This window comes from Bacillus sp. AK031, from assembly GCF_053903065.1.
In genome coordinates, this window is sequence record NZ_CP096424.1 from 2980172 (window position 1) to 3037842 (window position 57671).

A 57671-nucleotide genomic window follows, 5' to 3' on the forward strand; every position below is an offset into this window, starting at 1 on the left:
ATCCTGCCTTCATGCTCGGATTTAAACCCCAATCCCGTCTTTTCATCAATAGGCAGCCCGTCAATATCCGTTCGATACCCTATCGTTTTTTTCGGATTGGTTCCATTTATTCTAACAAACAACCCTGTCTTCCATTTTTTCACGGTAAGCCTTTCTTGCGGAAGACTGCTGATATAAGATAATATAAATTGCTGTGTTTTATACTCCTGAAATCCCAACTCCGGAATCTTGTGGAGTTCTCTTCTGATTTTTATTAAAGGATTAATGTCCGGCATGTTTTTCTCCTTTCTCCTTTCCTGGCAAGCAACATAGAATATATGAAAAGGACTGATGCCCGGAAGGCCTTCAGTCCTTTATGAATTTAATCCTGGTATTTGACCTGGATTATAACTGTCTCAGTTCTTGTTTAATTTCTGTTTTTGATTTTGTTTTTTCATCAATTTCTTTAATGACTTTAGCTGGTGTTCCTGCCACTACAGTATATGGAGGGACATCTTCCACAACAATCGCACCTGCAGCAACCACTGCACCTTTTCCTACAGTAACACCTTCCAGAACGACTGCATTCGCACCAACAACTACCTCATCCTCGATAACAACCGGCTTTGCTGAAGGCGGTTCAATTACACCTGCAAGGACAGCGCCAGCGCCGATATGACAATTCTTGCCCACCGTAGCACGGCCTCCAAGAACAACATTCATGTCGATCATTGTTCCTTCTCCGACTACAGAACCGATATTGATTGATGCACCCATCATGATAACTGCATTATCACCGATTTCCACTTGGTCACGAATAATTGCGCCAGGTTCAATGCGAGCTTTAACGCCTTTCATATCAAGCAGCGGGATGGCTGAATTGCGGCGGTCATTTTCCACTACGTAATCTTCAATATTATCTTTGTTGTTTTCAAGTGCTTGCGAGATTTCAGCCCACTCGCCAAAGACCACTCCGGAATCGCCATTAATAAAAGTTTTCACGTTTTCACCAAAACTGATGCCGGAAAGATTGCCTTTTACGTATACCTTCACCGGAGTAGATTTTGTGCTATTTTGAATAAATGAGATAATCTCATTTGCATCCATTTGCTTCATTCAGAGAACCCCCTAAAAAATATGTATATATTCAGAAATCTAGTATTCACTTTAACAAATTAAAGGACAAAAGACAAGAATTCACTATAAAATCGATGTATTATTTTCCTCTAAAAATTCTTCAACTATTTCAACGAAGGCTTGAACCTGTTTCAGCTGAAAAGCTGATTCATAGCCGAGCAGCCAGGTATTTCTGTGGATAGAACCCTTCTTTTCATCCATTAAAGGTATCTTATAAATGTCATCATCTGCGCCATTCAATGTAATAGCAGGAAGAATCGCATAACCTATCCCGTTAAACGTCATCTGTTTGCATGTTTCAATCTGGTCTACCACAATCGTCCTCCTGGGTACTGATTGAAATTGACGGTGCCACCAGTCCTGGATTTCCTGATAATAGTTTGAATCACTTTTAAATTGAATGAAAGGACGGTCTGTTTCCAACACCTGTTCCACATTTTGTATTTCCCTGTCAACCAGGTATAACCTATCTGTAAATAGGTGATATTTAGGACCTTTCCAATCAGCCGTTCCCCTAATAATCCCTATATGCACTTCATCTTCATACAATGCTTCCAGGATTTCGCTGCTCCATCCAGTAATCAGTGAAATCTTGGCGTGTGGATAGGTATCCACAAATTTTTTCAGTACCTGGGGGAGCCAATTTTGACCGACAATGGATGCGCAGGCAATTTTCAAGGTTCCATGCACTTGTGATTGAAGAGCTTGTATTTCCTCCTTAACTTTTTCCTCTTTTTGAAGCATTTCCTGTGACAGCTTTACTACAAGCTCGCCTGCCGGAGTAAGGGACAGGCCTTTTTGCGACCTGATAAAAAGTTTTGTTCCCCATTCCTTTTCTATGTTCTGAAGGCGCTGAGATAAAGCAGGCTGGGATACGAAGAGTCTCTCTGCTGCTTTCCTCATATTCATTTCCTGCGCAAGAACAGACATTAATTGATATTCAGAAAAAGCCATTATACCCCTCCATCTTGATAAGTTTTTATTATATTATATATTAACTATTATCTAATTTCATTATGACTCTTCCAAGAATAAACTAATAACTGTAGAGATTCTTCAGTTATCTAAGCTTTTAGGAAATGAGGTGAAAGCGATGTTCTTTATTCTTCTTATTACCGGCTTTTTCACTGCACTCGTCGGAACGATTGCCGGCAGCGGCGGTCTAATCGGGATGCCCGTAATGCTTCTCGCCGGACTGCCGATCCACTCAGCGATAGCGACAAGCAAATTTTCCAATACTCTCAGTTCCTTCTCCAGCTTTTACTATTTATTAAAAAGGAAAGAAGTACAGTTGAAAGAGTCGCTGTCCATTCTTCCTTTTGCCTTTGGAGGAGGGATTGCAGGAGGCCTGACTGCCGGCTTGATTTCGCAGGCCGTTATGGAATTCATAGCTGTTCTATTACTGATTGTTGCTTTCTTGATCAGTTTCGTAAAGAAACCAGAACCTTCAACCGATACACCGCCAAATCTTAAAAGCACCGGTCCTTACTTAACGGCCATCGGATTCTATGATGGAATATTCGGACCCGGCCAGGCTACCATTCTAATGCATCTCTTCCTCTATAAAGGCATTTCATATATTCGCTCGATTGCGTTTACAAGATTTCAAACATTTGTCTCTTGTTCTGCCGCTTTCCTGGCTTACCTCTTCAACGGGCATTTCATTTGGCAGGCTGGTCTTGCTTTTTGTATCGGCAGCATCCTTGGAGCACAAACAGCCGTAAGATTTGCAGATAAAGTCCAATTGAGAACAGCTAAGCTTATTCTTAACACTATGACCCTGCTGCTCATAATAAAACTGATCGTTTCCCTGCTTTATTGATTTAGGATAAGATATTCAAAAAATCCCCCCATTAAGGGAGGACCTCTGCTTTTCTATTAACTTTTACGCGGCAAAAATAAGATCAGCACAAGACTTCCCAGTGCAAAAAACAAAACTCCGGCATACACCCAATGCAGGGAAAAGGTTAACCCGGACTGTAACGTTTCCCTTAATGGTCCACTCAAACTGCTTCTTTTCTCTTCATCCAGCAGCATGTTCACCACATCAAGGTCAGCCTTGGTGTTTTCTTTATTCTCAAGGTATTGCTTTATGGAACTGTTGAGAATACCACCCAGCAAGGCAGCTCCCAGTGTACTCCCGAGATTGCGCATGAACATATTGGCTGCAGTTGCTATGCCCCTTTGTTTCCATTCGACAGTGCTTTGAATCGAAACGATAAAGGCTGTAGAAGTAAGTCCCATTCCGGCTCCTACGAAGAATGAACCTGTGGCTGCCCAAACCGGCCCAGATTCCGCACCCATGGTAACAAAAAATATACTTCCTGCAATAAGAGAGACTCCTCCTATCAGTGAAGTTTTATAATATCCGATTTTCAATAGCAGGCTTCCGGCAACCGTGGCAGCTATTGGCCAGCCTATAGACATTGTTGTCAAGGTAAACCCTGCTACAGTGGGACTTCTCTCCATAACCCCCTGCACAAAGGCTGGAAGAAAGCTGGATATGCCAATCAGCATGACACCTGTAGTCAAAGACACAATATTGGCAATGAAAATCGACCTTTCTTTCCATATCTCGAAAGGCATCATCGGCTCTGGAGCTCTTCTCTCCTGTAAAATGAAAAGCGTGAAGAAAACCAGTGCTGTGGCAATAAGGGAAATAGCCAATGGGGAATCCCATCGGATATGTACTCCGCCTTCTACAAGGATAAACATTAACGTTGAGATCGATATTGTCAGCAATGCTGCCCCAAGATAATCAATTTTATGCTTCTCTTTCTTAACGTCTTCATGGAGAAACAGCCAAAGAACTATTATCGATAACAATCCTAACGGAATGTTGATCCAAAATACATAATGCCAGCTGACATACTCAACTAGCAGGCCCCCAATTGCCGGGCCGCTGATTGCTGATATGCCCCATACAGAAGAAAGGTATCCCTGAATTTTAGCTCTTTCCTCTTTTGTGTAAATATCTCCAACAATGGTAGTGGCCATAGGCAGAACTGCTCCAGCGCCAAATCCTTGTATCAGCCTGAAGATGATCAGCTGTTCCATGGATTGAGAAAATCCGCAAAGGACTGACCCTGCCAAAAACAAAATAATACCCACAGTAATTATCGGTTTTCTTCCAAATAAGTCAGAGAGCTTTCCATAGATGAGAACCGTGACAGCGTTCATCAATAAATAAGCTGAAAAGACCCAGCTGTATAATGAAAAGCCTCCAAGATCACTCACAATGGCCGGCATGGCTGTAGAAACGATTGTTGCCTCAATCGCCCCCATAAACATGGCAAGCATAACGGCAGCCAGCACAAAGGGCCTTTTCGTCCTTTTGGGAGACTTTTGTTCCAGGCCCTCATCTGCATAATTCATATTCTTCCCCTCTTCCGGCTAGGTTCTATTTCTATCAACAAGAGCTCCCATTATGGGAGCTCAGGAAGTCATGCATTATTATGTAAATTGCGGTTAAGCTGTTTAAGGATAACTCTCCTGGTCATAATTCCTTCAAAGAAATCTTCTTCATTTACCACACATAAGAACGGGTGGTCAATCAGAAGCTGAAGAGCCTTTCTAAACTGTGTGTTCAATGAGATTGTCGGAAAGTCTGTGTCCATTACTTCCTCAACTTTCTTCTTATCTAACTTCTCAAATTCAATATGCTCAAGACCCAGGATTGAATCAGTGATCAGAGCAGAGCTGATTAATCCTTCCAGGCGAAATTGAGGGTCGAGCACAGGAATAGAAGAATATCCGCTTTTAGTCAATACCAGCAGTGCATGTTCAAGCGTATTTGCTTTCTGTACATGCGCAACCTTCTCTGACGGGATGATAAAGTCGGCAATGTTTGCTTCCAGGAAATGCTTGCTATGTAATGAAAACATTTTTAACCCCTCACTCTCGTAAATACAAGCCGATTTATATTGTATCATACTTTAATCGAGTTGTTGGGTTTGAAAGCAGTCATTCACCCTTTTTTTGTTGTTATATTCTTTTTGGTAAATCCACAGTCAGGACAAATATAAATGACATTTTGATTGGACTGTGCCGTCAGCACCTCTTCAATCGCCTTTTCATGTTTGCATGTCGGGCAGATAACGGAAGGAGTCATTTTTTATCACCTCCCCTCTATCTTAAGTATTTGGGAGGAATTCTATACAGATGTCTTTGTATTGAACCCGCTCCATGCGTGCGGCTCGAGATAGAAATAGTACAGTCCCTGAGGTTACCATTGTGCCTCGAGAAGGTGAGAATGATTGGAAAATAAAAACCCGGCTGAAATGGAATTTCGGCCGGGTTTTTATTACTGTTGTGAATTTTCTTTTTCTTCTTGAAGCAATTCAAATATTTCAATAGCGGTAATATCGATATCATCGAATGGAAACTTGTTGGCTTTTTTATCATCAGTGTAAACTTCTAATTCAAACGTATCAGTATTAGAAAAATACTTCACCTGACATAACTTCTTGCCATTCACTTCAAAAAATCTTTGTTGAGTTTCACCTGTATCTGTACCATCCTGCAATGTTTTCAAACGCTGAATGATTCCCAGAAGCTGAGACATATAGCGTCTCTCCTTTCATCACTTCATTCTCTTTTTATCTTTTGCATAATAACTTTTTCTATCCTGCCGGAAGATCATTAATCATCATCATTCCGAAAGGTGATTTCTCTCTTAAAAACACATTCAACTCTATCACACCTTTAAACATAACACCACCACTTTTCCTTCTCAAGCAAAAAACAGAATTTTTTGTTTTTTATTGATGATTGTCTATAATTAAAGATGATTTCTTATTAAACGGGAAAGGTCATCTTTGGTTTATTCAGCTGGATGACACCTTTTTGAAAAAGGAGCCTGAAAAATGATCATTAATAGTGAAGAGAGAATTTCTGTCATTGATTTATTTGATTTGAATGAACCATTCAGAACGGGTGCATACGTTATAAAAGAGGATGACATAACCATTATCGAAACCTCTGCCAGCCCCTCTGTCCCCCATTTATTAAAAGGGCTTAAGGAATTGAATATTCCCCTTGAAAAGATAAAAAATATTATCGTTACCCATGTACATCTTGACCATGCAGGCGGTACAGGAGTGTTTTTGGAAAAATGTCCAAACGCTTCAGTGATCGTCCATGAAAAAGGCGCAAGGCACCTTATCAATCCTGAAAGGCTCGAAGCAGGCGCCCGCCAGGTATATGGAGAAGAATTCGATCGGCTATTCCATCCAATTGTCCCCATACCTGCCGATAGGGTTATCATAAAAAAACACAATGAAAAGCTCAAATTGGGCGAAACATGTGAACTGACTTTCTATAATACACCAGGCCATTCCCGCCATCATTTCAGCATCTATGATGAAAAGTCAAAAGGAATCTTCACAGGGGATACGGCAGGTGTCAACTATGGCTATATTCTCGATGGTATCCATCTTTATTTACCATCCACTTCCCCAAACCAATTTAACCCTATGGAAATGCAACAGTCCCTTGATCTATACAGGCAGTTAGATTTGGAAAAAATTTACTTCGGTCATTTCGGTATTTCGGAAGAGCCGCAAAAGGTTTTGACAGAAGTGGAGAAATGGCTGAAAATATTTATTGAAAAGGCAAGGGAAATTCACCGAAATTACCATTCTTTAGAAAGCCGGCTGAAAGCCCTTACCCTTGCATTAAAAAAGGAAGTGCTGAATTCCGATCATCGCCTCAGTGATAACAAGGGATTCATACGGCTTCTCGATTTGGATATGAAAGTATCCGCAATGGGTCTAATTGACTACATCGAAAAAGACAGAGCACAAAAGGAAGTGTGAAAATGAATGATTATAAGATCACGGTCTATACTCAGCCCGACTGTCCTCCCTGTGTGTATGTGAAAGAATTGCTGACACATCATAATATCCCATTTATAGAAAAGGATATTATGAAAGATAACAAAGCCCGTCAGGAATTAGTTGAAAAATATCATGCCATGTCAACACCAGCCGTCCTAATAAATGGCAAGATCCATCTAAGTTCGGAGTTATCAAAGCTGCCAAACCTGCTTGGCTTAAACAGCATGTAACTCAGTTTTCTGGAAAAGGCAAAACAAAAAAAAAGACATGAGTGAGCCTCAGTCTGTAGCATGAAATCCTTAAGCTGTAAAAACTGCTTCTATATCAAGGAAAAAACCTTGGAAAATCAAAAGCTGCTTGTTCCAGTAATACAGTGACAGGGGAGCGGATGCTTCCTCCTCCCCCAACACTGTGTCAGGATGTGGGGCCATTTCTCGTTCAGCATCAAAACCAGATTCTTCCCGGTCACTGATGATGCCTTTGACCTCTTCCGGCAGTGAATAATAAATATCATCCACTTTGAGCACACCATCCTGTTTGACCAATTTCACTGCTTGGTATCCATCTTCAAAGTAAACTGGTCCATCGTCATATGTAAAGTACTCATATAAGTATATTGCCTCTCCCTTTTTAACAGTCTTGGTTTTTTCCCCATATTGAAAGTTCGGGATATAATAAGCTGCAAAGTCAGAACCAAATGTTTGGAATCCCTCATCAGTCTGAATCACATTTTCCAGGATGAACTTGTCTCTGAATTCAGATGTAAAATGAGTATCCATAACAGCTTCAACTTCTTCCATTGTCCGCGGCTTTTCACTCAGTGAAACCTGCTTTTCAAATGCCCTCTTCACTGTTTCTGTCAATGCCCCCTTGTCCAAAGCCGTTGCCTGATTAATAAAGGCCATACATAGGATTGCTGCAAGTAATACCGCTGATACTTTTCTCACCTTTGTCTTCATCTTCCTCACTTCTCCCCTTTGGATTTCTTTTCCATTGTAGCAATGGTCTCTTGTCGATAGTATGTAAATCGTTCGTATTTTACTAACAAAAGCAGACAGATTCATTTATATATTTCATTTATTCTGTTCCCTTATATATATATTTGTAAAACCACCTTATAACTAAAAGAATAAATTACCAAAAAGAGAGAAAAGTGGAATGCTTATATTCACTCTGTCAACAGATGGAATTCATATATCAAGTAATGGTGACCCTCCCTTCTTCTTCTCAAAGTCATTTTTCTGCATGAATGTTCTTTCAGGAAATCAACTAACAAATTCAAAAAGAAAAACCCCCGAACAAGTCTGGGGGTTTCAGCATTCATCAATTGAATTTTTTCTACATATAATCGATAGCCTTATAAATAATAAACAAGATAACAAGTACAGCCGCAATCAAATAGGTCAAAAAGATAGGATTTCGTGTATAAGGATGCTCCTGGACCTTTTCGGGCAAATCTGTATCCAGTTCATTCTTTAAGGCCTTCTGCTGCCGCGCAACTTTAATGGTATATATCAAAGACACAACCAGCAATCCAGCACTTATCAACATAAGCACCAACACAAAGCTGCTCATTACACCACCCCTTATAAAGCTTTACGGTTAAGTTGCCCCATACAGCATCTTCTATTCCATTTCTAGTATAAAATCCCGTCCTGTTCATAAAGAAATTCATAGGACAAGTCCATAAATAAATATTGATTTTCTCCTAATGGATATGAAAAAGTCCTGACCGTTTCACCCGTTTCGATGTCACTATAAGCGTCCGAAAGCAGCCCTGTATTCCTATTCTGCATCCTCATGATATTTTCGAGAAAATAAGGGCGCCAGCTCCAGTTTTTGCCTTTAAATTGAGGAAGGGACTTCCATTCCTGACTTGTCTTCAATAAGTTATTAGTTAGCTGAAAGCCATTTTCATCACAAATATAAAGTCTGAAGAATTTATCTTCCACATTTTTGGCAAGTTCCAAAAGGAGGGTGTCGATGTCCTTCCCGAGCTTTTTCAGTTCGGTTACCTGCTCACTTATCTCTCGCTGCAGAGTTTGAGATAAGCGGTAGACGGCTTTTAAATGACGTTTCTCATGTTCAATATACTGGCGGCATTTTGCCTTCAGCTTTTCTTTAAGCATATCGCCTCTTATGAACTCTTCCGCAGGGGTATGCAAGTAAAAGCCTTGATAATAACGGCCCCCGTTCTTCCATGCGAAATGGAGCTGATAGTCGAGTTCGATATTTTGAAACAGAAGTGAAGATCCAATCTTCCTGGCCAGCATCGAGAGGCTGTATAAAATATTATGAAATGCGGTATTGCCGACTTCTTTTCGTAAATGCTGCAGGTCAACCTTCAATATATCAGGACTCACCTTCGCCAGTCTTTCCCACTGGTCGCTGTCTCCCCCTATGTTATCAATCGCAATTTTAATCCCATAGGTCTTATAGTACTGAATGAGATGAAATAACTGTTCGAAATCCCCTTTGAATGTTTTTTCAGAGATTTCCAGAACAATCCTTTCCAGATTCAATCCTTTTGCTGAAAAACCTATCAGCAGCTCCAGCAGTGACTCGCCCTGGTCAATCATGAGCAGATTAGCATCTCTGTTCACAAAGAATTGTGTCGATATGCCCTCTTTCAACGATTTTTCGATTGCCTTGGCAAGGACATAGTTGTCTACCTCCAAGCGGTATTCTTCAGGAATGTCCTCATCTTGAAAAAATGATCCGAGGCTGATTATTCCATCTTCAGACTGATACCTTCCGAGGATCTCATATCCCATTACCAAATGCTCATCAGCACTGAACACAGGCTGAAAAAAAGGAACAGATCGATTAATATTTGATAATATTTCCAGTGGGTCCATTATCAACCACTTCCTATAAGATAAAATATTATTGAGTATATCATATCCTGTTAGGGCATGGGTTAAAATAAAGTTCTCATCAATTGATGATTTTCATTCCAAAAAGAAAATGCCGTCATAAAAGTAAAAGATCTTTATGACGGCATTATGAAGGTTATTTAAAAAGGAAAGCGATTAAGCCATTGTCCGCCGTCCATCGTGACACATTCGCCATTGATATAGGCAGCATCATCAGAAGCCAGGAAGTAGGCCAGACCGGCTATTTCTTCAGGAGTTCCCAGCCTCTTTAACGGCACACTGTCTATGGTCCGTTTGGCGGCTTCCTCTGACTCCCAAAGCTTTTCAGCTCCACCGGTTCTCTCAATTGGACCTGGGGCAATGGCATTGGTCCTGATTCCATACTTATGTCCCCATTCGACAGCCAGCGTTCTTGTTAAAGAGAGTACCCCTGCCTTAGCAGCTGCAGAATGGGCAACACCTGCTCCTGCATTCCAGGCATATGTAGCCACCATATTGATAATATTCCCTTTGGCCTTATTTTCTTTCCAATAATTTGCTGCTGCATGCGAACAATAAAATGTACCATTCAGCACAATATCGATTACAGATTTCCACCCATTTGGCGTTAATTTTTCTGCAGGGCAAATGAAGTTTCCTGCTGCATTATTGATCAGCGTATCAACACTTCCAAATTTCCCAGCTGTGAATTCAATCATCTTATCAGCATGTTCTGGTTCTCTCACGTCCATCTGAAACGATTCAAGAGTTCCTGATAATGAAGAGAACTCTTTCTTGACCTCATCCAATCTTTCACTGTTTCTGCCGGTAATCACTACATTATGTCCCTTTTCAAGAAAGTGCCTGGCCATGTATTTCCCCATACCATTGGATCCTCCGGTGACGATTACGGTACTCATCTTTTTTATTCCACCCTTCAAATGAATGAATAATCACTCATTTATCTTTATGTCAGAATTATATAACAATTAAACCGGAATGAAAACAGGAAAAGGAAAGATTTTCTTTTTTAGTTAGGCTCTTTTCGTAAACTTTGTTGCTATTTAATATGTTTCAAGAAATATAGCCATTTTTGTCAGGTAATAACTTAGTAAGCAAGAAAGAAAAGAGCTACTCTCCCTGTTCAGAGAGAAAAAACCTTGTACCTAGGGGAAAAATCCGGCCCTTGGGATTTTTCCGAAAGCAACAATCTATACGAAAACAGCCTTTAGTAAAGAACCCCTCTAATTACAAAAAACCGGTGCCCTGAGAGCACCGGTTTCCAGACTTATATTTAAGCGTATTCGACAGGATTTCTTACTCCTGGTTGTTGACAAGCACCTGATGGAGCTGGCTCAACGTTCGAATAATCGTCTTTTTGCGATTATATCCTTTAGAATTAACGGTTATATCATTCAATTGTACAACTACTTGTCCCCAAGATCCAAATGGCTTAAAACCGTAGACGAACACCTTGACTTCACCCTGCTCTGCAGGCAGGATAATCATTTCCATATGTTCCTGTTTCGTCATAAACATACTCCTTTACAGTTATACTCTGGGCAAGCAACGCTATGTACCATTACTCTAAAGTAAATTATAGTCTGCCAGTTTGTCAACTTATAGTTTTCCAAAAAACAAGGTGATTGATTGATTATATGATTGCTAACCACTACAGTATTTATATTATTTATGATGGTAAAGTGATACAAAAAGAAGAGGAAGAAATCTCAAGAAATTTCTTCCTCCGAATATAGAAGCAGCAAAAAATAATTGCAGTTTGTTAAAGATAAATGTCAGGTATTAAACTTAAATAACAACATCATAAATTAACTAACAAAGCCTTTGTTTAATATAGTCATTCCGTTTCAAGAATTAAATGTTTATAAGCTTCTCTTTTCAGTTCAAGCTGGCTGTTGATAGGAGGTTCGCCTTCCTTGCGTTTCACATAATGATAATTTCCTTCGCAATCCTGTTCTCTCGCCTTCATGTTATCTCTTAAAGTCAGGTCCAGGATGTCGAGAAGCCTTCTTTTTATACTCCCTTTGTATATCGGGAATAGAATTTCAACACGTTTGACCATGTTTCGCGTCATCATATCGGCTGAAGAAAGAAACATCTTCCTTTCTCCATTATGATGGAAGTAATAGATTCTGCTGTGCTCAAGAAACCTTCCTACTATACTGATAACCTTGATATTATCGCTAACACCTTTTATGCCGGGCCGCAAACAGCAAATCCCTCTGATGATCAAATCGATTTTCACCCCCGCAGAGGAGGCTTCATACATCTTGATGATCAATTCTTTATCGGTTAATGAATTCATTTTGGCAATGATTCTGCCGTTCCCATGTAATTTGTGTGACCGGATTTCCTGATCTATCAGATGAATGAATTCATCCCTGATATCGAACGGGGCCACCACCAAGTGATGAAACTCAGGTTTTTCAGTATATCCGCTTAAGTAATTAAAGAAATTCGTCGCATCTATCCCAAATTTCCTTTTTGATGTAATAATACCCATATCTGTGTACAATTTCGCAGTCTGGTCATTATAATTTCCTGTTCCCAGATGGACAAAACGGTCGATTCTTCCATGTGTCTTTCTGACGACGAGCGTGATTTTACTGTGGGTTTTCAGGTTGTTCATCCCATAAATCACGTGACACCCTGATTTTTCCAGCTCTTTCGCCCACTGGACATTGTTTTCTTCATCAAACCTTGCCTTCAATTCCACCAGTACCGTGACCTGCTTCCCATTTTCTGCAGCCCTCTTCAAAGCTTCAATTACTGGAGAATCACCACTTACCCGGTATAAGGTCTGTTTGATGGCAAGGACATTGGGGTCGACGGCAGCGATTGACACGAAATCAACAATCGGTTCAAACGACTCATACGGATGATGGAAAAACAAGTCCTCCTGAAAAGCCTTTTCGAACAAGTTTTCTTGAGAGTCCAAATCCTGTGGCTGTTGAGGGATAAAGGCTTTAAAAGTTAAATGGTCCCGCATTTTCTTCAGCTGGCCGATAAATCCGAATAGAAAGGTAAGGTCAAGAGGCCCTTTTACTTTATAGACATCGCTGCTATGTATTTCCAATTCACTCAGCAAATAATCCAGGACCCTCTCATTCATGGTACCTTCCTGTACTTCCAGCCGTACTGCTGCTCCCCATTTCCTTTTTTTCAGCTCTTTCTCAATTTCGAGCAGCAGATCCCTTGCCCCTTCTTCATGAATGGTCATATCCGCATTTCTTGTGATCCTGAAAGCACTCGCAGAACTTACGCTGTAACCATTGAATACTTTGTCAACAAAATGGATGATTACATTTTCTAAGAGAATATACTTTTCCTCACCACCCACAGAAGGTAGAGAAATAACCCTGTCCAGAACTGAAGGAACCTGGACCAAAGCCACTTTCTCCCTATTCTCCTCATCTTCAGCGTCAGGATTATCAAGAATGACCACCAAGTTCAAGCTTTTATTTAACAGCATGGGAAATGGCCGATAAGCGTCTACAGCCATGGGCGTTAATACTGGAAAGATCTGTTCCTCAAAAAAAATCTCCAGGAATGTCAGCTGCTCACTGTTTAAGTCGTTCACATTCAGCAGGTAGACATCTTCTTCATTTAGTTGAGGTACAATCAAATTCATAAATGTTTCATCCTGAAGATCGACCAATTCATGATTTTTAGAAGAGATGGCGCCCAATTGCTGGTTGGGTGTCAGGCCTGCTTTATTTTCAGGCTTATGATAATTCGCTTTCACCTGATCCTTCAGTCCTGCAACCCTTACCATAAAGAATTCATCAAGGTTCGAACTGAATATTGCAAGAAACTTCATTCTTTCCAGCAATGGATTTTGATGGTCCAGCGCTTCCTCAAGCACTCGCTCATTAAAAGCCAGCCAGCTCAATTCTCTATTATTATAGTATCGAGGTGAGTCATAAATCTCGGCATTCATTATATTCACTCCCGCTTTGTTGAGGTATCCTATCTATGCCATACCATCCTATCAAAAGAGAGATAGGGTCATGTTAAGGTTTAGTAAATAATATGTTAAGTCTTATCAACTCTATCAAAGTGAATCATTAAATCCGTTCGCAGAGCTTTCTCAAGGTGGCGTTTTTGTTTCTCAGCCTGATACTTCTCAGCAAGATAATCTCCACTACAAGAAACCGTGATGGACAAATGGTCATGCTCATCCGATACCTCAATGGATTTTACAATATTCCTTTTCGTTGCATTCAAGCTGTAAACCAACTTCAACAAGGAGCCCATCTCTCTCATTTTCTTTATTTCCTCTTTTGAATACCACGCATGAAAATTCTCAAGATATTGTTTAAAGGCAGTTTTGTTTTTAAAGGATGCAATACTTGCAAGCTTTATTCTTTCTTGATGGAAAAAGCCATTGATAGACCTGTTTGCCAATATATAAAATGTATGCTGGCTGCTTGATTCAGAATCGATATAGTCTCCGAGGTAATACAAATAAGCTCCGTATTCCAGCATTTGTAAATCACTTTCATCTAGAACCCAGTAGCCCAAATGAGACAATTGTTTCCAAACATTGTCGGCTATAAATACCATTTGCCTGGAATGGCTGCCATCAATATCAAATTCATGGCACAACTCCCTGAGGCTCAGGTCAATAACAGAATCCTTATTGATTGCCTCCTGCTTGCCCTGTTTGGCCATTTCAATAACAAGCCCTTCGCGCAACCCTTTGCGGCTGACCATAAAATAAGGAGAGTCCGTTAATTGAAACAGCTGGTGGAAAACTTCTGCAGCAGGCAGGATAACGTCTGCCCTGTCTTTCGAAAGCCCCTCTACCTTTTCTATTTCCTTATAAGAAAGAGGGAATAATTGATCTCGTATGGATGCCAATGTGTCACCTGAAAGAATGTATTGATGGACTCCTGCAACTTCGTAATTTCTCTGCTGCTGGTCCACCTGGGCAATATTCCTTGCACTTCCGCCTATACCCACAATTGGTACCTTCTTGTCTTTCAACCATGGCAGGGCTGAAAACTTTTCTAACAAGAAGCGGGTTAATTTTATTCTTTCTTCTTCAGTAATAGAATCTCCTTCGATAAACTGCTGTTTTAAGGAAACTACTCCAAAAGGGTAGCTATGAGACTCCTGCAGCTTTCTATTTTCAAAATAAGTTACCTCCGTACTTCCTCCCCCTATATCCACTGTGATGCCGGTTTCTACAGGTGTTGTTGAAACAACTGCTAGGTAGCCGTAATAAGCTTCTTGTTCTTCTGACAATATTTCTATATCCAAGCCTGTCTCTTCCTTAACTTTTAATAATACCGAATCTTTATTGACGGATTGCCTTATCGTTGCAGTCGCCACACACCGAACAGAAGAAATTCGGTGAAAGGCAAGAATTTCTTTCATGCCTTTCAATATTTGAAGCAGCTTTTCAATTCCAACTGCAGAAAGTTTTTGTTCTTCTGTCAAGCAGGTTCTTAATCTGGCCACCGCTTTTACATTTTCAATCTCTTTATAGCGGCCATCTTCAAAATGCTGATAGATGACCAGCCTGATTGTATTTGAACCAATATCTAAAATTGCACTTTTATCTGCCATATCGATCATCCTAGTTAATAATTTTTTGTTGCACTTTAATTAGGTTGCAATAATATAATGAACTCAAATTAATATGTATTCTTCTATTCATATGAAACATACGCTATTTACTGTATTATTTACCTATTTTGGGTATTCTTTAACCATTTAATGATTTCATATGTTAAGATAAAACTAAGTTTTTGGACATTTTTCCAGCTAATTCTCATGAATGTTATATTCGGAACTTTCCAATCAATAAAAAAAAAGGTATAATAATCTTAGAATATTCCCATGTAAAGGAAGGAGTCAACAATTTGAGTAAATCTCAAGGATCACCCCCTCAAACCACAATAATAACAAACCTCTCTCAAGCTGTTTTTACCGTCAATCGCCACGCTAAAACTGCTATTAATCCAAAGTATTTATATTCCCTTAAGAAACATGCACTTCAAAAAATGATTAAGGAAGGAAAAGCAACCAAAGTAGGTCTGCATTTTTCAAACAATCCTCGTTTCAGCCAGCAGCAATCAGATGTTTTAGTTGATTGTGGAAATTATACTTTTCATATACCGCCAGCCAAATCTGACTTTGAGCAACTCCCTCACCTTGGATCCCTGGATAAGTCAAAAAGAAATCCTAAATGCCGGATGAGCCTCAGTGAAGCCAAAGTAATATTGGAAAAATATACAGGCATGAAAGAAAAGAAAGAAACGGGACAGCAGCCATACGGCCGTAATTACCAAAAGCCTGTTTTCAAAAAACTCGGTGACAGTTTTTAATAGGCATTCATAAAAAAAGAAGCAGAACTTTTCAGCATAAGTAGTTCAGTTTCGGAGTGTAAAACTAGAAAAAGCAGTCCAAAACGGACTGCTTTTTTACTGTGAATTCATAATAAAATCCACATAATACATTTCATTAATGGAGTAAGTCACCAAAGGAAGGGGACTTATAATAAAGGAAAATTTTTCCGTTAAACTGCAGATTTGAACTGGGAAGAGGTAAATAAGGGAAGGATTTTCCGTTAAGTATGCTCAGTAACATAATTTTCATGTTTTTTAAGTAAATAGCGGAAAATTTTTCCCCTATTTGACCTATTTTTCCCGAGATTTCTTCCATAAGGGAAATTTCTTCCCTTATGGTATAAGTTCGTGGTACTGGTTCTTTATTGGTCCTCGCTTTTAAGGTGGAAGGGGCCATTCCCTTTGTTAGTGCAGTTTATCCTATCCAGAGACAACTAACAAAAAAGCCATTATTTCACGCCTTCTTCCTAAAGAATATACTTATCTATCTTCAGGACAAGTTCATTTATTTCTGGTTTACTAACTTGATCTTCCGCCCCCACTTTTTCCCCTTTATGTTTTAAATCCTCCGTTATTAATGAGGAGAAAATGACTACCGGAAGAACCTTAAGACCAGGATGCTCTTTAATCCTCCTTGTCAGGTGATGCCCATCCATTTGAGGCATTTCGATATCTGTAATGACGAGGTTGACAGCATCTTCAATATTTTCTCCGCCAGCTGCAAGTGATGCCAGATAATCATAGGCATCTTTTCCATTTTCGAAGAACTCAACTTCTTCATATCCTGCCTCTGATAAAGTATCACTCAACAGTTTTCTGAGCAATGGAGAATCTTCTGCGGCCACAATCTTCTTTTCTGAACGATTCCTTTTTCCTAATTTCTTCACTTGTTCAACCCGAATGCCGGAATCCGGGTTGATTTCAACCATGATACTTTCGAAGTCAAGAAGAAGAAGCATATCGTCACCTTTCTTTATGACCCCTATCACGTTGGAGCTGTTTCCTTGATATATATTTGACGGCTTTTCGATTTGATCCCATGAAATACGGTGAATCTGCGTGACATTGTCTACATGGAATACTACCCGCAGCTTATTGAATTCTGCCACTATGTATTTATCTTGGCTGCCTTTTGACTCATGGTTGGCCCCCAGGACTTTAATCATGTCAATGACAGGAAGTACCTCTCCCCTTAACTGGATGATCCCTTCCATATAAGGGTGAGCGTGAGGGATGGCCGTAACCGGTAATGGCTGGATGATTTCTTTAACTTTAATCACATTTATGCCATATTTATTGCCTCCTGCCTCAAACTCAACTATCTCCAATTCATTTGTGCCCGTTTCGAGCAGGATTCCTTTATCTTCTCTCATTTTTTCGCATCCTTTCCTGTCCTATTGCGGAAACCGAACCAGAATGCATCAATCTTGCTGGACGGCTGCTACTTATTTAGTCTAGTTATAAAAAAAATTTATAAGTTCACTCATTATATCGGCAGAAAAGAAACTTTCTGAAGGTAATCGATTTATTAAGTAGTAATTGGGTTCTGAGTACTGCTGCTCTGTATTAATACATCCTGGTGGGGTATAAATTGTCTAATGGTGCTTTCCGCTCCAATCTATAAATGAGAGCAGGAATTAGAGAAACAAAAACACAATCTTTTAGAAAGACAGGCTTTCTAGAAGATTGTGTTTTTTAAATCAATTTTCTCCAGCTTAAAGATTATTTGATTGGAGCGGAAATCACTTTTACCCCTGTTCAATATCCACAATATTCAAGAAAACAATATTTAGAAGAGAGCCTTCAAAAACAAACCTCAAAAAAGCATGAACGGTCTCTTTCCCGATTTATTTCAGACGGATCTTCCTGCGTTTCTTTCTTTTTTTCATTCCAAAATGAAGCCAGCCTATCTTCACAAAGAAAGCGAACATTCCAATTGCGATAACCGCCATGATTCCCAGCACTGAGAAGTACCCGTATCTCTCGTCCAACTCTGGCATATAGGCAAAATTCATCCCGTATAAACCGGCTATGAATGTCAGCGGCATGAAAATGGTGGTGATGACTGTAAGTGTCATCATAATATTATTCATCTTGTCTGAATTGATAGAAAGGTAATTGTCACGGATATCAGATGAAAACTCTCTATAGGACTCAAGCATTTCAACCAGCTTTAACAAATGGTCATACACATCATTATAATAAAGATGATGTTCTTTCAGAAAATGGAGCCTGCCCGAATTTAATATCCTGTACATAAGATCTCTCATGGGAACCAATGACCTTCTTAATTTGGACATATCATGCCTTATATCAAAAAGCCGCTCCATCATGGCCGAAGTACTCGTATTTTCGAGTACATCCTCTATCTGGTTCAGCCTGTCTTCAATTTTATAAACCAGCGGAAAAAAATCGTCTACCAGTCCATCTATGATTTCATGCATAACGTTATATGTAGTATATTTTCCACTCATTTCACTTGTCCTTTCCCATATTTTTTCGAGGATTTGAACAGGCTTTTTGTGGAAAGTAACAATGAATTGATCGCTGACAAACATATTCACTTCATGGAAATCCAGTGTTTTATGTTCAATTGTATGAAGCAGCAAAAAAAAGTAACCGTCATAAAAATCCAGTTTCGGCCTCTCGCTGAAATCTTCGACGCAGTCCTCTATTGCCAGAGGGTGAAAGTGAAAGATATCTTTCAGCATATCCATGTCAGTCTGATCGGGCTGCGAAAAATCCACCCAATACCATTTGACATCATCTCTTTTTATGTCTTCAATAGAGGCATTGTAGTTTACCTCTCCATTTACTTTTACAATAGTCGTCCTGATCATTTTTTAACTCCCTAACATCCAGTAATAACATGTATTAAAGATATTTACCCTTATTTTCCCCAGGCTAATCACTAAGTATCGTCTTTAATACATTATCATGGTAAAATATGAGACAAGCTTGAAAGAAGGTGTTATTCATGGAACATTTAATCAATAAACACGTGCAAAAAATTGAAATCTCAGGTATTAGAAGATTCTTTAATATGGTTGCCGATATTGAAGATATGGTATCTCTCACCCTTGGCCAGCCTGACTTCCCCACTCCGGGGCATGTCAAGGAAGCAGCTAAGGATGCCATAGATGAGGGATTTACTTCATACACACATAATGCAGGCTTCCTGCAATTAAGATCTGCCGCTTCCCAGTTCTATCACAAGAAGTACGGCGTTTCTTATGATCCTTCATCAGAGGTGATTATTACAAATGGAGCTTCACAAGGTATTGATTCCACTTTAAGGACCATCCTGAGTCCGGGAGATGAAGTCATTCTTCCCGGTCCGGTATATCCCGGCTATGAACCGATCATACATTTATGTGGAGCTGTCCCTGTTTATGCTGATACAGTAGATAACGGCTTTAAGCTCACTTCCCGCATCTTAAACAAATATATTACAAATAAAACCAAATGTATTATCATTCCTTACCCATCAAACCCGACAGGAGTGAGCCTTACATCCAATGAATTAGAAGATATAGCTGATCTTTTACGAGGTAAAGATATATTCATATTGGCAGATGAAATTTACAGTGAGTTGACTTATGACCGCAAACACACCTCCCTGGCGCAATATTTAAAAGAACAAACGATTGTTATTAACGGGCTTTCTAAGTCCCACTCCATGACAGGCTGGAGAATAGGAATGGTTTTCGCCCCTGAGAACATCGCAAAACATATTTTGAAAGTACACCAGTATAATGTTTCATGCGCATCGTCAATTTCACAGAAAGCAGCGTTTGAAGCGTTGACTTCAGGGATTAATGATGCTGATATTATGAGGGATAAATATAAAGTCAGAAGAGACTTCGTCTACTCAAAATTGAATGCGCTGGGATTTGATATTTCTCTGCCTGACGGGGCTTTTTACTTTTTTGTCAAGATTCCAGCCTTTTTCAATATGGATTCTTTTACATTCGCTTTAACCCTCGCACAAAATTACAAAGTCGGTGTAGTACCGGGCAACAGTTTTTCCTCTATGGGAGAAGGTTTCTTCAGGCTTTCTTATGCTTGTTCAATGGAAGAACTGGAAAAGGGCCTGGATCGAATCGCCAGCTTCGTTGAAAAAACTAAAACTAAAACAAAATAGATTATTGATAAAAAAAGCGCAAGTGCCACGTTAAGCAGCATACGGACTGAGTCTGCCCCGCTGTAAGTCGCTAAACGACCTCCTCGGCTTTATATAAAGCCGAGGAGGCTCACCGCCCGCCCCGCGGAGTCGCACACCTGAGTGGAAATCAGCAACACCTTCTAAGTAGGTTACTTAAAACAATATTACTCCTTAACAAACCCTATAAGAAAAAGGACCAGCCAAGGTCCTTTTTCTTATACGTTATTGTCCCTTATATTTACCATTATTCTTTGAAGCTTTTTCTTTTTTCGCTTTATCTTTATGGATTTTATTAGTTGCGGCACTGCCAAATTCATGTGCGAATTCTTGATTCAATACGGCCGAATCAAACCCCTTTTTATTCTTCTGGTCAGCATCATTCTTCTTCGTTCGCTTTGCCATCCTATTCACCCTTCCTGAAAAAAACATCTTTCGATCGTGTATACTCACACAATCGTATGTTTATTTTTTGAAGTAGTGATGAGGATTATTCTTTCCATAATTTAATTAATGCCTGTGTTCCTTCATTCTCTCCGCCTTTGGAGTGCAGCTCTTTATAAAGATCTATTGCCAGAGACAAACCTGGGAGGGAAAGGTCCATCCTCTCAGCTTCTTCAAGAGCGATTCCCATATCTTTAATAAAGTGCTTCACATAAAACCCAGGTTCATAATTGCCTTGAATCATTCTTGGCGCCAGGTTGGACAGGGACCAGCTTCCAGCAGCACCTCCAGAGATGGTCCTAAGGACGTCTTCCAGATCCAGGCCTGCCTTGCGGGCATACACCAGCGCTTCGCAAACCCCGATCATGTTAGTGGCGATTGCAATTTGGTTGGCCATTTTAGTATGCTGTCCTGATCCAGCTTCTCCATGGTACCGGATATTCTCCCCGAAGGTTTCCAGGAGAGGTTTTGCTTTGTCAAAAATAGCCCGTTCCCCTCCTGCCATAATCGATAATGTTCCATTTTTAGCTCCGGTATCCCCACCTGATACTGGTGCATCTAATGTATGTATCCCTTTTGATTTACCTGCCTCATATATCTTTTTTGCCAAGCTTGGCTTGGATGTAGTCATATCGACCACTACCAGCCCTTCTTTTCCATGCTCAAGAATACCATCTTTCCCGAAATAAATTTCTTCGACATCTTCCGGATAACCGACTATCGAGAATACAATATCTACTGAAGGCACCAGTTCAGCAGGAGTGGAGCACCACTTTGCCCCCAAGTCCATCAGCTCCTGCGCCTTTTCCTTTGTCCTCGTATATACATATAATTCTTTATGTTCTTTTATAAGGTGAAGGGCCATGCTCCTGCCCATTACCCCTGTTCCAATAAAACCAACTTTCATCATTTTCAGCCCCCATTAATTTTACAGCTATTATAAACGTTTTGCCCTGATAATAACAAAAAAAAGGACCTGCTAATGCAGGCCCAAAGGAAAAGGGGGTTGTAAAAAGAGAATCTCCAACTTTATGCTTAATAATATAATACCCAGAAATCTTAAGACTAAACAGTTTATACAAAAAAAGATTTACGAATTTTTCTCTTTAAAAAAGCGCTTACATCATTTATAATGGTTGAGGATAAGCCAAAAGAAAAACCAGGTGCTCTAACACCTGGTCAATAGGGGGAAATGAGAATGAAAAGGCTGGGTAAGTCTACCACTGATGTAGTACTTGTTTACCCTCATTTCACCATTTGAATCTTCTTTTTTATATTTTCACTGCTTTTTTGACAGCTTCCATCACACTGTCATTCGTATCATAAGCAAGTACTTCATTTGCCAGTGCTACCATATCTGATTTGTTCAGGTTCCTGATCTGCGAGCGTGCTTTCAGGATCGAAGTCGCGCTCATGGAGAATTCATCGAGACCCAGTCCTAACAAGATTGGAATTGCGATTTCATCACCGGCCATCTCGCCGCACATTCCGGCCCATTTGCCTTCTTTGTGGGCAGCATCAATGACCATTTTGACTAATCGAAGAATCGCTGGGTTATACGGCTGGTATAAATAAGATACACGCTCATTCATGCGGTCTGCAGCCATTGTATATTGAATAAGGTCATTTGTCCCGATTGAGAAGAAATCAACCTCTTTGGCAAACACATCTGCCATAACAGCTGTCGATGGAATTTCCACCATGATACCGACTTCAATTGAATCAGTGACTTTCTCCCCTGCTTCAACCAATTTTGATTTTTCGTCCTCTAAAATGGATTTAGCTTCCCTAAATTCATTAAGGTTGGAAATCATCGGGAACATGATTTTTAAGTTTCCATAACTGCTTGCTCTTAGCAAGGCTCTTAATTGTGTACGGAAGATGCTCTGCTCATCGAGACAAAGGCGAATCGCACGGTACCCCAAGAAAGGATTCATTTCTTTAGGAAGGTCCAGATACGGAAGTTCCTTGTCTCCCCCAATATCCAAAGTCCTTACCACTACAGGTTTGTCTCCCATTCCTTCAAGAACAGCCTTATATGCTTGGAATTGTTCCTCTTCACTAGGAAGTTCATTTCTTCCCATGTATAGAAACTCTGTACGATATAAGCCTACTCCTTCACCACCATTATTAATAACACCTTCTAAATCTTTGGGTGTTCCGATGTTTGCAGCAAGTTCCACGTGTGCGCCGTCAGCAGATTCTGTCTTCTCGCTGACAAGTTTCGCCCATTCGGCTTTCTGTTTCTCGTACTGTTCATGTTCCTTCTCATAATGCTCAACAACTTCTTGTGTTGGATTGATATGTACTTCACCATTCAACCCGTCAACAATAACAAGATCGCCGTTTTTGATTTCAGAAGTTACTTCTTTTGTACCGACAACAGCTGGAATTTCCATTGATCGTGCCATAATTGCTGAATGGGACGTTCTACCCCCAATATCGGTAGTAAATCCTTTAACGAACTCCCTGTTAAGCTGGGCAGTATCTGAAGGAGTTAAATCTTCTGCAATGATGATGACTTCTTCCGATATCATGCTTGGATTTGAAACCTGAACACCAAGAAGATGGGCAAGAACACGTTTCGTAACATCACGGATATCCGCTGCACGTTCTCTCATATATTCATTGTCCATGCTTTCAAACATGGAAACGAACATATCTGCCGTCTCTTTGAGGGCCGTTTCGGCATTCACGTTTTCATTTTTGATTTTATCTTCAATAGGTGCAATCAACTCAGGGTCACTGAGAACTAGTAAATGAGCATCAAAAATCGCCGCTTTATCAGCACCAAGGTCTTCGTTTGCTTTCTCTCTGATTGCTTCCAATTCAGATTTTGAAGTGGCAAGTGCTTCTCTAAAACGGTTTACTTCTGCCTCCGTATCTCCCACTTCCTTTCTTTCTACAGAAAGGTCAGGTTCAACAAGAAGATATGCTTTGGCGATGGCAATGCCATTCGAAGCTGCTATTCCTTTAAGCATGCTTGACATTACTCTGCAAGTCCTTCTTTTGTCAGTGTTTCTTCAAGGCTGTTCAATGCTTCTTCTTCATCGCTTCCTTCAGTAATGATTGTGATATCTGCACCTTTGCCTACACCTAGAGACATAACACCCATGATTGATTTAAGGTTTACTTTCTTTTCTTTGTACTGTAAGTGAACCTCTGAATCAAATTTGCTTGCTGTTTGAACAAGAAGTGTTGCCGGACGGGCGTGAATTCCTGTATCAGCTGTTACTGTAAATTGTTTTTGTGCCATAAATAATCTTCTCCTTAACATGTTTTATTTTTAGCATTTAAGATGCAGCAGATCCTTTTGCATCTTGGATAACCACCGTGATTAAACGGAATGATATAAGCCTTTTCAATTAAAAAGAATAGCATGCAAATTAAAGATTAACAATTGTAAAGCATGATATTTTTATTATTTTCATAAATTAGACATCTTATGACCAGTTTTAGGTATTTTTAGCCCCTGCTTCCAACCTGACTCCACCAAGCAGCCATTCCTTTAGATTTCCCTTGTAACGGTTAAATAAACCCTTAATCTAATTGGAAAATGAGATTAAAAAACCGCCCTTTTATTAAAGGTCGGTTAGGTATTTTGCTTTTTTTAGCACAGGGTTCAAAAAATTTTTGAATCTATGCTCGCATTGAATGCCATACTTATCACACACTTTGTTTATTGGCAATTATGGCATTGTAACTAACTTTTGCTTTAGCAATCGTTCCTTGCAATGCAGCCTCGTGAACATCTGTAATCCCGGCATAGATATTGACGAGGTCACAAATACATCTGGAAAGCATCTCTGAAGCTTGTTTTAAGTCCTTCTCCCTGTAATGGTTTTCATCCTTTAGAAGTTCTTCAATAATATCCAAGGCAATGCTTTTTACTTTTAATGCTTGCTCCACTTCAATATTCACATCGTCTGCCCCTTTCTAGTAATCTACTCTACTAAAATCATATGCCTCAATTAGAAGAATAGAACCGGCCGAAACGAAATGAACTGTCACATCTTCAGTCTGTTATCACTTGTAAAAAATGTTTTATACCCGAGCAGTATGAAAATGATGACCGTCAGTGAAACACTGCCTAAAATTCCGAGCAGTATCGCAATCTGATATTCTATAGCAAGAAGCGGGCTGACTCCAGAAAGGATCTGCCCTGTCATCATGCCCGGGAGGAATACAATGCCCATCCCCAGCATATTGTTGATCGTCGGCAGCACAGCAGAATCAAAGGCATTATCTACATATGGTTTAGCAGCAATGTTAGGTTCTGCACCAAGCATCAATGCCCCTTCAATTTTATCTCTTTGAGAGTGGAACCCCTGCAGAAGCGTCTTTACGCCAAGTGTGATTCCTGTCATTGAATTTCCAATGATCATCCCTGCAATCGGTATGAAATATCTTGGGTCATACCAAGGTGAAAAATGGATTACAATCAGATTGAAGTACAACAAGCTCAAAACACTTCCCGAAAGCATTGAAAATGAAATAATGGTCTTCAACTGCCGTGAAAGTTTTTCATTTACTTGTTTAAACACATTCCGAATTGCAAATGTCTCCATGCAGATAATGATGACAATCGTCAGCAATGGATGAGGGTTTTCAAATATAAATGTAAGTATATATCCTGCCAGAACCAATTGAATCGTCATCCTGAACGTTGCAAGGGCAATTTGCTTTTCCCTCGAAATATTCCTGAATTTAACAATCAGAAGCAAGATTAGCACAAATATATAGGCAGCAATAAGTCTGGCAAGGTCAATATCGATAATTCCATTATTCATAATTTCACCTGCTTTTGAGCTTAGGAGGTATTACGATCTTTTGATCTGCAAATTTATCCGCTACGGCTTCAGAATGGGTAACCATGACAATGGTACCTCTGTTTTCTTTAATAGCTTTGATATATCTCTCCATAATATCCATTTCCGTTTTTTTATCCAACGCTGATGTAGGTTCATCCAGCAGATAGACTTCTGGTTTCATGAGGTGGATTCTGGCTAGTGCAAGCCTCTGCTTTTCCCCGCCCGATAGATTTGCTGCTTCTTCTCCTAGAGTTTTTTCAAGGGAAACCATTTCAAGAACCTTCTTCAGAACTTCATGGGATGCAGCCTCTTTCTTGGAGAACTTCAGTCCAATCTGCAAGTTCTCTTCAATGCTTCCTTCAAAAATGACCGGTTGCTGAGGAAGCATCACTGCCTCCCTCCGAAGTTCAATGGAATCATATGTTTCAATAAGATGATCCTTGTAGTATATCTTTCCTGCTGTCGGCAGAAGCATGTTATTGAGGAACTTGAGGATTGTAGACTTTCCTGCACCACTCTCTCCTGTTATACAAGAGATTTCCCCTTGAGTAAATTGCATGCTAATGGATGTTAAAATATCATGGTAGGAGACATTCTCTAATCTGAACATCGTGTCACCTCTTTTGTATTGTTCACCGTTTTCAACAAAATGTATTCAATTGTAGGAAATACACCAAAAAAAGCCCCAGCGCCCCTGACGCCGGAGCTCAATCCAGCTCACCATTCCCACATTCTAAATTGAAGCTAATTTATTTTCTTACCCCACAAAGAGAATTATAGATCTTGAGAATTTTTTTGTGAGAGACTGCTTTTCATCTTTTCCTCCAAACACTCTACACTTTGAGTAAACCACTGCACTTTTTCAGGAGGAACTTCTTTATTTCCATATCGTACCTCTTCATATAATCGGTAAAACTCATTATCTTCCTTGAATCCCAATCGCAGGAACCATTCTTGAAGTGTCTCTCCTTTTATACGGCCCATGTCCTGTTTGGCAGCATGCTGCTCTAAAGAATAGATACTTTTCCTGATTTCACAGTTTGCCGTCGAGTATTCCTCGATATCCTTCTGCTTTTTCTTACCAGGCAAAACCGACTCCCGATAAGAGGAAAAACCTGCATATTTTTTCTCTTTTCCCTCTTCTTTCCATCCCTTTTCCTTATACCTTCTCCACATATATATAAGAATGATAAGGGCAAGAAGCCCGATAATTGCTTCATTCCACCAGGCAAAAGAAAGCTCTCCGCCATTTTCAAGCTGCTCCTGTGTCATTTCATAGATCGGCTCTTCATCGGATCTTCTAAGTATATCAATATCTTCTGGCATATTCCCCGGAAGCAGCCCCAAAAACCATTGGATGATCCTCCAGATTGGATCGATAAGAAAAGAAAGAATAAAGAAAAAGCCTTTAAATACAGAAGCAAGAACATTGCTGACCGTACTATTCAGCAATCCGAAAATTGCAGTAAGAGCTATAATTCCGCTAAAGAAAATCAAAGGCAGCTTGACCGAATCCGTCCTTGTCGACCGTTTGGAATGCTCAGCACTTTCAACAAGCCTTACAACAAAAGTGCCGCCTGCGTATACAAACATGCCTGCAATGAAAACCATTAAGATGATGCCTGATGGCTGCATATGATATATACCTTGATAGGCAAAGGACGAGATGCTGATCAACATGAATCCAAGGACAAACCCGCTGCTGATTTCAAACAGGATTTCTCTTTCCTCTTCTAAATGAGTTGAGACTCTCCAGTGTAGAAGGAAGAGGGCCGCTAACGAAAACCACCATGGAATCCCAAGAATGAACTGTCCGATCAGAAACAAGATTAAGCCTTCCCCCAAAAAAATCATATTGAAAAGACGGCTTGAATCAATCCCCATCCAGACAAGAGGAGCAGTCAGAAGGAATGATAAAGCTATGAATGGTAAACAAGCGGATAAGAAGAAGAGTTTGTCGAAAAAAAATGTGAGAATCGCCAATAGCATCAATGCTTCTGCAGCTAACTTTACTGTTACCCTGAAGATATAGGCATTCTTTCGCTTTAGGCGTATTTCTTGATTCGCTGCTTCCATTCCTGCAAAACTCCTTGTTCATTAATATTTTCTAATTGAAAAACGGCAACATCTCGTTGACTCATGATAGATACCAATTTCTCACTGTCATCATCCTGGCTGCCGATAGAAATCAGTACAGGTGGAACCAAATGATGCATTATTAAATATTGATACATCAAGCTGAACGGAAATGTCACATCATCAACCGAAAGGACAGATAACATTTCTAATGCTCTTTGCCTCTGTTTTTTCCCATTTCCGCTGGGAAGGTAATAAAATGGTGTTTTGTTCAATGAACGTACATTGACGGCCAAAGAAAAAGGGATATCATTTTTTGTAGCCATTTCAATGATGTATGCCGTTCTTTCAATAAGGTTTTCCAGTTCGCTTGTAATCGCGTAATGAGCGGATATATTCAGGGTGATCAACCAGTTTCTGCTTACAGCAGGGGAGTTCACTTTTGTCTGAAGTGATTGCATCCTTGCCGTGGCTTTCCAATTGATATTGGCAAAACTGTCTCCTGGTGAATAATCTCTTGTTCCGACCGGCTGGAAAGGATCACTGAATAGTGAATTGTTGACTGGGAAGGTCCCTTGCATCCTGGTATGGGCTGAGGAAAAACCCTCTACCGTCTTGCTCTTGGGAAAGACCAGGATATCAGACTTGATCGGTTTAAGGTACTCCATGGAGGTTCCACCGTTTCCAAATAAGTTGGGAATCTGGACATACAGCTTCTCTACCTTAGCTAAACCCCTTTTTTGTGCAGCTACGGGAAACTCCACTTCGATTACTTCATCTTTACTGATTGAAACAGGTATTTTCATTTCGATAATCCCGCCCGGAAATTCATCAAATTCTACTCCTTCGGGCAGTACCACGTCATTGAAACGGAGAATCAAAGCGCCATTCAAAATGGGCAATCCCTTATTTTCAAACTTGAAGGACCATACTCCGCAGTCTCCGCTATTAAATTTTTCCCTGTTTCTCTTATTATGAAGATGAAGGTGCAACCCTGCCTTTTTCATGTAGAGGTTCGCTCCTGCAAAGAGCAGGAAAGCAACAAGGAAGGCTAACAACATCATTGAGTTTTGTGTAAAAAATCCGATAAACGCCAGTATCAGGCTTAACAAGGTACAAGCAGAAATCAACTGGGAATCTGTCGTCTCTCTTTTCCAATCCACTCTTATGCCCTCGATTCTACTGGAACCAGCACTTCCTCGATCAGCTCTTCCATGACTCTTTCATTTGTTTTTGTCAAAGAGGCCTCGGGTGTTAAGGAAATCCTGTGGCTGAGGACGTAGGAAGCTACCTTCTTAATATCCTCAGGTGTAACATAATCCCTTTCATTTACATAGGCCATTCCCTGTGAGGCTCGCAATAGCGCAAGGCTGGCACGGGGACTGACTCCCAATTCGATGAGTTCATGATCTCGCGTTTTTCTCGCAATTTGCAGGATATAAGATTCTATATCTTCAGACACATGGATAGCCCTCACCTCTTTAACACACTCTTTAAGTGTGTCCGGGTTAATAACGGCTTTAATGTTTTCCAAGGGCTGTTTATCTCGAAAGCGCCTCAATAATTCCCTTTCACTATCAAATTCAGGATAAGAGATTGGGATTTTCATCAGGAACCGGTCAAGCTGTGCTGCAGGCAGCGGAAATGTACCTTGCTGGGATTCCACTGGGTTCTGGGTTGCCAACACGATAAATGGCTCATCAAGCTTAAGTGTCTTTCCTTCTATTGTTACCTGCTTCTCCTCCATAACTTCCAGCAAGCTGGACTGCGTCCGTGGAGTTGCACGATTGATTTCATCTGCAAGCAGAACATTGGTGACAACCGGGCCTGGTCTTAATTCAAACTCTTTTTCTTTTGGATTGAAATATTGAATCCCTGTTATATCGCTCGGCAATACATCAGGTGTAAACTGTATCCGGCAGAAACTTGCCTGGATACAACCCGCAAATGTTTTCGCGAGCATGGTTTTACCGGTTCCCGGCACACTTTCAAATAATATATGGCCGCCCTGAAGAAGGGCAATGCTTAATAATTCAACTTCATGGTCCATTCCGACCATCACTTTACTAATCTCTTTTTTTAGGTTTTTAACAAACACAATTGATTCCCCCTATTCTATTTATTTAGTATACCAAAAAAACAATCCCCCTATTTGTAATTTTCTAAATTCACCCTTTTTTATCCTTGACCTAATGCTCATCCAAAAGGAAGAGGACGAAATCAAAAACGATTTCGTCCCGAATTTACATAATATTTAGATTTTCACAGAACACTTTTCATATTGGTTTTCTATTATGAATAAAAAACCATTTGGGGTGAGTTCTATGTCTGTAAACATTATTCTTTGTCTTCTCTTCATTTTATCCGTCGGAGTTTTCAACATCTTCTTACTAAGGAAGCATTAGCGCTTTTGGCTAATGTTCATAGATCATTTTTCTGGTCATGCCGCCATCAATAACCAAATTCTCTCCATTGATGAAATTATTTTCCTCATGACATAAGAACACACAGGCCCTTGCTACATCTTCCGGCCTGCCAACCCGGTTGGAAGGGTGCTGAAAATGATCTTTTTTTCTAAGCTCATCATATTTCCCTGTTTCAATCCAGCCGGGGCTTATGCTGTTCACACGTATATTATATTCACTCAAGGTCATGGCCAATGAATGGGTTAAGGCCACAATTCCGCCTTTACTTGCTGCATAGGCCTCTGTATTCGGTTCTGACATGCCAGCTCTTGTGGATGCCAGGTTGATAATACAACCACCTTGCTCTTTCATTAGCAAGGCTGCTTCCTTGGAAAGGAAGAACATGCTGCTCAGATTGGTTGAGATGACTTCATTCCAGTCCTTCTCTTCCATTTCCCAGAAATTCTTGAATTTAGATATTCCTGCATTATTAACAAGAATGTCCACTTTTTTGCAGGAAGATTTTATTTCATCGAACAGCCTCTTGATTTGGCTGTATTGGCTGACATCACATTTTTTAAATATAACTGGCGGCCCCTTTTTCGACAATTCTTCACTTACCTTAATGCCTTCCTCATCTTTATCTACAAGAATCACTGTATAGCTTTGGCTGGAGAGTGCTTCAGCTATCGCTTTTCCAATGCCCTTGGCTCCTCCAGTCACTACTGCTACTTTTTCATTCATCGATATCCCTCCTTCAAAGCTACTTTTTCCAAAAGAGCAAACAAGCAAACCTTCAACCGCTAAATGGTGATTGGAGATGAAAAATATAAAAAAAGCCTGTCTTGGATAAGACAGACCTTAACTTCTGGGAGTATCCAGATACATATATACAACATCTCCACCCTGCTGGGCGATTCCGCGAAACTGTTTGAAATCACTTTGAGCGATCAAGAGTTTTCTGAATTGAAGAAAGTCAGATTTTTGCACTCTGTATTCGTCAATCCCTCTGCTGCGAAGTTCCTCCAAAATCGTTAATACTTCCTGATCTTCCATCTTACTGTCCCCTTTCAATGGATCCTATATACATATTAACAGCACTAATGAAAATAGTCTGCAATGATTTTCAGCCCAATTATTCAAAGACGGATAAACGAAATAGCAAGTACAATTATTTGATTGTAGCGAATGGCGTGCGGCCTCCTCCAGGAACATTATTTACGAATAAAGTGAAAAAATACAGATTATAAAACTAATATTCTAACAAATTCCTTTACCTTTTTGTTATTTTAAGGCAAACTGTAATTAATTGTTTCTGAAACTTTTGACAAAGGAGAGATTTTTTTTGAAAAAAGCAGAAGTAGGTAATTTAATAGAATTTAAAAATGGCTTGAAAGGGATTGTAGAAAAGGTGAATGAAAATTCTGTGATTGTTGATTTAACATTCATGGAAAATTACCGTGATCTTGAGTTGGAAGAAAAAACTGTTGTTAATCATAAAAATTATAAAATCATTGAAGCATAATACAACAAATGCCTGGCATTCCTATATGGAAGCACAGGCATTTTTCAATATTGTCTTCTAAGGCATCAGAAAACCCTATTCCTTCAGAGGTTAATAAAAGTTTGAGCAATCACTCGACCTGGAGTACAGGTGCAAACATTTGTGGAATGCAGGTTTCCATTTACTGAACCTGTTTTTTATTGTCTTCAAGCCAGTCATTCCTTCCCGATTAAGCACTTATACTTTTACTTTTTTCCTTTTGTCAAACCTTCACCTTCAAGCTCCTTGAATGACTCCACTTTTCCATGCGGGTGCTGGTCCTGCTTTCTTACGTTCCACTGTCTTTCTTTTTCATGTTTAGACTTTGTCATGGTTTTCACCCTCCTTTGCGTTCCCTCATTATTTTGGCTGTTTCCTCCAATTTCATGCAGAGCGAAACTTTTCTCTAAGATTCATTTTTCCCCCAAGGTTTCATCCACAGTAATATAATGAACAGCAAACTCAGGTAACCGAAAAGTGGGTATAAATAAGAAAGAAGCTTACTGTATTCAAAAAAGCTCATGAGGTAGATAATAATAAATATCATGATCGTAATAAAAATCCTTCTGCCATTCCAATAGTTGGCCATCTGCTTTTCCAATCCGAACACTCCACCGATGATGGAAGTGAAAATCTCTCCGAAAATAATAAAGATATAAATTCCATAAAGGCTGCCAGCCATACTTTTCATAACGATTGCCATCGGGATTTCATACAAGGTTACATTGGGGATCATCACCAAGGTGAAGTGGCTCGATATTAAAATGATAGTGAGTAATATACCGCCGAGAAACCCTCCATATTTCACAGTCTTAACATCTTTGATTTGTGCTGCCACCGGCACAAGCACAGCCTGCGCCATTGCGAGGTTAAATGCTGTGTATGTAAATGGGCTGACGACAGCTTTCCATCCGTCATCCGCATGTGGAATTCTGAGGATGGATTCGGCAAACTCAGGATGAAATAAATTTGACAACATGATTGAAATGTTAAAGATGATCATTGTCGGTACCACAAGCGTATTGACCGCAAACAACCCTTTCATCCCAACAATCATGACAATGAATCCAAGGAATATGGATAACAGGACACCTGCTTGCTTCGCCATTCCCAACTGCTCTTCGAAGACTGCTCCTGCCCCTGACAACATAACCGCTGTAACCCCAAGCAGCATGAGCATCATCAGGATATTCATGAATTTTGAAAACCACTTGCCAAAAAGGTATGCATTAAACTCCTCAAAGGATTTGGCCTTCAATTCATGTGCTTTCACCATTATCTTGGCTCCCAAAAAAATGAACAAATAGCCGCTGATCAAGATGCCGATTAACCCTATAAAGCCAAATCGTGTAAAAAACTCCACAATTTCTCTCCCTGTTGCAAACCCAGCTCCAATAATGGTACCTACATATACTGCGGCTAACTGAAACACACCGCTCCATCTTTTCAATCCCATCACCTCATTGCTTGCTCGATTCTGTTTATCACACTTTCTTAAAGGCATTAACGTTTATAATCATTCACTGTTTGCTCCCAGACTTAAGTTTGGGTTTATCACAAGCCGCTATTTAAACATATGTACAAGCATAGTAGTTCAGAAGTAAAAACGCCTGATTGTTATTGGGATTATTTCCCTTAAACAAAAAGGTTCCATCAAAACTGCTTAATAAAGAGGTTTACCTGTTGGATGTTGCATCACTTGTAGCAAATACAGGAATCAGAGGGCAATTTGAAGAAAGAATCAAATCTCTTATTGAGGAACTGCAGAACAGAAAGAATGTCTTACTGTTTATCGATGAGATCCATCTAATTGTTGGTGCAGGATCTGCAGAGGGCAGCATGGATGCGGGAAACATATTGAAACCTGCATTAGCAAGAGGAGAGCTTCAATTAATAGGGGCTACTACTCTGAAGGAATACAGACAGATTGAGAAGGATGCAGCACTTGAAAGACGAGTTCAGCCTATTCAAGTCAAAGAGCCTTCTACACAAGATGCTATTGCGATCTTAAAAGGCTTACAGAAGAAATATGAGGATTACCATGAAGTCAAATACAGTGAAGAAGCAATTATCGGATGTGTGACATTATCCAAAAGATATATCCAGGACCGTTTTCTCCCTGATAAAGCCATTGATCTTCTTGATGAAGCAGGCTCTCACGAAAACCTTCGCAATGGCCATAGAGACAAGGAGGAAGTGCGCAGCAGACTTTCACAAATTTCCTCTGAAAAAAACCTGGCACTTTCTGAAGAAAACTATGAACTGGCTGCAATATTAAGAGATGAAGAAATACAACTGGAAAAATCATTAGAAATTCAGGGTAAAACAGATTATCCTGTCGTAAGCGGAGAGTTAATCCAGGAATTGATAGAAAAGAAAACAGGAATTCCTGTTGGCAGCCTGCAGGAAGATGAGCAGCTAAAAATGAAGAACCTTCAATCCAATCTTAACAATAAAGTAATCGGACAAGAAGAAGCTGTTCGAACTGTCGCTAAAGCGATCAGAAGAAGCCGCGCAGGACTTAAAAAGGAACATCGTCCGATTGGATCCTTCCTGTTCATCGGTCCAACCGGCGTTGGAAAAACTGAGCTATCCAAAACCCTTGCCGAAGAATTGTTCGGAACATCCGATGCCATGATCCGGCTTGATATGAGTGAGTACATGGAAAAACACAGTGTATCTAAACTGATCGGCTCTCCTCCCGGGTATGTTGGCCACGACCTTGAAGGAAAGGATATTAAACTTAGTGTGACAGAAGAAGCAAAAGAGAAGCTGGTTGCTGATGGCTATCACCCTGACTTTGGGGCAAGGCCATTGCGCAGAATCATCCAGGAAAAACTTGAGGATTCAATTGCAGATTTCATACTGGATTATCCTGAAAAAAAAGAATTGTCAGCATTAATTGAAGATAATGAAATAGTTATTAAGTAAAGTGATAAGCCGCCCCTAAGATGGGACGGCTTTTTTTTATAGTTCCTTATTAAATATACCAGCCTTTTAAAAGTGGCACTAATGCACCTGTCTTTCTTATCACCAATCACATGCTATGCACTTACCTGAATCGGAAATCAAAGATGCCTCCATAATTATCAAAATCAATAAAAAAGAGCATCCGCTAAGCGAACACCCTCTTCAAACTTTTAGTAGGACAAATCTTTGATAGATAGTCCAACCTTCTTTAACAACTCTATAGCGTTTTCTTTTTCTTCATTGCTTAATACAGACATCAGCTTATGGATTTGCATTTCATGCTTTGGAAAAAGCTCTCCAATAAATTTTTTTCCCTCTTCTGTAATCTGAGCATAAGTTACCCGGCGGTCATTGGGGCAGGCAACACGCCTGATCAACCCCTTTTTTTCAAGCTTGTCCACAACATAGGTGATGCTTCCGCTTGCAAGCAGAATCTTGCCGCCTATCTGCTGAAGGGGCTGGTCCCCCTTATGGTAAAGCAGTTCAAGTACAGCAAATTCCGTCATGTTCAAACCATTATTCTGTATAGAGACTTGAACATCTTCATTGAGAGCCTTATATGCACGCGATAGTACAATAAACAGCTTCAATGATTGTTCTATATCTTTTCTGTCTTCCATATCTACCAATTCCTTTGAATATACTTTTGATTTATTTTATTAACTTCCAGTTATGATTTACAGCAGCTTTCACTGTCTTATGCTTCAGGAAGTAATTAGCGAGTAATTCAGTCATATCGATCTGGCTCGATTTCGTGATTGGACGGTCCTTGAACATTGGATACTCCCCGCCTCCGCCTGCCCTGTAATTGTTCATCACCACTTCATACTTGGCATCCATATCGACAGGCTCTCCTCGGTACTGCAGCTTCTCTATACGCTGACCGATGTCGTTTTTGATATTTATGGTGTATTCTATTCCTTCCCACATATCATAATTATAATGCTGCGGCTTAGGTTCTGAAAATGCTGGGTTGACTGTTATCACGCCATCCTCATTGATGTGAAAATAAGAGGCTGATCTCTCGAGTGCTTCTTTCATGTCTTTCCCGCTTATTTCTATAGCCGCCAAAGTATTAGGGTAAACGTAATTTGAAACGATATCTCTCATTGTCACCGTATTCGGAAGCCCTTTTGCTGAATTATTGAATAGAGCGGTGTTGGAGATAGTAACCCCGAGTGCATCCATTTGTACTCTATTGATGAATTCTACAAGCGGATGCTCTTCCATTCTTGCTTTGAAGGGATCAGTGATTGTCATGTCCCCTTCAATGAATCCGATTGGCTGGTCCAGCCAATCCTGGGTTTTCGTTTCATAATGATTGACCAGGTCTAAAATCTGCTCATCTTCTTCCTCATTCCCTACAGGTATAAGAACAGCTTGCTTGTCAACGATCTCCCATTTTCCATGCTGCCATTGGAGTTCAATATCTGCACGGCCTACATATTCTCCGTTAAAGCCAGGCTGGATGATCAAGACGCCATTAACAGTATCAGCTAACTGGCGGTGCTGATGACCGGTTAGCAGAATATCGATGCCTTCAATTTCATTACAGATTCTGTAACCCTGATTTTCACCAGTGTGAGGCTCCGTTTTTTCACCTGTGACCAGATCATTCTCAAAACCGCCATGATAGGAAACAATCAGAACGTCCGGCTGCTCAACTTCCTGGATATATTTAACCCATTTCCTTATTGACTCGAGACAATCATTGAATTTCAACCCTTTAATATGTTCAGGGTTTTCCCAGTTAGGAATATAGTGCGTAGTGGCCCCCAGAACTGCAGCTTTTGTCCCGTTAGCAAACTTTTTAATGATATATGGAGTTCCAAATTTAGGTTCTCCTGTTGATTGATCAAGTATATTGGCAGAAAGCCAGGGAAAATTCGACTGTGTGATAGCTCGCTGCAGCATCGGCATACCATAGTTAAACTCATGGTTGCCAATCACGGCAGCATCATACTTTAGATGATTGAGTACCTCAACCATGGGATTGGGCTGGTCTTCCATATATTTAACATAGTGGTAAGTCAAAGGGGTTCCCTGAATGATATCACCATTGTCTATAGTTATTACATTTTCTTTTTCACTTTGAATTTTCTTTATGATTGCTGCAGCCTTTGCAAATCCTACTGGCTGCAGTTCATTCGTACCGTAATTGATTGGAAAGATACTTCCATGGACATCACTGGTTTCTATTATCGTCATCTTAGTTTGTGGCATCATTAACCTCCAGCACTCTCTCGTAATTCTATTGTATCAAATTTCCTGGTTTATTGTACTATATTAATTCCCTTGTCGTTCAGGTATCATGAGGCTTTACTATTCTTCTTTCCACCGCATTATTAAAGACCCGCGAATAATAAAAGGCTGCCAAAGGTCCTAAAACCTTAAAGACAGCCTGTTGATGATAGGTATTATACAATTCTTTTTCTGATAGCAGAAGAGACAAAGTCAATTATTGTAACAACAATAATGATGACCAGAAGAATTAACCCCATTTGTTCCCAGTTTCTATTCATTTGCGCAAACTGGATAAGTGTCCCTATCCCACCTGCTCCGACGATACCAAGAATCGTTGATGCACGCACATCAATTTCAAAACGGTAAATGGCATAGGAAAGGAACTCTGGGATAATCTGCGGAATGATCCCATGGAACAAAATCTGGATCTTATTCGCCCCGCTCGCTTCCATCGCTTCTACAATTTTCAGATCAATAGACTCCAATACTTCTGAATAAAGCTTTCCAAGCATTCCAGTCGAGCCGATTGCAATAGCTAAAACACCGGCAAAAGGATTTGGACCTACTGCCACCACGAACAGGATGGCAAGAATCAAATCCGGGAACGCACGGACAGCACTCAGGATCCATTTACCGATGGTTGTAAGAACCTTGTTGTTCGTCATATTGGCAGCAGCAAGGAATCCTAGAGGAACAGCCAGAATTGCCGCCATTAGTGAGCCGGCAAAGGCAATATATAATGTTTCCACCATGGCAGTCCATACTTTGCCCATAGAAGCCCAGTCAGGATCAAAGAGTTTGGGTATTACCCGGTCAAAGTTATTGGCCATTCTTTCCAGTGCTCTTCCCCAATCGATATCGATCCCGGTGAAAGTCCAAATATATAAAAGGACTACAGCTAAAAAGATAGACCATTTCTTAAATATCTTAAACGGCGAACGTTTTTTCTTTGGAGGCAGAGTGAGCTGCATCAGACAATCGCCTCCCTTATCTTAGAGCTGATGTATTCGATAATGACCACCACAGCAAAGATAACGAGAATGATCAGCATCGCATTCGGATAGTTGTAGAATTTCAGCTGCTGGCTCAGCACAAGGCCAATACCGCCTGCCCCAACCAGTCCAAGTACTACAGATGCCCGGATGTTAATCTCAAATACATATAAAACGAAAGATGTGAATTGCGGAAGAACCTGAGGCACAAGTGCAAAGGAGATACTTTGCAAAGTGTTTCCTCCGGAAGCATGCATTGCCTCCATTGGATTCATATCAACTGATTCTACCGTTTCACTTATTAACTTCGCCAGGATTCCCAGCGAGAAAATGATGAGTGCAACAATCCCTGGAAAAATACCAATTCCGAACAAACCAACAAAAATAACAGCCAATACAAGGTCTGGAATCGTTCGAAGGATATTTAATATTGTACGGACAGTTGTATAAACAAATTTATTCGTTGTAACGTTTTGGGCAGCGAGCAAGCTAAGCGGAACACACAGAATGGCTGCGACAGTAGTTGCGACAATTGCCATCTGTATGGTTTCTGCCATGGGATCAATGATATGTTGAAACGCCGCAAAGTTGGGCGGAAAGAACTTTACAATCACTCTTCCCATATTCGGAATACCATCAATCAGGTCAGGCAGCGTTGCATTTGTCTTGATCGTACTCCAAATATAAAAACCGATAATAACAGCAAATATTGCCGTAAGGCGAGCTTTGGCCTTACCAGGAAGAAGGGATGGGGCAAATGTTCCTTTTGTCTGTTTTTTTGAAGAATCAGCCTTCACTCTTCTACACCTCCGCGCAAGTCGTCTTCGCGAATCGCACGTCCATAGATTTCCTCAAACGTCTTTTCGTTCACCTCAGAAACAGGGCCGTCAAACACCACTTCCCCGGCACGCATGCCGATAATGCGATCGGCATACTCCATTGCCATATCGATAAAATGCAGATTGACAATAGTTGTAATCTTATCTTCTTTGTTGATTTTCTTCAGGTAAGTCATTACTTGATGAGATGTAGGAGGATCCAGTGAAGCCACTGGTTCATCAGCAAGAATATATTTGGGTTTCTGTGTCAGCACCCGAGCGATACTCACCCTTTGCTGCTGTCCGCCGCTCAGCTCATCTGCACGGTTATACAGCTTTTCTTCTATATTGACACGCTTTAAGCTTTCATAAGCAAGCGCGAGGTCTTCTTTTTTAAATAAATTAAAAATTGACCGGAGAGTCCCTGTGTACCCTAATCTCCCTGCCATTACATTCTTCAGTACATTGGACCTCTTTACAAGATTGTAATTTTGAAAGATCATGCCCACTTTGGTTCTCAGTTTTCGTAAATCGCCTCCGCGATATTTCAAAATGTTTTGATCATCAACAAGCAGCTCACCCTTCGTCGGAGTAACGAGCCTGTTGATGCTGCGGATGAAGGTGGATTTCCCAGCTCCCGACAAGCCTACGATGACCACGAACTCGCCTTCATTAATTTTCACGTTTACATTCTTCAAGCCTTCCGTTCCATTAGGATACACTAAAGAAACATCTTTGAACTCTATCATGATGAAACCCCCTTCAAATCCTTAAAAATACACTCTTTTTCGTAAATATTCAACAAATTCAAAGTAGTGATTTCCGCTCCAGGCGTGCGACTCCGCGGGGCGTGCGGTGAGCCTCCTCAGCTTCGCCTGCGGGGTCTCACCTGTCACGCTAATCCCGCAGGAGGTCGCACGCCTTCCGCTCCAATCGACACTATATAAACTACAAAAGGAATAAAAAATACAAAAACTTTTAGAAAAACTAAATGACGGAGATCCCCAGCGTTACTACCTACCATGAAAAAAAGTATATTAGTCACCACATAGAAAAGACAGATATATGGAAATTATTATTTAGTAAGACCTAAATATACCTTTTACTATAAACCGCCAAAAAGTAAAAAATAATTGCGTAATATATGAGTTTCTGTGAGGAACCGGGTTTTCGAGACAAAAAAAAGGGGAAGCAACCTCCCCCTAGATTGCGATTCTATTAAATTAAAGCTTCAAATTAGAAAGAAATAGAATCTTTGAATTTAGCGTAAGTGTCTTTAACTACCTGGTACTCTTCATCACTTGCTTCGGTGATTTCATCCCAGTTGTATACTTCATTCATGATTTTGATCATTTCAGGATCTTCATTCAATGATAGAAACACTTCTTTAATTTGTTGTTGCATTTCATCATCCAGTTCCTTAGTTACTGAGATCGTGTCATTTGGAATTTCAGATGTATAGTCGATGACTTTCATTTTATCCATCATGTCCGGATACTCTTCAGTCAGAGTTGTACGCACATCATCAAATGTTGTAGCAACGTCTGCATCACCTTCATATACAGCAATGGCAGCAGTATCATGGCCACCGGCTGCAATTCCTTGAGAGAAAAATTCAGATTGTAGTGCATTTGCACTTTCGATGTCAAACTGGTCCATCAACTGTGCTGCCGGGAATAAGAATCCAGAAGTAGATGCTGCATCCGGATAAGCCCAGATCTTGCCTTCCAGATCTTCAAGGGATTCAATCCCTGAATCAGCTTTAACAAGGTATTGTGCTTTGTAAGTTCCACTGCCATGACGTACGGACTTAAGGATTACTTCAACGCCATATTGCTCATTAGCCAAAACATAACCGAAAGCAGGAATGAAACCAACTTGAACTTCATTAGACCCCATTGCTTCTATAAGTGCAGTATAATCAGTCATTACACGGCCTTCAACCTCAATGCCGAGTTCTTCACCAAGACGCTCTGCCAATGGCTCAACCGTATCAGCGATAGTTTCAGAATCTTGAGAAGGAACGAATCCCATAACGAGTTTATCAGGTGTTTCCTGTCCCGCATTACCGCCTTCACTGTTTCCTTCGTTTGAAGCGTTGTTAGTACCGCAAGCAACTAGTCCTACAGCCAACAAAAGTACAAGCATAAAACTGAAAAACTTTTTCATTCTCCTTTTCCTCCCTAGAAAACTATTAATATCTCAGTACAAATTTTATTATGACTTAATTATGACAATTTCGCCACACTCTTTTGATAATTTTTACAAAATCTTTATATTTGTTGTCGCTTTATGATGTATAAATGACTATTAATGTGTTCTAATACAGGAATTATGACTCAAAATAAATATTCTATTTACAATTAATTAACAATCTGCCATTTAACTGACGACGCCTGCACATCTCTATGTAAGATTCATTTTTGGAAATCTGTTGTCGGTTTACTATGAAATATCAACTATATTTAAGCAAACTGTCAAAAAAAGAAAGGATCCATTTAGCCAGGACCCTTTCTCTTGTTCATTAACCTATTCAGTTAGCCTAATGCTGCTCAGCACTCTTTATATAATTTAACTCCTGATATACATTGATCAGTTTGTCCAGTTCCTGGCTGCACTCGACCGTCCTTGGATCATTCAAACCAAATTCAGCACCGATTTTCAGCATTACTTTTTGTTTTTTTGCAATTCTATGAAGGATTAGTTTTTGGTAGATTTTATCTATTGGAAATATCATGGGGTTTCTCACCTTTCTGTCTCTGACACTTCTCTGATATATATATCAAACCTTATCTTTTAAAAAAGCAATTATATTTGAAGTATCGCAACATTCCCCAGAAATGTAAATAGAATCGCTAAAACAAGACAAAATCTCCCATAAAACCGCGTCTCTTAATCGGGATTTAGACGACATACGACAAAATCCTCAGCTTGCAGTGTGCACACCTGAGGATTTTGTCCTGTTATTCTATAGTTGCCCACATTTCACGTGGATTCATCTCGTAAATCCCTTTGTCACGGTACATATAATGATTAATGATGAACTCTCTCCTGATGGTTGCATAGTCTTCATGAAACTTCTTGATATATTCATTTATATCCTTCTCGTTGTACTTCACACCCGGTTTTAAGCCTTCCATTATATGTTCAAATACAAAGAGCTTCTTTTTGCGCTGGGCTGGTATCCCGATCAGTTTTCCGTCATTTGTGAAAAAATTATTCAATACTTTTTGTTTTTCTTTTTGACGTTTTTCCAATGATTCATCATCCTCCTTTCTGTCTTCAGACATATTCAACAGTACTTCCCCATGATGTGTAATGACTTTTTTATTCAGGTAGTAATACAAAGAGTTCTTTTCCCTTCTTGAATACACAAGGTTAATTTCTCTCAGCTTGGTAAGATGGTGGGATATAGTCGGAGCTGTCAGTCCCAGCTTTCCAGCTATCGCTAATCCATGAAGCGGGCCTTCTCTCAGCAGCATGATGATTTTCAAGCGGGTCGGATCCCCGATGGTTTTATAAAAAGAAACCAGCTTATCAAGTTGCAAGCAAAATCCCCTCTTTCACATAACATTTGATATTCATCTAATTAAATTATCATCTAATCAGTTTTGTTTGTCAATAAAAAAACGTCCCAACCATTTTCCTTGAGACGTTATTTCTATTATTAACTTTTACCCTTCTGCCTCTCGATCAGAAGCAGTTTTTCCTTCTTATCAATCTGCTTCCCGGCGTATCCTGTCAGTGATTTGTCCTTGCCTATCACCCGGTGGCAGGGCACAATAATTGGAAGCGCGTTAGCTTTATTTGCCTGCCCGATTGCTCTTACCGCTTTTGGGTTATTTATTTTTTCAGCTATATCCTTATAACTCCAAGTACTGCCGTAAGGAATCTCAAGCAAGCAATTCCATACCGCTTCTTGAAAAATGGTTCCTTCCATTTTTAGAGGAAGTTCAAAATCTTTCCTTGTTCCTGAAAAATACTCTTCCAGCTGGGAAGCTGCTTTAGAAAGAAGTTCATTCTCCGGAGCAGAAACTGGTTCCTCAACAAAGGCCACCCTTGTCAAACAACCTTCAGCTGCAGTCAGTCTTAAATTTCCGAGAGGACTGGATACCACCATACTTTCTTCCTTCATAGCCTCATCCTTTCTTACATGGCAGATCAATGTGAAATGTCGTACCTTTTCCCAATTCACTTTCTACTTCTACAGACCCTTCATGTTCTTCCAATATTTTAAAGGTTACCATCAAACCAAGTCCCGTTCCACGTTCCTTTGTGGTATAAAAAGGTTCTCCAAGCTTCTTGATCTTTTCCTTTGGTATGCCGATCCCTTCGTCACTGATGGATATCCGGACCTTCTCCGGGCCTTTTTCTTCAATATTTATAGAGATCTTGCCGCCTTTAGGCATGACTTCAATCGCGTTTTTTACTATGTTGATGAAAACCTGCTTCAATTGATTCGGTTCTGCAAAAATAGCAGGTATTCCTGTTGCATACTGCTCCTTGAACTGAACATTGTGCATGACAGCCTGTGCGTTCAGAAGCTCCAATGTATCTTTCATGATTTTGACCATATCGGTTTCTTGATATTGAACGGCCTGCGGTTTGGCAAGTATCAAGAATTCAGTGATAATCGAATCGATCCGCTGCAATTCCGACTTGATAACATGAAAGTACATTTCATGGTCTGTCCCCATACTGCTCTCCAACAACTGTATGAATCCTTTCAATGCAGTCATTGGATTTCTGATTTCATGGGCTATCCCCGCCGCCAGCTCGCCTACAACAGAAAGGGTGTCAGACTTCCTCAGCTGGTCTTGCAGTTCAACTTCCTCGGTAATATCCCGGATGACAGTCAGATTCAAATTGGAAAGCAGGTTATATTTAGAGGAGAGTTCAAGATGCTGAAGCCTCTCTTCATCGATCTTCTTCAATTTAATATAACTTGCCTGGCCCTCCTCTTTCAATTTCTGGTCATACTGCAAGTATTCATGATCTTCATTTTCTTTTATCAGGAAAACATCTTTTATATCACTGCCAATCAACATGTCTTTTTCAATTGACAATATTTCAAGTGCAACCGGGTTGGCATCGACCACCTGCCCGGAGTGATTGGTCAGTACCATGCCATCAAGGGTTCCTTCAAATATCTTCCTGAATCGCTCTTCACTCTCCCGCAATCTTTTCTCCATCTGATGGCGCTCGCTTACGTTCCGGAAAATTGTCATGTTATACCCATCTACAGAGTGAAGCTTTGATGTGAACTCCAGATGTTTCAACTGATTATTGGGCATAAGGAAGAGGATTTCATCCCGTACTTCCCCTTTCTCCCTCAGCTTAGAAGTAACGGATTCAAACTTTGACATTTCCAAAGGGTAAACGAAATCTTCTATTTTTTTGGTTAGAATCTCAGATAGTGAACACTCAAATATCTTAAGAGCAGATCTGTTGGCGCGGAGGACCCTTCCATCCTGGTCCCAAAGCACAATCGCATCAATGGCTTCTTCAAACAGATCTTTAAATAATTCTTCACTTCTTTTCAACTGTATCTCCATTTGTCTCTTTTCTGTGATGTCACGGAGGATCGCCATATGAAGTTCATGATTTACATAAGGAGTCGTGGTAAATTCCACCACTGATACCCCCTCAGAATGATTGATAGGAATCTCCCCTCTTGCCTGTCTGCCAGAATCAAGCAGCTCTTTTATTTTCATGACTTTATAATGAAAATTTTCAGGAATGAAGGAAATGACTTCTTTTGTAAGCACTTCTTTTTTTGTCAGGCTTACTTGTTTACAAAATGCCTGATTGACTTCTTTAATATTGCCTTCTTTATCAAATAGTAAAATGCCCTCAGCTGCCTGCTGGAAAATATTATTCAGCATATGAAGGTTCATGTGATCATTTCTCTGTTTCTCTCTCTCACTTGTAATATCTCTAAGGAAAAAGAATGCATATTCACTCATTTTCGGTTTGGTAATCTTCAAATCAATATGTTTGATTGTTCCGGAGGCTGCAGTCATCAGTGTCTCATCTTCTATTTCTCCACCGTCTTTAACTACACTTTCATATTGTGTAAGGATGGGAGAAGGCACCGCTTGGAAGTATTGGCAAAAAGGCTGTTGAATCAATGATGTCCGGTCTGTTTCTACTAAATCCAATGCAGGATTATTGGCCTCGATTATATTTAACGCCTCGTCAACAATAAGAATTGGATTGGGTGATGCTGCCAGAATATCTCTGAAGTTTATCAGATTTAAGGGACTTATTTCTCCTTCAGTTATGATTGTTTGTTTGTTCGTCATTATTCTTTTCCTCCTATACCTTCCTTCTGAGCCTCTTCAACTATCATTTTAACTTTCTTTTATTTCGGAATGGTTACAGATACATTTCTATTTATCATACCGATTATTTCTAGTTTAAGAATCCCTGGAATGGGTAACTTTAAGGTATATTTTTGGTACCTTGGTTAGTGAAGGGCCAGTCCCTCTAATACTTCAAAGTTGGTGAACATCATGCAGAAAAAAAGAGATTTTTATTTCGACAACGCCAAGGTAATTCTGATTTTCCTTGTCGTATTTGGACATTTTATTCGGTCATTCATTGAAAATGACCCTTATATTCTATCTATCTATAAAACTCTATATACCTTTCATATGCCTGCCTTCATTATTGTGTCAGGATACTTCGCCAAAGGGTTTCACAAGAAAGGATATATATCCAAACTATTTAAAAAGCTTATCCTGCCATACATGCTGTTTCAGATAATTTATTCAGTCTATTATTTTTTTCTTTATAAAAGCAGCACATTCAGACTCGATTTCTATGATCCTCATTGGTCATTGTGGTTTTTACCAAGTTTATTTTGCTGGAATGTCCTGTTGTACCTTTTTGTCAGCAGATGGAAACTGACTCAAAAGAGAGCATTATTCCTTGCTGCTTCTATTGGAATAGCCATTGGCTTCGCAGATTCTGTTTCCAATTATCTCAGCCTGTCAAGAACGTTCGTATTTTTTCCTCTGTTCCTGTTGGGATTTTATTTGAAACAAGACCATTTTTACAGGCTGAAGACGGCCAAAGCCAAAGCGGCAGCCGCTGTTATTCCTGCAGCCGTCTTTCTCTTCATGTTGGCCGTTCCCGAATTTTCCGACAAATGGCTGTTGGGATCTAAATCATATGAACAGCTTGGCGGCAAGGATATTCTTAGCCCATTTGCCAGAACAGCCGTTTATTTGTTAAATATATCAATGGCCTTCAGCTTTTTTGCCTTTGTACCAAAGCATAGGACATTTTTCACCAAATGGGGAGCCAACACGCTCTATGTCTATTTAATTCATGGCTTTGTCATTAAATTCTTCAGGGCAAGTTCCTTCCCTGACTTATTGCCGCCGATACAATCAATCATCCTGCTTGGATTCGCTTCATTAGTTTTGACTGTTATCTTATCAAGCAAGCCGCTTACGTCTTTCGCTCAGCCGTTGATCGAACTAAAAACAAGCAAACTTAGGAACATGTTCAACCAAATGAGGAGCAACAGAAAGAAATTGACTGAGCAGACGAAGTTTTAAACGGCAAACTTCAAACTGTCTTTCACCACACTCTTCACATTACACAAACCAAGACCGGCTTCTGCCGGTCTTTTGTTTTTATACATATTCTCACCCTAAGAGCCAAAATCCTTCATATAATTTGGAAATAGGACAAAATACTGAATAACATTGAGTTTAGAGCCCTGCTTGGTTACAATGTTAAAGTACTATCGGTCTGACTATCACATGCTTCTGCATGACCCGATAATCTTAACCGCCGTAAAGACACAGGCGATATATAAAGGAGTTTAGAAATGAAGAAAGCTGTATTAAGCACATTAAATGCCAAATATATACACACAAACCTTGCTATTAGAAACCTAAAGGCATTCTCAGACCCTGAGTTTAATGTTGAACTCTCCGAATATACGATCAAAGACCCACTTATGAACATCGTATCTGATTTATATACCAGAAATGCTGATGTAATTGGATTCAGTTGTTATATCTGGAATATTGAAGAGACCATTGCAGTTGTAAAAATGCTGAAAAAAATTTGTCCGGATACAATCATCATTTTCGGCGGCCCGGAAGTATCTTATGATGTGCCGTATTGGCTTGAGCGTTTGCCTGAGGTGGATTTCTTCGTTATTGGAGAAGGAGAGGAAACATTCAAGAGCCTCCTTGCTCAAATTGATGGAGATAAAAATTGGGAAGAAGTAAATGGAATCGGATATTTGAAAGATGGCAAGGTTAAAATCAATCCTCAGCGAAATAAATTGGATTTAAAAGAACTACCTTCACCTTTCAGGTTCGAAGAAGACTTGAAAGACCTGTCCAAGAGGGTAACATACATTGAAACGAGCCGCGGCTGCCCATTTAGATGCCAATTCTGTCTTTCCTCTATAGAAGTTGGGGTCCGCTATTTTGACAGGGAAAAGGTCAAAGAAGATATCAGGTTCCTCATGGAACATGGAGCAAAAACGATTAAATTTGTTGACAGAACCTTTAACATCAGCAGAAGCTATGCCATGGAAATGTTTCGCTTCCTCATTGATGAACATGTACCAGGGACTGTCTTTCAATTTGAAATTACAGCCGATATCATGAGGCCCGAAGTAATCGACTTCTTAAATAAGGAAGCACCTGCAGGGTTGTTCCGGTTTGAAATCGGCGTTCAATCGACAAATGATGAAACCAACGACCTCGTAATGAGAAAACAGAACTTTGATAAGCTGACAAGAACCGTCACAATGGTAAAGGACGGCCAGAAGATCGATCAGCACTTGGATTTAATAGCCGGCCTGCCTGAGGAGGACTACAATTCCTTCCGTAAAACGTTCAATGATGTATTTGCACTGAGACCTGAGGAATTACAATTGGGATTCCTTAAGATGCTGCGTGGAACAGGCCTAAGGATCAATGCTGATAAACACAACTATATTTACATGGATAATGCCCCATATGAAATCCTTGGCAATAACGTATTAAATTTTGATGATATTGTTAAAATTAAACAGGTTGAAGATGTACTTGAAAAGTACTGGAATGATCACCGGATGGATGAAACGATAGAATATCTGGTAACCCATGTATTTGATACACCATTCGATTTCTTCCAAGGCTTCGGATCCTACTGGGAAGAAAGAGGCTGGTCACGGATCGGCCATCAACTGGAAGACTTGTTCAAGCGGCTGCATGAATTTCTTAGAGCCAGCAAGATTAAATCCCTTCCAACAATAGAAGCGATCATGAAATATGATTACTTGAAGAATCAGCGCTATAAACCAAGAAAAGCATGGTGGCAGCCAGCACTTGATAAACGGGGACGATCTGAAATTTATCAGCTGACTATACAAAATCCGCAGATTTTTGGCGAAGACTTTATGAAGTTAGGATTAAATGAAAAAGATCTTCATAAACATACTTTACTTGAAGAACTTCCTGTCAATCCTAATACCCCAGCCGCGGATGCAGAACCATCCTATTTATTAGCTTATTACGATCCTGCATCAGGGGCAGCACAAATGTTCTTGGCTGATAAGTCAGCGTTCTTTCAATTACAAGACTAATAAAAATGTTAAGCCGCGAGTGGCTTAACATTTTTTCTTCTCATTTGTTTTTTTGTTTGCTTCAGGAATTTCGAAATGCTTTGCTGCATTAAAGTCACCAAACTCTATGCCAAATTCCTCCTGGAAGGACTCCTTCTTATTTTCATTTCGTTTATCTTTCATCATTCATTCTGCCTTCTCTGCCATGTTTGGAATTTCGGTTCTTTCCTTTGGCAGGATTCTCTTCTTGAGCAAACTCAGCACTGAAATCCTTTTGCTCTGCAAGGTTCCTTCGTGGAGTTTTATTGTTCTTTTCTGCCGCATCATATTCTGCTTTACGCTTCGCCATTGGCTGACACTCCTTTTTGTCTTTATGAAAGTAGTTTTTCCCTATGCTCCAATTTCATGCAAAGAGAGAAAAAAGAAGTTATTATCTTTTTCCTTCATGCCGCTCTATAGCAAAGCTGTATTTAATCTCCTCTCGGTCTAATTCTCTAATTGGCTGACTTACACTTCAGTGCGAAATATTTCCACTCATCATCTTTCAAGTTAGAGAGATGCTAGTAGTAGAAATACAATTAATTAACTATAGGAGGAATATACAATGGCAAGAAATTCAAACAAACTACTTGTTCCTGGCGTGGAACAATTCATGGATCAGGTTAAGTATGAAATTGCAGAGGAATTTGGAGTGGCACTTGGCTCTGATACTGTATCACGAGCAAATGGTTCCGTTGGCGGAGAGATTACAAAGCGTTTAGTAAAACAAGCGCAAACACAACTTAAAGGGAACCAATAAATAGAAAAAAGAAAGGCTTTGACGAGCCTTTCTTTTTAATCTTGTTTATTTTTATTTTGTTGGGATGACTTATTTTTGTTGTTTTCTTTTCCATGATGACCATCATTTTCACCATGATCATTTTTTTTCTTTTTATTTTCTCTTTCTTCTTTCTTATCTTTTTTTTCTTCTTTTTTCTTCTCTTTTTCTTCCTTCTTCTCTTCCTTTTTGTTTCTCAATTCATTCTGTTTGTCTTCTTTAGCATTTCCATGCCAATTTTCTTTGGTCTCTCCCTGATGTACGTCTTCTTTCTTAGGTGACGCATGAATTGCTTTTTCACTTGAATTGTTCTCTTTTTTGGAAGCAGATGGCTGTTCCTTGTCGTTTTCTGCAGATCCGGGATTTTCTTTTTGCTCAGCCGGCTTTGCAACAGACTGTGAAGCTTCATTTTCACCATTGGAAGTGTCTTCTTCGGAATCTTTTTTCTTCAGAAATTGGCCAGCTGTCATTCCCGCCTTATGAGCTTCTTCTCTAACAGTTTTATCAGAATCGATGAATGCTATTTTAGCTGTTCCATCCTTAATTTTTTCTTCTGTAAATTGTGCCAATTCTGTTTTTAAGGTACTCTTTTCACTGTTCGAGGCTTCTTCAGTAAAGACGGTTGTAACTGTTACGTTTTTCTGTTCATCCATATACCCATTTTCATCACAAAGCTCGATTATGTCTTCAGTTATCTCTACTAAAGAAAGTCCTTTCCAATCAGAGATACTACTTAAGATTTTCTCCGCCTCTTCATTAAATGGTTTAATTTCCAATACATCACTGTCTTTGCTGACACTGATTTCAAAGCTTGGATTGATATCGACAGAGACATAGGCATAGACTTCAGAACTATGTAAGCCAGGAAACAGAATAAAGAATAGCATTAACAGGGCTGCCGCTCCCGAAAGAACAGGCTTTACAATTATTTTTTTCTTTAGCTCCTGAAGAATAGACTTACTTTTTGTTTCAGTTTTTGGAAAAAAGGTCAGCTCTTCGCCGACTGCATATTCCATTGAAGGCTGTTTCTTCGCTTTGATAAACTCTCCATCCGGTGTCATCATAACGAGAGTGTCCGATTTAACCTCCATAACAATCCCTTTTTTCATTGTTTCATCCGCCCTTTTAGGTAATCCTTTAAATAATAAAAATCCCCCATAATAATGATCGATATGGCAATAATATATTTTCTGTTTCTCTCTATTGTCTTGCGGCTGAACCCAACTTGGTTTTCTAACTGTTTAATCGGGAGCCGTTTCTTTGCAACCATATAATCCAGCAATGCTGGTGTGGAAACAACCGTTTCCGCTATTGATATCGCATTTATCCTTGCATCTTCATGCTTCGGTGAGTTCTTGACAAGATCTTCGAAACTAAGGGAATATTCTTTGAGTTTCGCAGTGAAAGCAAGAATCTCTTCCCTTCTTTCAACAGTTTCTTTTTCACGGCCATACTCTTCCAGAGATAGTGTATCAGTTATTCGGTTTTGCGCTTCCCCATCTTCAGTATGAATGTTTGCCTCGACGCTGACATTTTGATGCCTTCCGTTGGCACGGATATAGTCAATCACTTTCCGTTTGATAATCACTTCAGCAAAACTTAAAAAGGAAGCTCCCCGGCTGCTGTCATACTTGTAGAAAGCGTCATGGAATGCTATAAGACCAATGCTGAATTCATCATCACTCTCATATATATATCTTTTACAAACCGAAGAAACCGCCTTTTTCACAAAAGGTTTATAATCCTCAAGCACTTTATTTACAATTTCCTGGTCTCCAGCTTGGATTTCTGCTGCCAATTCTTCCAATGTGTCTTTCTTTTTCTTCTTAGCTGCAAAGATTAATAATACATTCAGCATTAGTCTCACCTCACTCCGACCCTTATTATATCATGTATAAAGCAGTTCTGAAGGTAATTGAGTATGGAAAAGGCTGCCTCTTTTTCACGGTCTTCTGTGACGGAGACAGCCTTCTGGACTAATACCTTTTCAAATAAAAGATATTCACTGCTGATTAATCTTCCTTCTTACCATGACCTTTGTCATTGTTTTCTTTTTTGCCTTCTTTTTTATTTGCTTTATGTACTGCTTTCTGTTGTTTCTTTTCTGCTTTTTGCTCTGCTCTTGCTTGTTTGCGCTCAGCCTGTTCTTGTTTCTTTTCTGCTTTTTCTACCTTTTGTTCAGCTTTTCTATCAGCCTGCTCTTGTTTGCGTTCTGCTTTTTCTTGTTGTTTTTCAGCCTTTTTCACTGGAACTGCTGGGGCAGCTGCCGATTCTTCCGTTTCAACTTCTTCTGTTCCTTCAGCTGCCTCAGTTTCAATACCTTCTGTTTCGATAGCTTCTGCCTCAGTTACAACTTCAGTTTTTTCAGTGCTTTCCTCCGAAAGATCTGCATCTTCTTCTGTTTCATCTTTCATTTTTGCCATTTTCTTCGCTAGTTTCGCATAGCTCTTTTCAATGTTCTTCTGAAGAGCAGCTTTTGCTACTGGATTTTTCACCTTTTCCAGCGCAGCTTCCAATGCAATGATATTTTGTGCGATGATCTCTTCAATTTCATCAAGGGAATCTTCTGACTCTGTTTCTTCTTCAGTTGTTTCAGTTTCGTCAGTGGAGTCCTCCATTTTATCTTCTTCGATTACATCTTCGGATTGTTCTGATTCACTGTCTACTATCACTTCGTCTTGAGCGTCAGCTGGCTCCTCACCTTCTGAATCTTCTTGAGCATCTGATTCTTCCATTGCCTCAAGAGCTTTCTCAATTGTTTCGATTGCTTTATCTTCTTCGCCGGCTTCAAATAATGCCTGTGCTTCTGCTAAACGCTCTGCAGCAAATTCTGCTAAGAGTTTTGCTTCCTTTACATCATCAGCTGTAAACGCAAGCTTTACTTTCTCCAAGGCAAGCTTTGCAAAATAAAAGAAGTCTCCAGGAAGTAAAGAAGGAGATTCCTGAACATCTTCCAGGGAATCCATTTCATCCTCAGCAGAGTCCATTACAGCCTCGTCATTTACTATCACATTGGATTGTTCTTCATTTTCTGTTTGAAATTGTACTTTTTCTAATGCATCCGTATCATTCTCATTTGCGTGAGCTAATGTACCGGAAAGAGAAAAATTTCCTGCTACTAATACTGCTAATGATGTTCTTGCTAACTTTGATTGTTTTGACAAATAATTCACCTCATAAATTGTTTTCAAGCGATCGCCTCACTACATGGTTACGGATTTTAAAACTGGCTTGTGGGGGTATATAAGATTCTTTTTAGGGGTTTGGGGTAATTCCGGGAGATAATATAAAGTAATTCTATGCAACATTACAGTTAGAAACAGCATTGGTAAATGCTTTAGGAGGATTTTCCTGTTCATTATATTTTTTTCCTCTTTGTCATAAAAAAATAGTCAAATAAGGAATTATTATTACCCCAAATAAAAGAGACCTCTACCAGATTAATACAGGCAAAGGTCTTACTTTCTATTTCCGTGCATGGCCGTTACGAGGACTTTTCTAATGAGGAATCCTGCTCCAACCCCTGGCAGGACGCAGATCATCGGAAAAAATATCGGACCGATAAATATATCCTTGATGAACACCTTTGGCGCTAACATCAACCCTGTAGTGACAGTATAAGCCGTGCAGACAAAGGGGAGAAAAGAGTATTTATCTCTTTCTCCCTCAGCACTCTTAAACGCATCCCACATTGCAAACATATATAAGCATGGATAAAACATAAGCCATTGATAATCAATTACTTCAGCAGCGATTCTGGTTTCCCCGAGAAAACTTAAGCGGATTGCCTCGTTGAAGTTACTCTGGATATTGACAATGAATTCCAGAGTGACGAACAAAATACCTTTAATGTATGAGTTTATCAGCAGTTGTGGAAAACCTGGAAGGGCTATACTCCATAGGATGGCTTCGAGTTTATTTAATGTTTTGTTATGCATCCACCCTCATTCCATCTCCTCCAATTTGTCTCACTAATCATAGTGTGCTCAGAGATAGAACTCTTATTACTTTTATTTACAGTCAGGCTGTGATTTCCTCACCTCACGTTACATTTCGAATGCTCAGTGTACTTAATCGACTTTAATATGATATTGAGCTTTTTCATAATTTGATTGGTAAAATTTAACCATGTACTTCACAGTTTCCAAAAAGTCTGTGCAAGCAATATCCGTTGATTCCAGGTCGGCAAGGGTCTGCGTACAATCAAACTGACCATTCCAGGAAAAGTAGTCAAGTGCTTCCTTTTCCACCCCAAGATATTTTCTGATAGAAGCCAACCTGAGCGAAGAAGATGCAATTCTGAGAGGGATTTTCCCAACCGGCTTTTTTCTTTTCATTTCCCATAAAATCGAACGGTAGACATCTTTCACCTTATATGGTGTTGGATCGGTTAAGTGATACGTTTTTCCGATACCCATGGTGTGATGTCCTAAGTAACTAGATGCATTCGTTATATATTCAACAGGGACAATGTTGACATAGGAATCTCCATCCCCTATAGCCGGAATGATTGGTAAAAAAGAAAGTTTGTTGAACATATTCATGATAAAATAAGGTCCGTCAAACTTGGTTGTTTCTCCTGTGTCAGACTTTCCCTTAACAATTCCAGGCCTGAATATAGTAAGGGGCAGTTTATCTTTCAAGGATTCAACCAGGCATTCAGCCTCAAACTTTGTTTCTTCATAATAATTATGAAATTCGGCCGGCCTGATTAATTCTGTTTCTAACAAATCACCTTGTCTTCCCCCTGCAATGAAAGCAGTGCTGAAATAAACGTAACGCTTCAGATTGGACAGGCTGAGACAGAAGTCATTTATATTCTGGGTGCCTTTTACATTTACCTTGTAGGCCGCCTTGTAATCAACAGAAAGGTCATAGATTGCTGCTAAGTGCCAAACATAATCAATTTCGCTTACGAATTGGTGTTTTAGAGATTCTGGAAGTCCCAAACCTTCTTCAGTGATGTCTCCTGCGACCAGCTTTATTCTATTTGACCCTCCTCTTTTCTCTTCAATCTTTTTCACTTCAAGCATGGCTTTAGCTTTCATTGAAGGGAGATGTAAACAATAAAATATATCTTCCTTGTTAGCATCCAGGAGCTGTTTAATTAATTCTGCAGAAATGAAACCGGGAAAACCTGTGAAAAGGTATTTAGCCATAATTTATACTCCCTTTCTATTAAAAGAATATTCTTCATTACGAAAGAAAAAAACACCTCACGCATGAAAAACTGTATGTTTCAGGCATGAGGTGCGGTATCTTGTGTCTTTTATTTATTATGCTTTTAATAGTGATTTCCGCTCCAATCGAACACTTACAGTATGAATAGAGAGACTAAAAACCACAATCTTTTTAAAAAGAGACTTTCGTAAATATTGGTGCTTTTCAACAGGTTCAGAATAGTTATTTCCTTTTGGGGTATTCGATTCCAATCATCACTTAATATACTTCAGCAGGATTATGGACTAATAATCATTTAAAATAACAGAATTTAAAATACAATTTATTGATATGCTCTTCTTTTTCTTTTCATTCTTCGTGTTTTTTTATCAAATAAGCTATAAATGACTGGTATTACATAGAGAGTCAGAAGTGTGGAGCTCAGCAGCCCTCCGATAACCGTGATGCCCATTGGCTGATTGATTTCGGTACCTTGCCCGATGCCCAACGCGAGCGGCAGCAAGCCAAGGATCGTTGTCAAAGCCGTCATCAATATCGGGCGTGCACGGTCTTTAACTGCTTCTACTATCGCCTCATAGCTGTCGACCCCTCCAGATTTTTTCTGATTGATATAATCCACAATCACAATGGCGTTATTAACAACAATTCCCGCTAATACAATCACTCCGATAACAGCTGAAATACTTATCGGTGTCCTGGTTACTGTCAACGCCAATGCTACCCCTATTACCATAAGAGGCACGGTGAACATGATGACAAAGGGATATTTAAATGATTCAAACTGGGCAGCCATGACGATATAGACAAGAATGACAGCCAACCCGATGGCCAGGACCATATCGTCAATAGAATCTTCGAGTAATTCACGGTCTCCTGAAAAGATAACCTGTGTTTCTTCAGGGAGTTTTAATTCAGCAATCTCTTCATCCACGACTTTTGAAATATCTCCCAAATTTGTTTCTGATGAATATTTAAGAGTGAATTGAACCGAGCTTTGCTGGTCAATCCTCTGAATACTGACAGGGCCGTCTTCAATAGAGAATTCCACTACACGGTCCAAAGGAATAAATTCTCCTTGGGCATTTTGAATTTCCAGCTTCTTTAAACTGTCAAGATTTTCAGTTATTTCCCTGTCATACCTGACAAAGATTGTATACACTTCATCGCTTTCAGATACAATCTGGGCAGCAGGAACTCCCCTGGTTATGTCATTGACTGTCTGGGCAATTCCAGCAGGCATCAACCCTTCTTGAAGTGCTTCTTCTCGATCAACCTTTAACTGGACTTCCTGGATCATTTCCATCTGGTCTGTCTTTACATCAGTCACATTGTCAGCAGACTGCAGGCTTTCATTTATTTTCTCAACAGCTTGCTGCAATCTTTCTTTGTTTGTGTCCCTTACATTAAATGTGAGGGTTTGCGGGCTTTGTCCCGAGGTTGATTGCAAGTTAAACCCAATCGTGGCTGAATTGTTTTGTGACAATGCAGCTCTTTCAATTCGGGGTTTCAACTCATCAACGAGCTTAAAAACTGAGAGATCACGTTCTTCAAGTGGCTTGAGCTTCACATAGATCTCGGCAATATTGCGGTTCGCCTGCCCTCTGAATGACTGTTCCTGGTTCGTTCCTGTTAGAGATACAAATACATCAATACTGTCTTCTTTCTCCAATTCATCCTCAATTGCTTCGACAACACTATTGGTCTCTTCCAACGAAGAGCCGTTCTCTAATTTAATATTCATATTGAAGAAGCCTTCATCTGTCGGCGGCAAGAACTGAGTCCCCACTGTCGTTAGCCCGAAAGCACCTCCTGCAAGGAAAACAGTAGTAATCAGAAGCACAGCCCATCGGTGCTTCAAGGACCAGTGAATACTTCTTTCGAAGCTGTTCATTGATTTCGAGCGCCTTCTAATGGCTTCCTGGTTCTTCCCGGGAGTCTTGAGCATCCTGCTTGCAAGCATCGGTATCACGGTCAGGGCCACAACTAAAGAGGCAAATAAACTGAATGAAATGGTTAGAGCAAATTCTGTGAACAACTGGCCGATCAAACCTGAAATGAAGACAACCGGTAAAAACACAGCTACGGTTGTCAGGGTTGATGCAGTAATGGCTGTACCCACTTCTTTAGCACCATCTTTGGCAGCTTGTTTGGGATCTTTGCCCATCGACAGATGCCTGTATATATTTTCAATTACGACAATGGCATTATCGACAAGCATTCCTATCCCTAATGCCAGTGCCCCCAGTGTCATAATATTCAAGGCAAAGTCGGCAAAAAACATCAGTACAAATGTAACGATGACTGAATAAGGAATAGCAACGCCAATGATCAGCGGACTTTTGATATTCTTTAGGAATAAGAAAAGCACCAGCATTGCAAAAGCTCCCCCGATAATTAGGGAGTTGGCAATATTGCCAATGGCATCTTTTATATAATCACCCTGGTCAAACAGGATATCTGCTTCAATACTCTGATAGCGATCCTGCTCCATTAGATCATTTAACTTCTCCTGGAAGGCATTTGATACTTCAGTGGTGTTTGCATCTGATTCCTGCAAGACGCTTAGCAGTACAGCATTTTTTCTATCGGCTCTGGTAATTGTATTGCTTTCCTGTTCTGACTTTTCCACCTGGGCAACATCATCCAGGACAATGTTTTTCCCTGTCTGTGGGTTCTTCCCTATTACCAGGTCCGCAATTTCATCTGCATTTTGCAGCTGGCTGACTACCCTTGTAGTTAAAGTCTTTTCACCCGTCGTGATGGTGTCACCCGGCATCGTTATATTATTGGCCCTGATCGTATTGACGATATCACTTTGTGAAATCCTAAATTCCTTCAATTTTGCCTGATCCAGATCTATTGAGATCTCTTCCTGACTAACACCTGATACATTGACACTTGCTACACCCTCGGCTTTTGTCAATTCGAGTTCTAAATCTGCAGCAAGGTCCTGAAGGTTTTCGCCTTGATCAGTTTCTTTTAGAGAAACCTGGATGATCGGGAACTGAGCCGGATCGAATTTCAGGAAGCGGGGTTGGCCTGAATCTTCTGGCAGAGGCGCAGAATTAAGTCTCTGTAATACTTCATCCTGTATCTCATCAATCGTGGTAGTCCACGAGAACTCCAGCAGAATGAAATTAGACCCTTCGCGTGATGTGGATTGAATACTTTTGATTCCAGGCAATGTCGCCAACGTATCTTCCAGGGGCTTTGTCACTTTCTCCACGACTTCCGTAGGGCTTGCCCCTTCGTATGTAGTTACTACCACGCCGACCGGCGGGTTGATATCAGGTATTAGTTTAAGAGGGATCTTTGCTAACGAAACGCCCCCCAATAGTAGAATCAGAAACATGGTAACAATCGTAAAAACCGGTCGCTTTATTGAAAAATCGCTTATTTTCATGGACAATCCCCTTCCCTTGTAAAACGATGAGAACTTTAGT

Annotated in this window: 57 protein-coding genes and 2 pseudogenes (1 of these 59 cut by a window edge); 11 read left to right on the forward strand and 48 right to left on the reverse strand. The window is 40.0% G+C overall.

Going from position 1 to position 57671, the window contains the following annotated elements:
* The 3 genes from M1E09_RS15275 to M1E09_RS15285 form a co-directional block, all read right to left on the reverse strand.
* Positions 1-275 carry the start of an N-acetyldiaminopimelate deacetylase gene (locus tag M1E09_RS15275; protein ID WP_456271704.1) on the reverse strand. Its footprint begins 847 nt before the window's first position, so only the first 275 of its 1122 coding nucleotides appear in the window; it begins with the start codon at positions 273-275; its stop codon lies off the left edge, out of view.
* A 109-nt stretch (positions 276-384) separates the two neighbouring features.
* Complete coding sequence (dapD, locus tag M1E09_RS15280) at positions 385-1095, reverse strand: 2,3,4,5-tetrahydropyridine-2,6-dicarboxylate N-acetyltransferase (RefSeq protein ID WP_456271705.1); 711 nt, start codon at positions 1093-1095, stop codon at positions 385-387.
* Positions 1096-1179: 84 nt separating this feature from the next.
* Positions 1180-2070: a LysR family transcriptional regulator gene (locus M1E09_RS15285; RefSeq protein ID WP_456271706.1), complete on the reverse strand. Its 891-nt coding sequence runs from the start codon at positions 2068-2070 to the stop codon at positions 1180-1182.
* 139 nt (positions 2071-2209) lie between these two features.
* Here M1E09_RS15285 and M1E09_RS15290 point away from each other — a divergent pair, with 139 nt between their 5' ends.
* Positions 2210-2938: a sulfite exporter TauE/SafE family protein gene (locus M1E09_RS15290; RefSeq protein ID WP_456271707.1), complete on the forward strand. Its 729-nt coding sequence runs from the start codon at positions 2210-2212 to the stop codon at positions 2936-2938.
* Positions 2939-2994: 56 nt separating this feature from the next.
* Here M1E09_RS15290 and M1E09_RS15295 read toward each other — a convergent pair whose 3' ends face one another.
* The 4 genes from M1E09_RS15295 to M1E09_RS15310 all read right to left on the reverse strand — a co-directional run bounded on the left by M1E09_RS15295 (position 2995) and on the right by M1E09_RS15310 (position 5680).
* The gene (locus M1E09_RS15295; RefSeq protein WP_456271708.1) at positions 2995-4491 is read right to left on the reverse strand and encodes an MDR family MFS transporter; all 1497 of its coding nucleotides are present in this window, start codon (positions 4489-4491) and stop codon (positions 2995-2997) included.
* 68 nt (positions 4492-4559) lie between these two features.
* On the reverse strand, positions 4560-5000 hold the full coding sequence (gene cbpB / locus M1E09_RS15300; RefSeq protein WP_456271709.1) for a cyclic-di-AMP-binding protein CbpB: 441 nt from the start codon (positions 4998-5000) through the stop codon (positions 4560-4562).
* An 83-nt stretch (positions 5001-5083) separates the two neighbouring features.
* Positions 5084-5227, reverse strand: coding sequence for a hypothetical protein (locus M1E09_RS15305; protein ID WP_456271710.1), 144 nt, complete (start codon positions 5225-5227; stop codon positions 5084-5086).
* Positions 5228-5419: 192 nt separating this feature from the next.
* Entirely contained in the window at positions 5420-5680 is a 261-nt protein-coding gene (locus M1E09_RS15310; RefSeq protein WP_456271711.1) for a YkuJ family protein, read from the reverse strand.
* A 301-nt stretch (positions 5681-5981) separates the two neighbouring features.
* On the opposite strand from M1E09_RS15310, the gene M1E09_RS15315 reads away from it, so the two are divergent.
* Together M1E09_RS15315 and M1E09_RS15320 are read left to right on the forward strand one after the other, a co-directional pair.
* The gene (locus M1E09_RS15315; protein WP_456271712.1) at positions 5982-6932 is read left to right on the forward strand and encodes an MBL fold metallo-hydrolase; all 951 of its coding nucleotides are present in this window, start codon (positions 5982-5984) and stop codon (positions 6930-6932) included.
* A 2-nt stretch (positions 6933-6934) separates the two neighbouring features.
* Positions 6935-7183, forward strand: coding sequence for a glutaredoxin domain-containing protein (locus M1E09_RS15320; RefSeq protein ID WP_456271713.1), 249 nt, complete (start codon positions 6935-6937; stop codon positions 7181-7183).
* Positions 7184-7252: 69 nt separating this feature from the next.
* Here the strand turns inward: M1E09_RS15320 and M1E09_RS15325 are convergent, their stop codons facing one another.
* The 7 genes from M1E09_RS15325 to M1E09_RS15355 form a co-directional block, all read right to left on the reverse strand.
* Positions 7253-7912, reverse strand: coding sequence for a DUF3993 domain-containing protein (locus M1E09_RS15325; protein ID WP_456271714.1), 660 nt, complete (start codon positions 7910-7912; stop codon positions 7253-7255).
* 379 nt (positions 7913-8291) lie between these two features.
* Positions 8292-8528 (reverse strand): hypothetical protein, encoded by a 237-nt coding sequence (locus M1E09_RS15330; protein WP_456271715.1) that lies wholly within the window; start codon positions 8526-8528, stop codon positions 8292-8294.
* Positions 8529-8590: 62 nt separating this feature from the next.
* On the reverse strand, positions 8591-9811 hold the full coding sequence (locus tag M1E09_RS15335; RefSeq protein ID WP_456271716.1) for an EAL-associated domain-containing protein: 1221 nt from the start codon (positions 9809-9811) through the stop codon (positions 8591-8593).
* Positions 9812-9969: 158 nt separating this feature from the next.
* Positions 9970-10728: a 2,4-dienoyl-CoA reductase gene (gene fadH / locus M1E09_RS15340; protein ID WP_456271717.1), complete on the reverse strand. Its 759-nt coding sequence runs from the start codon at positions 10726-10728 to the stop codon at positions 9970-9972.
* Between the two features lie 397 nt (positions 10729-11125).
* Positions 11126-11341 carry a hypothetical protein gene (locus M1E09_RS15345; protein ID WP_456271718.1) on the reverse strand — a complete coding sequence of 72 codons (216 nt, stop codon included), beginning with the start codon at positions 11339-11341 and terminating at the stop codon, positions 11126-11128.
* A gap of 325 nt (positions 11342-11666) precedes the next feature.
* Positions 11667-13769 (reverse strand): RNA degradosome polyphosphate kinase, encoded by a 2103-nt coding sequence (locus M1E09_RS15350; RefSeq protein WP_456271719.1) that lies wholly within the window; start codon positions 13767-13769, stop codon positions 11667-11669.
* Between the two features lie 95 nt (positions 13770-13864).
* The gene (locus tag M1E09_RS15355; protein WP_456271720.1) at positions 13865-15403 is read right to left on the reverse strand and encodes a Ppx/GppA phosphatase family protein; all 1539 of its coding nucleotides are present in this window, start codon (positions 15401-15403) and stop codon (positions 13865-13867) included.
* 296 nt (positions 15404-15699) lie between these two features.
* Here M1E09_RS15355 and M1E09_RS15360 point away from each other — a divergent pair, with 296 nt between their 5' ends.
* The gene (locus tag M1E09_RS15360) at positions 15700-16164 is read left to right on the forward strand and encodes a YkyB family protein (protein WP_456271721.1); all 465 of its coding nucleotides are present in this window, start codon (positions 15700-15702) and stop codon (positions 16162-16164) included.
* A 488-nt stretch (positions 16165-16652) separates the two neighbouring features.
* Here M1E09_RS15360 and M1E09_RS15365 read toward each other — a convergent pair whose 3' ends face one another.
* Together M1E09_RS15365 and corA are read right to left on the reverse strand one after the other, a co-directional pair.
* Positions 16653-17558 (reverse strand): chemotaxis protein, encoded by a 906-nt coding sequence (locus M1E09_RS15365; RefSeq protein ID WP_456271722.1) that lies wholly within the window; start codon positions 17556-17558, stop codon positions 16653-16655.
* A gap of 474 nt (positions 17559-18032) precedes the next feature.
* Complete coding sequence (gene corA / locus M1E09_RS15370) at positions 18033-19025, reverse strand: magnesium/cobalt transporter CorA (RefSeq protein ID WP_456271723.1); 993 nt, start codon at positions 19023-19025, stop codon at positions 18033-18035.
* A 137-nt stretch (positions 19026-19162) separates the two neighbouring features.
* On the opposite strand from corA, the gene M1E09_RS15375 reads away from it, so the two are divergent.
* Positions 19163-20329 (forward strand): aminotransferase A, encoded by a 1167-nt coding sequence (locus tag M1E09_RS15375; RefSeq protein WP_456271724.1) that lies wholly within the window; start codon positions 19163-19165, stop codon positions 20327-20329.
* Between the two features lie 243 nt (positions 20330-20572).
* Here M1E09_RS15375 and M1E09_RS15380 read toward each other — a convergent pair whose 3' ends face one another.
* From M1E09_RS15380 to M1E09_RS15435, 12 genes are all read right to left on the reverse strand, one after another.
* A complete protein-coding gene (locus M1E09_RS15380; protein WP_456271725.1) occupies positions 20573-20752 on the reverse strand; it encodes a hypothetical protein in 180 nt (59 codons plus the stop codon).
* Positions 20753-20837: 85 nt separating this feature from the next.
* Positions 20838-21701, reverse strand: a complete 864-nt coding sequence (locus M1E09_RS15385; RefSeq protein ID WP_456271726.1) for an NAD(P)-dependent oxidoreductase — start codon at positions 21699-21701, stop codon at positions 20838-20840.
* A 361-nt stretch (positions 21702-22062) separates the two neighbouring features.
* On the reverse strand, positions 22063-23781 hold the full coding sequence (gene ptsP / locus M1E09_RS15390; protein WP_456271727.1) for a phosphoenolpyruvate--protein phosphotransferase: 1719 nt from the start codon (positions 23779-23781) through the stop codon (positions 22063-22065).
* Positions 23781-24047: a phosphocarrier protein HPr gene (locus tag M1E09_RS15395; RefSeq protein ID WP_456271728.1), complete on the reverse strand. Its 267-nt coding sequence runs from the start codon at positions 24045-24047 to the stop codon at positions 23781-23783. Before M1E09_RS15395 ends, ptsP begins: the two co-directional genes overlap by 1 nt.
* A 410-nt stretch (positions 24048-24457) precedes the next feature.
* Complete coding sequence (locus M1E09_RS15400) at positions 24458-24712, reverse strand: hypothetical protein (RefSeq protein ID WP_456271729.1); 255 nt, start codon at positions 24710-24712, stop codon at positions 24458-24460.
* An 86-nt stretch (positions 24713-24798) separates the two neighbouring features.
* On the reverse strand, positions 24799-25581 hold the full coding sequence (locus M1E09_RS15405) for an ABC transporter permease (RefSeq protein ID WP_456271730.1): 783 nt from the start codon (positions 25579-25581) through the stop codon (positions 24799-24801).
* Between the two features lie 4 nt (positions 25582-25585).
* The gene (locus tag M1E09_RS15410) at positions 25586-26212 is read right to left on the reverse strand and encodes an ABC transporter ATP-binding protein (protein WP_456271731.1); all 627 of its coding nucleotides are present in this window, start codon (positions 26210-26212) and stop codon (positions 25586-25588) included.
* Between the two features lie 164 nt (positions 26213-26376).
* A complete protein-coding gene (locus tag M1E09_RS15415) occupies positions 26377-27678 on the reverse strand; it encodes a hypothetical protein (protein ID WP_456271732.1) in 1302 nt (433 codons plus the stop codon).
* Positions 27648-28841, reverse strand: a complete 1194-nt coding sequence (locus M1E09_RS15420) for a DUF58 domain-containing protein (RefSeq protein ID WP_456271733.1) — start codon at positions 28839-28841, stop codon at positions 27648-27650. The genes M1E09_RS15415 and M1E09_RS15420 overlap by 31 nt, the downstream gene beginning before the upstream one ends.
* A gap of 2 nt (positions 28842-28843) precedes the next feature.
* Positions 28844-29737 (reverse strand): AAA family ATPase, encoded by an 894-nt coding sequence (locus M1E09_RS15425; RefSeq protein WP_456275010.1) that lies wholly within the window; start codon positions 29735-29737, stop codon positions 28844-28846.
* Positions 29738-30092: 355 nt separating this feature from the next.
* The gene (locus tag M1E09_RS15430; RefSeq protein ID WP_456271734.1) at positions 30093-30827 is read right to left on the reverse strand and encodes an SDR family NAD(P)-dependent oxidoreductase; all 735 of its coding nucleotides are present in this window, start codon (positions 30825-30827) and stop codon (positions 30093-30095) included.
* A gap of 117 nt (positions 30828-30944) precedes the next feature.
* Complete coding sequence (locus M1E09_RS15435; RefSeq protein ID WP_456271735.1) at positions 30945-31139, reverse strand: hypothetical protein; 195 nt, start codon at positions 31137-31139, stop codon at positions 30945-30947.
* A gap of 289 nt (positions 31140-31428) precedes the next feature.
* Here M1E09_RS15435 and M1E09_RS15440 point away from each other — a divergent pair, with 289 nt between their 5' ends.
* Positions 31429-31608 (forward strand): YkvS family protein, encoded by a 180-nt coding sequence (locus tag M1E09_RS15440; protein ID WP_456271736.1) that lies wholly within the window; start codon positions 31429-31431, stop codon positions 31606-31608.
* Positions 31609-31832: 224 nt separating this feature from the next.
* On the opposite strand, the gene M1E09_RS15445 is transcribed toward M1E09_RS15440, so the two are convergent.
* Together M1E09_RS15445 and M1E09_RS15450 are read right to left on the reverse strand one after the other, a co-directional pair.
* Positions 31833-31958: a DUF6254 family protein gene (locus M1E09_RS15445; protein ID WP_456271737.1), complete on the reverse strand. Its 126-nt coding sequence runs from the start codon at positions 31956-31958 to the stop codon at positions 31833-31835.
* 74 nt (positions 31959-32032) lie between these two features.
* On the reverse strand, positions 32033-33076 hold the full coding sequence (locus tag M1E09_RS15450) for a YkvI family membrane protein (RefSeq protein WP_456271738.1): 1044 nt from the start codon (positions 33074-33076) through the stop codon (positions 32033-32035).
* A 197-nt stretch (positions 33077-33273) separates the two neighbouring features.
* Between M1E09_RS15450 and M1E09_RS15455 the strand changes: the two are divergent.
* Positions 33274-34359 (forward strand): annotated as a pseudogene (locus M1E09_RS15455) (AAA family ATPase); the annotation flags it as partial.
* Between the two features lie 45 nt (positions 34360-34404).
* Positions 34405-34557: pseudogene (locus M1E09_RS15460) on the forward strand (hypothetical protein); the annotation flags it as partial.
* 209 nt (positions 34558-34766) lie between these two features.
* On the opposite strand, the gene M1E09_RS15465 reads toward M1E09_RS15460, so the two are convergent.
* The 10 genes from M1E09_RS15465 to M1E09_RS15510 all read right to left on the reverse strand — a co-directional run bounded on the left by M1E09_RS15465 (position 34767) and on the right by M1E09_RS15510 (position 44955).
* Entirely contained in the window at positions 34767-35216 is a 450-nt protein-coding gene (locus M1E09_RS15465; RefSeq protein WP_456271739.1) for a MarR family winged helix-turn-helix transcriptional regulator, read from the reverse strand.
* A gap of 31 nt (positions 35217-35247) precedes the next feature.
* Positions 35248-36822 carry a bifunctional metallophosphatase/5'-nucleotidase gene (locus M1E09_RS15470; protein WP_456271740.1) on the reverse strand — a complete coding sequence of 525 codons (1575 nt, stop codon included), beginning with the start codon at positions 36820-36822 and terminating at the stop codon, positions 35248-35250.
* Between the two features lie 191 nt (positions 36823-37013).
* The gene (gene phnE / locus M1E09_RS15475) at positions 37014-37811 is read right to left on the reverse strand and encodes a phosphonate ABC transporter, permease protein PhnE (RefSeq protein WP_456271741.1); all 798 of its coding nucleotides are present in this window, start codon (positions 37809-37811) and stop codon (positions 37014-37016) included.
* Positions 37811-38629, reverse strand: a complete 819-nt coding sequence (gene phnE, locus M1E09_RS15480) for a phosphonate ABC transporter, permease protein PhnE (protein ID WP_456271742.1) — start codon at positions 38627-38629, stop codon at positions 37811-37813. The genes phnE (M1E09_RS15475) and phnE (M1E09_RS15480) overlap by 1 nt, the downstream gene beginning before the upstream one ends.
* Complete coding sequence (phnC, locus tag M1E09_RS15485; protein WP_456271743.1) at positions 38626-39399, reverse strand: phosphonate ABC transporter ATP-binding protein; 774 nt, start codon at positions 39397-39399, stop codon at positions 38626-38628. The genes phnE (M1E09_RS15480) and phnC overlap by 4 nt, the downstream gene beginning before the upstream one ends.
* A gap of 487 nt (positions 39400-39886) precedes the next feature.
* Positions 39887-40819 (reverse strand): phosphate/phosphite/phosphonate ABC transporter substrate-binding protein, encoded by a 933-nt coding sequence (locus tag M1E09_RS15490; RefSeq protein WP_456271744.1) that lies wholly within the window; start codon positions 40817-40819, stop codon positions 39887-39889.
* Positions 40820-41192: 373 nt separating this feature from the next.
* Positions 41193-41387 (reverse strand): Spo0E family sporulation regulatory protein-aspartic acid phosphatase, encoded by a 195-nt coding sequence (locus M1E09_RS15495; RefSeq protein WP_456271745.1) that lies wholly within the window; start codon positions 41385-41387, stop codon positions 41193-41195.
* A 226-nt stretch (positions 41388-41613) separates the two neighbouring features.
* Positions 41614-42198: a DUF2087 domain-containing protein gene (locus M1E09_RS15500; RefSeq protein ID WP_456271746.1), complete on the reverse strand. Its 585-nt coding sequence runs from the start codon at positions 42196-42198 to the stop codon at positions 41614-41616.
* A 119-nt stretch (positions 42199-42317) separates the two neighbouring features.
* A complete protein-coding gene (locus M1E09_RS15505; RefSeq protein WP_456271747.1) occupies positions 42318-42785 on the reverse strand; it encodes a methylated-DNA--[protein]-cysteine S-methyltransferase in 468 nt (155 codons plus the stop codon).
* 4 nt (positions 42786-42789) lie between these two features.
* Positions 42790-44955, reverse strand: a complete 2166-nt coding sequence (locus tag M1E09_RS15510) for a PAS domain S-box protein (protein ID WP_456271748.1) — start codon at positions 44953-44955, stop codon at positions 42790-42792.
* Between the two features lie 210 nt (positions 44956-45165).
* Here M1E09_RS15510 and M1E09_RS15515 point away from each other — a divergent pair, with 210 nt between their 5' ends.
* Positions 45166-46218: an acyltransferase family protein gene (locus M1E09_RS15515; protein WP_456271749.1), complete on the forward strand. Its 1053-nt coding sequence runs from the start codon at positions 45166-45168 to the stop codon at positions 46216-46218.
* 275 nt (positions 46219-46493) lie between these two features.
* A complete protein-coding gene (locus M1E09_RS15520) occupies positions 46494-48251 on the forward strand; it encodes a B12-binding domain-containing radical SAM protein (protein WP_456271750.1) in 1758 nt (585 codons plus the stop codon).
* Between the two features lie 24 nt (positions 48252-48275).
* Here the strand turns inward: M1E09_RS15520 and M1E09_RS15525 are convergent, their stop codons facing one another.
* Positions 48276-48416, reverse strand: a complete 141-nt coding sequence (locus M1E09_RS15525; protein ID WP_456271751.1) for a hypothetical protein — start codon at positions 48414-48416, stop codon at positions 48276-48278.
* Complete coding sequence (locus M1E09_RS15530) at positions 48403-48579, reverse strand: hypothetical protein (protein ID WP_456271752.1); 177 nt, start codon at positions 48577-48579, stop codon at positions 48403-48405. The genes M1E09_RS15525 and M1E09_RS15530 overlap by 14 nt, the downstream gene beginning before the upstream one ends.
* A 255-nt stretch (positions 48580-48834) precedes the next feature.
* On the opposite strand from M1E09_RS15530, the gene M1E09_RS15535 reads away from it, so the two are divergent.
* Positions 48835-49029, forward strand: coding sequence for a small, acid-soluble spore protein, alpha/beta type (locus M1E09_RS15535; RefSeq protein ID WP_456271753.1), 195 nt, complete (start codon positions 48835-48837; stop codon positions 49027-49029).
* A 35-nt stretch (positions 49030-49064) separates the two neighbouring features.
* Here the strand turns inward: M1E09_RS15535 and M1E09_RS15540 are convergent, their stop codons facing one another.
* From M1E09_RS15540 to M1E09_RS15565, 6 genes are all read right to left on the reverse strand, one after another.
* Positions 49065-50156 carry an anti-sigma factor domain-containing protein gene (locus M1E09_RS15540; RefSeq protein ID WP_456271754.1) on the reverse strand — a complete coding sequence of 364 codons (1092 nt, stop codon included), beginning with the start codon at positions 50154-50156 and terminating at the stop codon, positions 49065-49067.
* Positions 50153-50905, reverse strand: a complete 753-nt coding sequence (sigI, locus tag M1E09_RS15545; protein ID WP_456271755.1) for an RNA polymerase sigma-I factor — start codon at positions 50903-50905, stop codon at positions 50153-50155. Before sigI ends, M1E09_RS15540 begins: the two co-directional genes overlap by 4 nt.
* A gap of 154 nt (positions 50906-51059) precedes the next feature.
* Positions 51060-52211, reverse strand: coding sequence for a DUF5667 domain-containing protein (locus M1E09_RS15550; protein ID WP_456271756.1), 1152 nt, complete (start codon positions 52209-52211; stop codon positions 51060-51062).
* Between the two features lie 294 nt (positions 52212-52505).
* The gene (locus M1E09_RS15555) at positions 52506-52985 is read right to left on the reverse strand and encodes a hypothetical protein (RefSeq protein WP_456271757.1); all 480 of its coding nucleotides are present in this window, start codon (positions 52983-52985) and stop codon (positions 52506-52508) included.
* A 132-nt stretch (positions 52986-53117) separates the two neighbouring features.
* Positions 53118-54206, reverse strand: a complete 1089-nt coding sequence (locus M1E09_RS15560) for an SDR family oxidoreductase (RefSeq protein WP_456271758.1) — start codon at positions 54204-54206, stop codon at positions 53118-53120.
* A gap of 344 nt (positions 54207-54550) precedes the next feature.
* Entirely contained in the window at positions 54551-57631 is a 3081-nt protein-coding gene (locus tag M1E09_RS15565; protein WP_456271759.1) for an efflux RND transporter permease subunit, read from the reverse strand.
* Positions 57632-57671 lie beyond the last annotated feature (40 nt).

Excerpts from the sequence above, each read along its gene's own strand:
- phnC (WP_456271743.1), bottom strand. The coding sequence starts at position 39,399 with ATGATAGAGTTCAAAGATGTTTCTTTAGTGTATCCTAATGGAACGGAA.
- M1E09_RS15295 (WP_456271708.1), bottom strand. The coding sequence starts at position 4,491 with ATGAATTATGCAGATGAGGGCCTGGAACAAAAGTCTCCCAAAAGGACG.
- M1E09_RS15520 (WP_456271750.1), top strand. The coding sequence starts at position 46,494 with ATGAAGAAAGCTGTATTAAGCACATTAAATGCCAAATATATACACACA.
- M1E09_RS15395 (WP_456271728.1), bottom strand. The coding sequence starts at position 24,047 with ATGGCACAAAAACAATTTACAGTAACAGCTGATACAGGAATTCACGCC.
- M1E09_RS15345 (WP_456271718.1), bottom strand. The coding sequence starts at position 11,341 with ATGACGAAACAGGAACATATGGAAATGATTATCCTGCCTGCAGAGCAG.
- M1E09_RS15425 (WP_456275010.1), bottom strand. The coding sequence starts at position 29,737 with ATGGTCGGAATGGACCATGAAGTTGAATTATTAAGCATTGCCCTTCTT.
- M1E09_RS15350 (WP_456271719.1), bottom strand. The coding sequence starts at position 13,769 with ATGAATGCCGAGATTTATGACTCACCTCGATACTATAATAATAGAGAA.
- cbpB (WP_456271709.1), bottom strand. The coding sequence starts at position 5,000 with ATGTTTTCATTACATAGCAAGCATTTCCTGGAAGCAAACATTGCCGAC.
- M1E09_RS15330 (WP_456271715.1), bottom strand. The coding sequence starts at position 8,528 with ATGAGCAGCTTTGTGTTGGTGCTTATGTTGATAAGTGCTGGATTGCTG.
- M1E09_RS15540 (WP_456271754.1), bottom strand. The coding sequence starts at position 50,156 with ATGAAAAAAGGGATTGTTATGGAGGTTAAATCGGACACTCTCGTTATG.
- M1E09_RS15490 (WP_456271744.1), bottom strand. The coding sequence starts at position 40,819 with ATGAAAAAGTTTTTCAGTTTTATGCTTGTACTTTTGTTGGCTGTAGGA.
- M1E09_RS15445 (WP_456271737.1), bottom strand. The coding sequence starts at position 31,958 with ATGACAAAGTCTAAACATGAAAAAGAAAGACAGTGGAACGTAAGAAAG.
- M1E09_RS15415 (WP_456271732.1), bottom strand. The coding sequence starts at position 27,678 with ATGGAAGCAGCGAATCAAGAAATACGCCTAAAGCGAAAGAATGCCTAT.
- M1E09_RS15525 (WP_456271751.1), bottom strand. The coding sequence starts at position 48,416 with ATGATGAAAGATAAACGAAATGAAAATAAGAAGGAGTCCTTCCAGGAG.
- M1E09_RS15565 (WP_456271759.1), bottom strand. The coding sequence starts at position 57,631 with ATGAAAATAAGCGATTTTTCAATAAAGCGACCGGTTTTTACGATTGTT.
- M1E09_RS15290 (WP_456271707.1), top strand. The coding sequence starts at position 2,210 with ATGTTCTTTATTCTTCTTATTACCGGCTTTTTCACTGCACTCGTCGGA.
- M1E09_RS15495 (WP_456271745.1), bottom strand. The coding sequence starts at position 41,387 with ATGATATTTCCAATAGATAAAATCTACCAAAAACTAATCCTTCATAGA.
- M1E09_RS15510 (WP_456271748.1), bottom strand. The coding sequence starts at position 44,955 with ATGACGAACAAACAAACAATCATAACTGAAGGAGAAATAAGTCCCTTA.
- M1E09_RS15410 (WP_456271731.1), bottom strand. The coding sequence starts at position 26,212 with ATGTTCAGATTAGAGAATGTCTCCTACCATGATATTTTAACATCCATT.
- M1E09_RS15530 (WP_456271752.1), bottom strand. The coding sequence starts at position 48,579 with ATGGCGAAGCGTAAAGCAGAATATGATGCGGCAGAAAAGAACAATAAA.
- M1E09_RS15305 (WP_456271710.1), bottom strand. The coding sequence starts at position 5,227 with ATGACTCCTTCCGTTATCTGCCCGACATGCAAACATGAAAAGGCGATT.
- M1E09_RS15385 (WP_456271726.1), bottom strand. The coding sequence starts at position 21,701 with ATGATGAAAGTTGGTTTTATTGGAACAGGGGTAATGGGCAGGAGCATG.
- M1E09_RS15315 (WP_456271712.1), top strand. The coding sequence starts at position 5,982 with ATGATCATTAATAGTGAAGAGAGAATTTCTGTCATTGATTTATTTGAT.
- M1E09_RS15335 (WP_456271716.1), bottom strand. The coding sequence starts at position 9,811 with ATGGACCCACTGGAAATATTATCAAATATTAATCGATCTGTTCCTTTT.
- M1E09_RS15465 (WP_456271739.1), bottom strand. The coding sequence starts at position 35,216 with ATGGAAGACAGAAAAGATATAGAACAATCATTGAAGCTGTTTATTGTA.
- M1E09_RS15435 (WP_456271735.1), bottom strand. The coding sequence starts at position 31,139 with ATGGAAGATCAGGAAGTATTAACGATTTTGGAGGAACTTCGCAGCAGA.
- M1E09_RS15555 (WP_456271757.1), bottom strand. The coding sequence starts at position 52,985 with ATGCATAACAAAACATTAAATAAACTCGAAGCCATCCTATGGAGTATA.
- M1E09_RS15375 (WP_456271724.1), top strand. The coding sequence starts at position 19,163 with ATGGAACATTTAATCAATAAACACGTGCAAAAAATTGAAATCTCAGGT.
- M1E09_RS15355 (WP_456271720.1), bottom strand. The coding sequence starts at position 15,403 with ATGGCAGATAAAAGTGCAATTTTAGATATTGGTTCAAATACAATCAGG.
- M1E09_RS15310 (WP_456271711.1), bottom strand. The coding sequence starts at position 5,680 with ATGTCTCAGCTTCTGGGAATCATTCAGCGTTTGAAAACATTGCAGGAT.
- sigI (WP_456271755.1), bottom strand. The coding sequence starts at position 50,905 with ATGCTGAATGTATTATTAATCTTTGCAGCTAAGAAGAAAAAGAAAGAC.
- M1E09_RS15535 (WP_456271753.1), top strand. The coding sequence starts at position 48,835 with ATGGCAAGAAATTCAAACAAACTACTTGTTCCTGGCGTGGAACAATTC.
- M1E09_RS15365 (WP_456271722.1), bottom strand. The coding sequence starts at position 17,558 with ATGAGAGAAGATAAAGGAATCCTGCTCGAAACGGGCACAAATGAATTG.
- M1E09_RS15285 (WP_456271706.1), bottom strand. The coding sequence starts at position 2,070 with ATGGCTTTTTCTGAATATCAATTAATGTCTGTTCTTGCGCAGGAAATG.
- M1E09_RS15430 (WP_456271734.1), bottom strand. The coding sequence starts at position 30,827 with ATGAATGAAAAAGTAGCAGTAGTGACTGGAGGAGCCAAGGGCATTGGA.
- M1E09_RS15515 (WP_456271749.1), top strand. The coding sequence starts at position 45,166 with ATGCAGAAAAAAAGAGATTTTTATTTCGACAACGCCAAGGTAATTCTG.
- M1E09_RS15405 (WP_456271730.1), bottom strand. The coding sequence starts at position 25,581 with ATGAATAATGGAATTATCGATATTGACCTTGCCAGACTTATTGCTGCC.
- M1E09_RS15320 (WP_456271713.1), top strand. The coding sequence starts at position 6,935 with ATGAATGATTATAAGATCACGGTCTATACTCAGCCCGACTGTCCTCCC.
- dapD (WP_456271705.1), bottom strand. The coding sequence starts at position 1,095 with ATGAAGCAAATGGATGCAAATGAGATTATCTCATTTATTCAAAATAGC.
- phnE (WP_456271741.1), bottom strand. The coding sequence starts at position 37,811 with ATGCAGCTCACTCTGCCTCCAAAGAAAAAACGTTCGCCGTTTAAGATA.
- corA (WP_456271723.1), bottom strand. The coding sequence starts at position 19,025 with ATGATCAGGACGACTATTGTAAAAGTAAATGGAGAGGTAAACTACAAT.
- ptsP (WP_456271727.1), bottom strand. The coding sequence starts at position 23,781 with ATGTCAAGCATGCTTAAAGGAATAGCAGCTTCGAATGGCATTGCCATC.
- M1E09_RS15325 (WP_456271714.1), bottom strand. The coding sequence starts at position 7,912 with ATGAAGACAAAGGTGAGAAAAGTATCAGCGGTATTACTTGCAGCAATC.
- M1E09_RS15560 (WP_456271758.1), bottom strand. The coding sequence starts at position 54,206 with ATGGCTAAATACCTTTTCACAGGTTTTCCCGGTTTCATTTCTGCAGAA.
- M1E09_RS15470 (WP_456271740.1), bottom strand. The coding sequence starts at position 36,822 with ATGATGCCACAAACTAAGATGACGATAATAGAAACCAGTGATGTCCAT.
- M1E09_RS15380 (WP_456271725.1), bottom strand. The coding sequence starts at position 20,752 with ATGGCAAAGCGAACGAAGAAGAATGATGCTGACCAGAAGAATAAAAAG.
- M1E09_RS15505 (WP_456271747.1), bottom strand. The coding sequence starts at position 42,785 with ATGAAGGAAGAAAGTATGGTGGTATCCAGTCCTCTCGGAAATTTAAGA.
- fadH (WP_456271717.1), bottom strand. The coding sequence starts at position 10,728 with ATGAGTACCGTAATCGTCACCGGAGGATCCAATGGTATGGGGAAATAC.